General features: G+C 50.0%; 48 protein-coding genes and 1 rRNA gene (1 of these 49 running past the window's edge). 28 read left to right on the plus strand and 21 right to left on the minus strand.

From position 1 onward, the window contains the following. From rrf to DQW12_RS08905, 7 genes are all read left to right on the plus strand, one after another. Positions 1-100 (plus strand): 5S ribosomal RNA (gene rrf / locus DQW12_RS08875); the annotation flags it as partial. A gap of 491 nt (positions 101-591) precedes the next feature. Next, on the plus strand, positions 592-1,221 hold the full coding sequence (locus tag DQW12_RS08880; RefSeq protein ID WP_113907510.1) for a hypothetical protein: 630 nt from the start codon (positions 592-594) through the stop codon (positions 1,219-1,221). Between the two features lie 53 nt (positions 1,222-1,274). Further along, positions 1,275-1,844, plus strand: a complete 570-nt coding sequence (locus DQW12_RS08885) for an alpha-ketoglutarate-dependent dioxygenase AlkB family protein (protein WP_113907511.1) — start codon at positions 1,275-1,277, stop codon at positions 1,842-1,844. A gap of 116 nt (positions 1,845-1,960) precedes the next feature. Further along, positions 1,961-3,295: an NAD(P)/FAD-dependent oxidoreductase gene (locus DQW12_RS08890; protein WP_113907512.1), complete on the plus strand. Its 1,335-nt coding sequence runs from the start codon at positions 1,961-1,963 to the stop codon at positions 3,293-3,295. Positions 3,296-3,306: 11 nt separating this feature from the next. Next, positions 3,307-3,669 (plus strand): hypothetical protein, encoded by a 363-nt coding sequence (locus DQW12_RS08895; RefSeq protein ID WP_113907513.1) that lies wholly within the window; start codon positions 3,307-3,309, stop codon positions 3,667-3,669. A gap of 336 nt (positions 3,670-4,005) precedes the next feature. After that, complete coding sequence (locus DQW12_RS08900; RefSeq protein ID WP_113907514.1) at positions 4,006-5,727, plus strand: DEAD/DEAH box helicase; 1,722 nt, start codon at positions 4,006-4,008, stop codon at positions 5,725-5,727. A 17-nt stretch (positions 5,728-5,744) separates the two neighbouring features. Beyond that, positions 5,745-6,368 carry a superoxide dismutase family protein gene (locus DQW12_RS08905; protein WP_113907515.1) on the plus strand — a complete coding sequence of 208 codons (624 nt, stop codon included), beginning with the start codon at positions 5,745-5,747 and terminating at the stop codon, positions 6,366-6,368. On the opposite strand, the gene DQW12_RS08910 is transcribed toward DQW12_RS08905, so the two are convergent. From DQW12_RS08910 to DQW12_RS08935, 6 genes are read right to left on the minus strand one after another with little or no spacing between them, the layout of a single operon-like run. Beyond that, on the minus strand, positions 6,369-10,016 hold the full coding sequence (locus DQW12_RS08910) for a translocation/assembly module TamB domain-containing protein (protein WP_113907516.1): 3,648 nt from the start codon (positions 10,014-10,016) through the stop codon (positions 6,369-6,371). It lies immediately after the preceding gene. Next, on the minus strand, positions 10,013-11,758 hold the full coding sequence (locus DQW12_RS08915; RefSeq protein WP_113907517.1) for an autotransporter assembly complex protein TamA: 1,746 nt from the start codon (positions 11,756-11,758) through the stop codon (positions 10,013-10,015). The genes DQW12_RS08910 and DQW12_RS08915 overlap by 4 nt, the downstream gene beginning before the upstream one ends. Positions 11,759-11,774: 16 nt before the next feature. Continuing rightward, positions 11,775-12,932: a heme biosynthesis HemY N-terminal domain-containing protein gene (locus tag DQW12_RS08920; protein ID WP_113907518.1), complete on the minus strand. Its 1,158-nt coding sequence runs from the start codon at positions 12,930-12,932 to the stop codon at positions 11,775-11,777. Beyond that, positions 12,929-14,839, minus strand: a complete 1,911-nt coding sequence (locus DQW12_RS08925; protein ID WP_113907519.1) for a uroporphyrinogen-III C-methyltransferase — start codon at positions 14,837-14,839, stop codon at positions 12,929-12,931. The genes DQW12_RS08920 and DQW12_RS08925 overlap by 4 nt, the downstream gene beginning before the upstream one ends. A 2-nt stretch (positions 14,840-14,841) precedes the next feature. Continuing rightward, entirely contained in the window at positions 14,842-15,780 is a 939-nt protein-coding gene (gene hemC / locus DQW12_RS08930) for a hydroxymethylbilane synthase (RefSeq protein WP_113907520.1), read from the minus strand. Continuing rightward, positions 15,777-16,241 carry a DUF2914 domain-containing protein gene (locus DQW12_RS08935; RefSeq protein ID WP_113907521.1) on the minus strand — a complete coding sequence of 155 codons (465 nt, stop codon included), beginning with the start codon at positions 16,239-16,241 and terminating at the stop codon, positions 15,777-15,779. Before DQW12_RS08935 ends, hemC begins: the two co-directional genes overlap by 4 nt. 86 nt (positions 16,242-16,327) lie before the next feature. On the opposite strand from DQW12_RS08935, the gene lptM reads away from it, so the two are divergent. From lptM to uvrD, 7 genes are all read left to right on the plus strand, one after another. Next, on the plus strand, positions 16,328-16,471 hold the full coding sequence (gene lptM / locus DQW12_RS08940; protein ID WP_113907522.1) for an LPS translocon maturation chaperone LptM: 144 nt from the start codon (positions 16,328-16,330) through the stop codon (positions 16,469-16,471). A 10-nt stretch (positions 16,472-16,481) separates the two neighbouring features. Then, positions 16,482-17,741: a diaminopimelate decarboxylase gene (lysA, locus tag DQW12_RS08945; RefSeq protein ID WP_113907711.1), complete on the plus strand. Its 1,260-nt coding sequence runs from the start codon at positions 16,482-16,484 to the stop codon at positions 17,739-17,741. Between the two features lie 42 nt (positions 17,742-17,783). Then, a complete protein-coding gene (gene dapF / locus DQW12_RS08950; RefSeq protein ID WP_113907523.1) occupies positions 17,784-18,611 on the plus strand; it encodes a diaminopimelate epimerase in 828 nt (275 codons plus the stop codon). Further along, positions 18,608-19,300 (plus strand): DUF484 family protein, encoded by a 693-nt coding sequence (locus DQW12_RS08955; RefSeq protein ID WP_113907524.1) that lies wholly within the window; start codon positions 18,608-18,610, stop codon positions 19,298-19,300. The genes dapF and DQW12_RS08955 overlap by 4 nt, the downstream gene beginning before the upstream one ends. Positions 19,301-19,302: 2 nt before the next feature. Continuing rightward, the gene (locus DQW12_RS08960) at positions 19,303-20,196 is read left to right on the plus strand and encodes a tyrosine recombinase XerC (protein WP_113907525.1); all 894 of its coding nucleotides are present in this window, start codon (positions 19,303-19,305) and stop codon (positions 20,194-20,196) included. A 1-nt stretch (position 20,197) separates the two neighbouring features. Beyond that, positions 20,198-20,920: an HAD-IA family hydrolase gene (locus DQW12_RS08965; protein WP_113907526.1), complete on the plus strand. Its 723-nt coding sequence runs from the start codon at positions 20,198-20,200 to the stop codon at positions 20,918-20,920. Between the two features lie 106 nt (positions 20,921-21,026). Continuing rightward, positions 21,027-23,198, plus strand: a complete 2,172-nt coding sequence (gene uvrD / locus DQW12_RS08970; RefSeq protein ID WP_113907527.1) for a DNA helicase II — start codon at positions 21,027-21,029, stop codon at positions 23,196-23,198. On the opposite strand, the gene rarD is transcribed toward uvrD, so the two are convergent. Both rarD and DQW12_RS08980 read right to left on the minus strand, forming a co-directional pair. Beyond that, positions 23,182-24,150, minus strand: a complete 969-nt coding sequence (rarD, locus tag DQW12_RS08975; RefSeq protein ID WP_113907528.1) for an EamA family transporter RarD — start codon at positions 24,148-24,150, stop codon at positions 23,182-23,184. The two genes, uvrD and rarD, sit on opposite strands and share 17 nt — an antisense overlap. Positions 24,151-24,204: 54 nt before the next feature. Then, entirely contained in the window at positions 24,205-24,675 is a 471-nt protein-coding gene (locus DQW12_RS08980; protein WP_113907529.1) for a thioesterase family protein, read from the minus strand. A gap of 137 nt (positions 24,676-24,812) precedes the next feature. Here DQW12_RS08980 and recQ point away from each other — a divergent pair, with 137 nt between their 5' ends. Together recQ and DQW12_RS08990 are read left to right on the plus strand one after the other, a co-directional pair. Continuing rightward, positions 24,813-26,663: a DNA helicase RecQ gene (recQ, locus tag DQW12_RS08985; RefSeq protein ID WP_113907530.1), complete on the plus strand. Its 1,851-nt coding sequence runs from the start codon at positions 24,813-24,815 to the stop codon at positions 26,661-26,663. 242 nt (positions 26,664-26,905) lie between these two features. Further along, positions 26,906-30,142 (plus strand): TonB-dependent receptor, encoded by a 3,237-nt coding sequence (locus DQW12_RS08990; protein WP_157957888.1) that lies wholly within the window; start codon positions 26,906-26,908, stop codon positions 30,140-30,142. Between the two features lie 323 nt (positions 30,143-30,465). Here the strand turns inward: DQW12_RS08990 and DQW12_RS09000 are convergent, their stop codons facing one another. Genes DQW12_RS09000 through DQW12_RS09015 form a run of 4 tightly spaced genes read right to left on the minus strand, consistent with a single transcriptional unit; the run spans position 30,466 to position 35,571 of the window. Then, positions 30,466-33,780 carry a S41 family peptidase gene (locus DQW12_RS09000; RefSeq protein WP_232819937.1) on the minus strand — a complete coding sequence of 1,105 codons (3,315 nt, stop codon included), beginning with the start codon at positions 33,778-33,780 and terminating at the stop codon, positions 30,466-30,468. A gap of 34 nt (positions 33,781-33,814) precedes the next feature. After that, entirely contained in the window at positions 33,815-34,411 is a 597-nt protein-coding gene (locus DQW12_RS09005; protein ID WP_113907712.1) for a DUF502 domain-containing protein, read from the minus strand. Positions 34,412-34,418: 7 nt separating this feature from the next. After that, positions 34,419-34,850: an MAPEG family protein gene (locus DQW12_RS09010; protein WP_113907534.1), complete on the minus strand. Its 432-nt coding sequence runs from the start codon at positions 34,848-34,850 to the stop codon at positions 34,419-34,421. Between the two features lie 55 nt (positions 34,851-34,905). Continuing rightward, a complete protein-coding gene (locus DQW12_RS09015) occupies positions 34,906-35,571 on the minus strand; it encodes a class I SAM-dependent methyltransferase (protein WP_113907535.1) in 666 nt (221 codons plus the stop codon). A gap of 29 nt (positions 35,572-35,600) precedes the next feature. On the opposite strand from DQW12_RS09015, the gene DQW12_RS09020 reads away from it, so the two are divergent. Then, on the plus strand, positions 35,601-39,002 hold the full coding sequence (locus DQW12_RS09020; protein WP_113907536.1) for a PAS domain-containing hybrid sensor histidine kinase/response regulator: 3,402 nt from the start codon (positions 35,601-35,603) through the stop codon (positions 39,000-39,002). Here DQW12_RS09020 and DQW12_RS09025 read toward each other — a convergent pair. Together DQW12_RS09025 and DQW12_RS09030 are read right to left on the minus strand one after the other, a co-directional pair. Then, positions 38,970-39,644, minus strand: a complete 675-nt coding sequence (locus DQW12_RS09025; RefSeq protein WP_113907537.1) for a response regulator transcription factor — start codon at positions 39,642-39,644, stop codon at positions 38,970-38,972. The two genes, DQW12_RS09020 and DQW12_RS09025, sit on opposite strands and share 33 nt — an antisense overlap. A 164-nt stretch (positions 39,645-39,808) precedes the next feature. Then, complete coding sequence (locus DQW12_RS09030; protein WP_113907538.1) at positions 39,809-42,055, minus strand: TonB-dependent receptor; 2,247 nt, start codon at positions 42,053-42,055, stop codon at positions 39,809-39,811. A 178-nt stretch (positions 42,056-42,233) separates the two neighbouring features. Between DQW12_RS09030 and DQW12_RS09035 the strand changes: the two genes are divergently transcribed. The 3 genes from DQW12_RS09035 to DQW12_RS09045 are packed head-to-tail and all read left to right on the plus strand — an operon-like array spanning position 42,234 to position 46,446. Then, the gene (locus DQW12_RS09035) at positions 42,234-43,529 is read left to right on the plus strand and encodes a GntP family permease (RefSeq protein ID WP_113907539.1); all 1,296 of its coding nucleotides are present in this window, start codon (positions 42,234-42,236) and stop codon (positions 43,527-43,529) included. 25 nt (positions 43,530-43,554) lie between these two features. Further along, positions 43,555-45,237 carry a long-chain fatty acid--CoA ligase gene (locus DQW12_RS09040; RefSeq protein WP_232819938.1) on the plus strand — a complete coding sequence of 561 codons (1,683 nt, stop codon included), beginning with the start codon at positions 43,555-43,557 and terminating at the stop codon, positions 45,235-45,237. Between the two features lie 12 nt (positions 45,238-45,249). Beyond that, positions 45,250-46,446 (plus strand): E22 family MetX-like putative esterase, encoded by a 1,197-nt coding sequence (locus tag DQW12_RS09045; protein WP_113907541.1) that lies wholly within the window; start codon positions 45,250-45,252, stop codon positions 46,444-46,446. A gap of 216 nt (positions 46,447-46,662) precedes the next feature. Here the strand turns inward: DQW12_RS09045 and DQW12_RS09050 are convergent, their stop codons facing one another. Then, positions 46,663-47,625 (minus strand): AraC family transcriptional regulator, encoded by a 963-nt coding sequence (locus DQW12_RS09050; RefSeq protein WP_157957889.1) that lies wholly within the window; start codon positions 47,623-47,625, stop codon positions 46,663-46,665. A gap of 124 nt (positions 47,626-47,749) precedes the next feature. Here DQW12_RS09050 and DQW12_RS09055 point away from each other — a divergent pair, with 124 nt between their 5' ends. The 5 genes from DQW12_RS09055 to DQW12_RS09075 are packed head-to-tail and all read left to right on the plus strand — an operon-like array spanning position 47,750 to position 52,507. Then, positions 47,750-49,060: a flavin-containing monooxygenase gene (locus tag DQW12_RS09055; protein WP_113907543.1), complete on the plus strand. Its 1,311-nt coding sequence runs from the start codon at positions 47,750-47,752 to the stop codon at positions 49,058-49,060. After that, entirely contained in the window at positions 49,053-49,988 is a 936-nt protein-coding gene (locus DQW12_RS09060; protein ID WP_198683938.1) for a bile acid:sodium symporter family protein, read from the plus strand. The genes DQW12_RS09055 and DQW12_RS09060 overlap by 8 nt, the downstream gene beginning before the upstream one ends. After that, complete coding sequence (locus tag DQW12_RS09065; protein ID WP_113907544.1) at positions 49,985-50,932, plus strand: SDR family oxidoreductase; 948 nt, start codon at positions 49,985-49,987, stop codon at positions 50,930-50,932. The genes DQW12_RS09060 and DQW12_RS09065 overlap by 4 nt, the downstream gene beginning before the upstream one ends. Then, complete coding sequence (locus DQW12_RS09070) at positions 50,929-51,792, plus strand: SDR family NAD(P)-dependent oxidoreductase (protein WP_113907545.1); 864 nt, start codon at positions 50,929-50,931, stop codon at positions 51,790-51,792. Before DQW12_RS09065 ends, DQW12_RS09070 begins: the two co-directional genes overlap by 4 nt. Next, positions 51,782-52,507, plus strand: coding sequence for a sulfite exporter TauE/SafE family protein (locus DQW12_RS09075; RefSeq protein ID WP_113907546.1), 726 nt, complete (start codon positions 51,782-51,784; stop codon positions 52,505-52,507). Before DQW12_RS09070 ends, DQW12_RS09075 begins: the two co-directional genes overlap by 11 nt. A 210-nt stretch (positions 52,508-52,717) precedes the next feature. Here the strand turns inward: DQW12_RS09075 and DQW12_RS09080 are convergent, their stop codons facing one another. From DQW12_RS09080 to tnpA, 3 genes are read right to left on the minus strand one after another with little or no spacing between them, the layout of a single operon-like run. Further along, complete coding sequence (locus tag DQW12_RS09080; RefSeq protein WP_113907547.1) at positions 52,718-53,107, minus strand: hypothetical protein; 390 nt, start codon at positions 53,105-53,107, stop codon at positions 52,718-52,720. Positions 53,108-53,147: 40 nt separating this feature from the next. Beyond that, positions 53,148-53,402: an IS66 family insertion sequence element accessory protein TnpB gene (tnpB, locus tag DQW12_RS13770; protein WP_113907548.1), complete on the minus strand. Its 255-nt coding sequence runs from the start codon at positions 53,400-53,402 to the stop codon at positions 53,148-53,150. Positions 53,403-53,459: 57 nt separating this feature from the next. Next, positions 53,460-53,561, minus strand: coding sequence for an IS66 family insertion sequence element accessory protein TnpA (gene tnpA, locus DQW12_RS13840; RefSeq protein WP_440582358.1), 102 nt, complete (start codon positions 53,559-53,561; stop codon positions 53,460-53,462). An 83-nt stretch (positions 53,562-53,644) separates the two neighbouring features. Here tnpA and DQW12_RS09090 point away from each other — a divergent pair, with 83 nt between their 5' ends. The 3 genes from DQW12_RS09090 (at position 53,645) to DQW12_RS09100 (ending at position 55,417) form a co-directional block, all read left to right on the plus strand. After that, entirely contained in the window at positions 53,645-54,598 is a 954-nt protein-coding gene (locus tag DQW12_RS09090; RefSeq protein ID WP_113907549.1) for a hypothetical protein, read from the plus strand. A gap of 73 nt (positions 54,599-54,671) precedes the next feature. Next, the gene (locus DQW12_RS09095; protein ID WP_113907550.1) at positions 54,672-55,124 is read left to right on the plus strand and encodes a helix-turn-helix domain-containing protein; all 453 of its coding nucleotides are present in this window, start codon (positions 54,672-54,674) and stop codon (positions 55,122-55,124) included. A 5-nt stretch (positions 55,125-55,129) separates the two neighbouring features. Next, positions 55,130-55,417, plus strand: a complete 288-nt coding sequence (locus DQW12_RS09100) for a hypothetical protein (protein WP_198683939.1) — start codon at positions 55,130-55,132, stop codon at positions 55,415-55,417. 165 nt (positions 55,418-55,582) lie between these two features. On the opposite strand, the gene DQW12_RS09105 is transcribed toward DQW12_RS09100, so the two are convergent. The 3 genes from DQW12_RS09105 to DQW12_RS09115 all read right to left on the minus strand — a co-directional run. Further along, on the minus strand, positions 55,583-55,903 hold the full coding sequence (locus DQW12_RS09105; protein WP_113907551.1) for a hypothetical protein: 321 nt from the start codon (positions 55,901-55,903) through the stop codon (positions 55,583-55,585). A gap of 43 nt (positions 55,904-55,946) precedes the next feature. Continuing rightward, entirely contained in the window at positions 55,947-57,167 is a 1,221-nt protein-coding gene (locus DQW12_RS09110) for a BaiN/RdsA family NAD(P)/FAD-dependent oxidoreductase (protein WP_113907552.1), read from the minus strand. Between the two features lie 121 nt (positions 57,168-57,288). Next, positions 57,289-57,671, minus strand: the 3' portion of a protein-coding gene (locus DQW12_RS09115; RefSeq protein ID WP_113907553.1) for a YfcC family protein. Its footprint extends 1,054 nt past the window's final position; only the last 383 of its 1,437 coding nucleotides appear in the window; the start codon falls outside the window, past its right edge; it ends in the stop codon at positions 57,289-57,291.

Below are 57,671 nucleotides of genomic sequence, written 5' to 3' on the forward strand. Positions count from 1 at the left end.
ACGTGGAACCACCTGAATCCATTCCGAACTCAGAAGTGAAACATGTCAGCGCCGATGGTAGTGTGGGGCCTCCCCATGTGAGAGTAGGACACCGCCAGGCATCCAAATAAGCCAAAAAGGCCACCCATGCGGGTGGCCTTTTTGCTTATGGGCTCCGCAAAAGTGTCCTACGTGTAGGCGCGGCACGGCCGCGCGTACGATGGTGCGTCCACCTTGGCGCCTTCTCATGCTTGTGACCGCCCGGAAGTTGCACGGCAACTTCAGGTGCGAACGCGAGGCATGGACAGCCGAGCCGGACTATGTCACATGGACGTGTTAGAGCTCGATGCGCGGCACCGCCGAGCGTTGCTCCATGTCATTCAAATCACGCGTAACGCGCCGCATTGCAGCGCCTTCCCGTATTCATGATACAGCGCAGATCTAGCCAAGCGACCTACCAGCGCGGGAATAATTTTCAGAGAAAATTGTTGGTGTGCCGCTAGGGAGCGTTTGCACCATCCGCGGGCTTGTGTTGAAGTTTGACGGCAAGGCATATAGGCATATAGAAAAGTAGCCGTCCTTCTGGGGCGCGGTGTTTTGGGAAGCTGTAAAATGAAAAAAGTAATTACCGTATCAGTTTGCTTATCAATTTTGGCTATCGCGCTTTTGATGAGTAATTTTCTAGATAATGGACACAACTCTGCAAATGAATTGTCGGTTCACAAATCCGAATCCGAGTTAAGCATCCATACAGATATTGATGGAGTTGTAGATAATGAAACAGGCTCACAAGTCCAAGTTGGTGTTACTGGAAATTTAAATCATGACCTGGATGTTGATAGCATCGATGGCGAGAGACCAAACGGATCCGCTGCTTTGAGTCAAGATCCAGCCCGAGTTTTGGTTGAAGATGACTTTCTACAGTTTGCTGATAGATTAATTTTTCACAGTACAGATGCAGAAAATAATACAGAAAGTAAAACGCATGTTCAGAATTCTATAGACCAATTTGTGACTGCTCATCACTTGAGTGGGGGCGTCTATGTTGAGTACAACGAGTGTAATCAAAGGACGTGCATTCTGTCTGTCGGTATACTAAATGGGATGGTAAGTCAGGAAGAATTTGAAATGCTTCAAGAAGAGTTGCTATTTGGAGCTGTTTCGGATGTTTCCAATGTAGGTGGCAGTTTTGCTGTGATTGAAGGTGATGATAAAAAACATTGCGTGTATTCTATGACTTAAACGGTTAGGTTAGCAATTACACACACCCAAAAACGACACACCGAATAAACCTAATGGACAAAACCATTATTGACGATATTACCTACCTACCGAACTGGTTGTCTGAACAACAGGCTGATACGGCCTATCAGGCCCTTAGCCGGGAACTTGCGTGGCATCAAGGCGACGTATTCATCTTCGGAAAATGGCATAAAATTCCTCGTCTTCAGGCCTTTCATGGTGAGCCTAACTTAGATTATCGATATTCGGGAAAGTGGCTAGCACCCGAGCCATGGACTCCTGCGTTAGCTTATATGAGAGAACGGCTGTTCCAACTAGGGTTTCAACCCAACGTGGTTTTGGCGAACTGGTATCGCGACGGCAACGACAAAATGGGCTGGCACAGAGATAACGAGCCTGAGCTTGGGCCACAACCGGTTATTTTGAGTATTTCGTTGGGAGCGGCAAGGGACTTTCACCTTCGCCATCGTGACACTAAAGAAGTACAAAGCTTGTCGCTAGAGCATGGTAGTTTACTGATTATGCGAGGAAATAGTCAGGAAAACTGGGAGCATCAGGTGCCGGCTCGAAAGCGCTGTAAAGAAGGGCGCATAAATTTGACCTTTCGCACCATAGTTCGGTAGTCCGGTCGCCATTTTCTTTTGATCACGCACAAATAAAGAACCTTAAAAGCATTGTAAGAGTTGCTAATTTAACCAGAATGCTCTACATATTAGTAAATGCTAATTTAAGGTGTGTTATGGCTAAGCATAATAAGCGTATAAAAATGGACCGCCGAACCTTCTTGCAGTTACTTGCGGGTACGTCTGCTGTAGGTTTAAGTGGTATCGGATCGATTACCGCAGTGCAAGCGAAGCCCGTTACCACAAACGCGCGCATTGTTATTGTTGGTGCCGGCGCTGCGGGCGTGTCGCTGGCGAATCGCGTGGCTCGAGAAACTGAAGGTGCGCAAATTACCGTTATTGATCGAACAACCCGTCATGTGTACCAGCCCGGCTTAACTTTAGTTGCCACCGGCACTTGGCAAGCCAGTAAAGTTATCGATATTAATTCAGCCTATATGCCGAGCAAAGTGAATTGGTTGCAAGAGATGGTGGCTGAATATCACCCCTCGCAAAATAGGGTGGTTACCGATCAAGGCACACAGGTTGCTTACGACTATTTACTGATTGCAACTGGCTTGCACGTTGATTTTGACGCTATTGAAGGTATGAGCTCAGAGCTTATCGGCCAACATGGTATTGGTTGTGTATACGACTCTCCGGAGCATGCCGAGCGTACCTGGAGTGCACTCGAAAGCTTTAGCAAAACCGGCGGCAAAGCGGTGTACACGCGTGGCGCAGGTGGTATTAAGTGTGCGGGCGCACCGTTGAAAGTTACCATGCTTTCCGAGCACTACTTCCGTAGAGAAAATGTACGAGACAACATTGAGATGGTGTATAACTCTCCGTCGGCGGGGCTATTCTCACAGCCCGACATTAACATGTTTCTTAAGGAGCACTTTCCCGAACGTGGAATTCAATTAAATTGGCATCGGCGTTTGGTTGCAATTGAGCCTGAACGGAAGGTCGCTACATTTACAACTCCAGAAGGTAACGAGCAACAGGATTACGATTTCATTCATGTGGTGCCACCGATGCGTGCTCCTGATTCGCTCGGTCAGTCTGATCTCGCTTGGCAAGAGGGAAACTTTGCTGCAGACGGAAACTGGCTCGAGGTAGACCGGCATACCATGCGTCACCGCCGTTACCCTAATGTATTTGGTGCCGGTGATTGTGTCGGCACTCCTATAGGTAAAACTGCAGCAAGTGTAAAAGCACAAGTACCAGTGGTTGTGCGTAATTTGTTGCGCGTACTCGACGGCAAACACCCCGACGCGACCTACAACGGCTATACCTCGTGCCCACTGGTAACCGAACAAGGACAAGCTATTTTAGTTGAGTTCGATTACGACCTTAATATGGTGCCTTCTTTTGGTTTTATAAACCCACTCAAAGCGGGTTGGGTGCCTTGGTTAATGAAAGACTACATGCTGCAAGGCGCATACAATGCCATGCTTCGTGGCAGAGTATAAGGAGCCAAATCATGCAGTTTTCTCTGTTGGGTATTTTGTCGGTGGTACTTGAAGTAGTCCGGCCCTATTTGTGGATGGTGGCGGTGGTTGGCTTGATTGAATTGGGACTTATTATTCGTTTGGGAATGCGTGCGGGTAAGCTAAAGGTGAGTCGGCCAACAGTAAGGTTGGCAATGAAAATAGCCGCCGTGGTGGGTTTACTTGCACTCGTGTTCGCGCCCTCCTTAACGGGAGCGTCGCATGCGAGTGTGCAAGGTTGGCTCGATTACACTGCACTTGTTGGTATAGCGATTGGCGTTTTTGTGGGTGCGTGGCTACTTCTGTTGGTTCCGATGCAGTTAGTTCAGGCCAGCTCTGGAACTAAAATTGACTAACAAACAAACAACAATACTTTTAATTTGAACCTGTTATACTTCGCGTCCGCTTGGGGAACCGAGCGGATTGAATGACAGTGGTCCCCTATCTTGCAGGCGTTTTGCCTGGCAACTTTAAGAAGCCACTCGCGCAATACAGAGTATTGCAATACGAGTGCGCTCAATTGAGAACAGGGTTTAAGGGGCAGTTGTCTAGCGCGTACTTCGAATAGAAGGCGCCGGTGCCCAGCCTTGGTTCTTGAATCGTCTATGCCATCTTCTGGCGAACGGTCGTTTTACCGAGTCTGATCAATTAATTTTCCGTCATCTCGACGGCCGTTAGATAGTGGAACAAATATGTCTGAATTTAATACTTTTTCTGCTTTGGAATTACCAGAGCCAATCCTTCGTGCCATTTCTGAAATGGGCTACGACACCCCTACTCCAATTCAGCAGCAGGCTATTCCTGCATTGCTTGATCACCAAAACGTGTTGGGCGAAGCACAAACCGGTACGGGCAAAACCGCAGCATTCGGTTTGCCTGCTTTAGCGAATATCGACACCAAGGTTCGTGGCGCTCAATTACTCGTGGTTGCACCTACTCGTGAACTTGCTTTACAGGTAGCCGAGCAAATCGAAGCCATGGGCAAATATATGAAAGGCCTCAATGTTGTGACCGTTTACGGTGGCTCTGCGTATGGCCCGCAAGTAAAAGCTATTCGTGGTGGTGCGCAGGTTGTGGTGGGTACACCGGGCCGCCTTATGGATCACTTACGTAAGGGAACCATGGAGTTAAGTCAGCTTAAAGTTGCCGTACTCGACGAAGCAGACGAAATGCTCAACATGGGCTTTTTAGAAGATATCGAATGGATCATGCAGCAGGTTCCAGAAACCGCTCAACGTTGCTTGTTCTCTGCAACCATGCCACCACAAATTCGTAAGATTGCGAACACTTTCTTGACGAACCCAGTGCATGTAAAAATTGAGTCGACCAAAGCGACCAAAGCAAACATTACGCAAAAAGCCTGGAAGGTTCAGGGTTTAACCAAAGACGCTGGTCTTGAGCGTATTCTTGAAACTTCAGACTATGAACTTGCTCTGATTTTCGTGCGTACGCGTCAAGACACGCTAACGCTCGCAAGCCATTTGCGCGACCGTGGTTTTGCCGCCGCAGGCTTGAATGGCGACATGAACCAAGACCAACGCGAAGCGACAGTTAGCGAATTGAAGGCGGGTAAAGTTCGCATTCTTGTAGCAACTGACGTAGTCGCTCGTGGTCTTGACGTACCGGGTGTTACCCACGTATTTAACTACGACTTACCGCAAGACGCTGAGTCTTATGTTCACCGTATTGGCCGTACCGGTCGCGCGGGTCGCTCAGGTGAGTCTATTTCGTTTGTTCGCCCACGTGAAATGCACATGTTAAAGCGCTATGAGCGTGCAACAAACGGCACCATTGAAATGGTAGAAGTGCCACGAGGCCGTGAATTAACCAAGCACCGCATTGAAAAAGCGCAAGCGGCTTTATTGCAAGTTATGGAAAAAGAAGACATGACCACCATGACGTCGTTGCTGACACAATTGGTGGAAGGTTCAGAGCGCACTTTAGAAGAAGTGGCTTCAGCCTTGTTGTTCGAATTCCAAAAACAGCGCCCGCTTATTGTCAAGGAAGAGCCAGCACCACGCCGTGAGCGTTCAGAGCGCCCAGAGCGAAATGCACGTGACCGTAATGATCGTGGCGCTAAACGTGGCGACCGTTTCGATCGTAAAGGCCCAGCTGCCGGTCGTGAGCGTGACGCTAAACGGAAACCGCGTCGCGATATGAATATTGAGTTCGATACCTACCGTTTAGCTGTGGGCAAAACCCACGGTGCACGCCCAGGTGACGTGGTTGGAGCAATTGCCAACGAAGCCAATTTAGACAGCAAATTCATTGGTGAAATTCAGCTTTATGACACACATACAACTGTGCAACTTCCGAAAGGTATGCCCAGCGAAGTGGTGCGTAAACTGCAAAAAGCGCGTGTTCGCCAACAGCCTATGGGCATTACGCTAGTACGTGGTAACATGGCTTCCTAATTATAGGAGGCCTTTCCATGAAAAAAACGATCAGTACAAGCACTAAAATAAGTGTAGTTATGGGGCTTACCGCATTGGTAAGCCTTTCTGCATTTGCGCATAACCATGGCCAGCACGGTAACAAAGAGCAAGGGCACGGCCAGCAAGAACGGGCGCAAGCGCATGGGTCGCATGCCCATCTTTACCCAGCAAATATGGTTGTGCACCTTCGCCCTACCCGAGGGAACGAAGGTAAATTTGGCATGGTTACGTTCGAACGTACCGACGACGGCGTTAAGGTAATGGCGCACCTCGAAGGTATGCCTGCCAATAGTACCCACGGTTTCCATGTGCATGAATTTGGTGATTGCAGCGCGCCAGACGCCACTTCTGCCGGAAGCCATTTTAATCCAAACGAAACCCAACATGGTGCGCGCGACGCAGAGCATCGTCATGTGGGTGACTTAGGCAATATTGAAACCAATCGCTCGGGTATGGCGCATGTGGAGTTTGTCGATCAGGGCTTAACTATGCGTGGTCCACATTCGATTTTGGGTCGTGCGGTTGTGGTACATGAGCAGGCAGACGATTTAACCTCACAGCCAGTGGGTAACGCTGGTGCCCGCGTATTGTGCGGTGTTATTGGGGTTGCAAAGAACTAATTACCGCTCAATGGTATAGAACAGGTCGGCACCCGAGCCAAGGGTGCCGGTTTGCGTTTCAAAGTTCAAATAATCGGTAAGCCGATAACGTATAAAGAAAGTGCTAACCGGCTCTACAAGCCCCACGCCATAACGTACATAAAGCCGGGGCGACAAATGCTTACCAATAAATAGCGATGTACTTTCTAAGGTATCGCCCCCGTCTAACATAATTTCGTCTACTCCAATGCTCTCGCTAAGGCGCTCGCCGAGAATATTACCGCCTTGCATGCCAAGCGCTAAACTCGCTTGTAACAGCATATTTTGGTCGGAGTCTCGCTCGTCGCCGAAACCGCGGCCAAGTACCAAATAGGACAGTATTTCCGCGTCTTGCAGTGTTGGCGTTGAGAATAGGCTCATGGTCGGTTCTTGTAGCGAACCGCCTACCCGCGCGCCCACGGTAATTTGGTCGGTTTCAAAGCGCCTTGTAACTCGTAAGTCGAGCCCAGGGTTCGAAACCACGCCTCCGGTATACACTAATCGGCCGCGCTCAATTGTCATTTCTTGGCCGTAAATAGCGTAGCGACCGCTTTGCACGTCTATATTACCGACGGCGGTGGTTTCTTGCCCTGGTTGTTCGATAATCCGCACACGTCCACCGAGGCTACCGTCGAAACCGTAGGCTTGAACCTGTACGTTTTCGCCTAATGAAACCTGAATATCAATGTCATAGGGGTTACTGCTGGCGTTTTGCCATACCGTTTCTTCACCTCTAACCACAATGGTATCGCGAGAGCTTAACGACACGGACTCGAAATCCGGTGGCGTAATGAGCGCCTGAGGTATTGCCAAACTTCCACGCAAACGCATAAGGTTTGGGCCAACACGTAGTTGTAAGTCTGGGCTCATCGTTAAGCTAATTTCTCGGCTTTGCATCGCGGTAAAATTGCTCCCCGTTACGTTTAAGTCGGCAATATGGGTATTAAGGTTGTAGTTACCATTCAACGCTAAGCTGCCTTGGCCAGAGGTTACACTGCCCGATAGTGTGAAAGGTTCGCCAGTGTCTGTGGGTGAACGTAAAGCAAAGTTCAAGTCGGTTAAGTTTAACCCCGCACTGGCAACCTCGGCCCCCGCGTTCATAAGCTCAATGCTACCGCCAATATTGGGTAAAGACACCGGTCCCGCAAAGCTTAGGTCGCCACGGAGTTCACCACTTACGTTTTGTAACTGCGGTGCAATGAGGCTCACGATGGCTAAATTTTGGAAATTTAAAGCCGCTTCTCCCATTATTTCACGGTCATTTGCAAACGGGCGTTCAATAGCAAATGCACTTGTGAGGCTTCCGTCGACAGCGTCGGTGGTGAGTGATACACGAGCGTCTAGTTTTTGCTCATTTCCGGTAAGGCGGAAGAGTTCGCCGGCCGACAGCCAAAGCGATATGTCTTGTTCAGGCAGGGCTATTCGGGTGTCGGTTAGCTGCACAACCGCTTGATATGAACGCGCTTGGTTTTGCTGACTATATTCAGCGGTAACGCTTAGTGCGCCGTCTAGATTGAAACTACTGGGTAGCCAAGGTTGTAATAAGCTAAAGCTTAACTCGTCGATATCGATATGGCCTTGTAAGAACTCTTGCTTCGGTTCCCATTTAAAGCCGCCACATAAGCGCGCTTCTCGCGAGCTCACACTCACGCAGAACGACTCCACCATTGCTAAGTCTTCGGTGTATCGAATTGCAACAGGCTCTTGCAGTAACCAACGGCCTAGCGCCGGTGAGCGCCATTGAAGTTGCTCGAGCACACCCTCCCAAGCGCCATTTTGCCAGCGGCCCGCGAGTTCTAATTGGCTGTCAAAGTCTTCACCGGTTATGTCTGCTTTCAGTGTATAGCGTTGATTATCAGCGTGGTTAGCCTGAACCTGTCCGCTGAGGGGGGCGGATTGATTTATGCGCAAGCCATCAAAAGAAATAGCGCCGGTAGGTAATTGAGCGAAGGACTGATCAGCATGGAGTTCAGCATTAAAATTACTAATTTCCGTGGTTTTCCATTGCACCGCTTCCCCTTGGCTCTTGAGAGCCACTGTTGGCGCGGCCAGCGTTCCTTCTATGCGCGCCGCGGCTGTTACGGAGCCAGCAATGTCGGCATAAAGTCGGCTAAGGTTTTTACTTTCGAATGTTGCATCTAGTGCGAGCTGTTCACGGCTAGCGGTGCCCGCGATTTTAATTTCGGTTTCGGCTGCCGAGAGTACTATATTGCGAAGCGTTAAGGTATTTTCTGTATAGTTGAGCGTACCGCTGGCCTGTATTTGCTCACCCCATACGTTGCCGTTAAGCGTATCAATTGTCACCTTCGCTGCAGGGGCGTTACCCCACAGGCCTTGGCTGCGAAGTGTAGTATTGAGTGCGCCTTGTAGAGGCTGGGGAAGCGGTAAAATAGCGAGATCTAAATTGCTTAGCGTTAAACTTAGATCCCATTCGGGGGCTTGTTGCCAAGCGGCGTTACCGCTAATTTCAAGCGCTCCGGACTCGCTGTCTAAAACTAACTTAAGCGAACGCGCTTGCTCGAAGTCACCATCAAAATTCACCGCTAAGTTAAAGCCTGGATAATCCTTTAGCGTGCCGTCGCCAGTCATTTCTAGCAAAACAAGATTTGGGCGAATGTCGGCATAGCCGGAAATGTGCGTTTCAAAGCCATATTCACTCGCCATAATCGCCAACTCAGAAAGTTCTGCGCGTTGCTCCGAAAAGCGCCCCTCAGCAGAGAGCGTTACTCGGCCGTGCTGGTCTGAAAATGCACTTGCTAAAACATCGCCGGTTGCATAATCGATACCGCCTTGCCCTTCAAACTGAACAACAAATTCTTCAACCTGTTCCTGTACTACAGGAAGTTTAATATCAGAAACTTGCGCGGCAACGCGCCATGCCGGGTCGCCAGACAATAGTTGATTTACCGTGCCATTGAAGCGAGATTGAATACCGCCGTTTGTTGTTAACGCGAGTTCGAAAGTCTCCAACAAGGCACCTTCCATGGTTATCTCGAAGTCGGTTTCAGGCAGCGGGCCCATAGTGGCAGCACCGGTGAGCTCCAGCGTAAGTGGGTAAGCGCTTTGAGGGGTCAGATGGAAACGAGAATCGAAGGCAAACTGCGGATGCACCACACTCAGGTTATGAATGCGTAAGCTGTTGTTTTCATAACGCCCTCGAAGGTTTAGCTCTTGTAGAACGAGCGCAGTATTTAAGTGAACCTGAGTGAAAGACACATGGTCGAATCGGGCGGAAAAATTGAGCACTATATCTGGCAGTACAATCGGCCATTCGAGTGGCGATTCAGGCTCGTCTGGGCCAGCTTCGGCGGTAGTGAGCAGGACGTTGTCGACCTTAAGCTGGCGAATGTGCAGCTGCTTGCGCAGTAATTGCCAAGGCCGCCAGCGTAAGTCAAGGTGTTCGATTCGGGTGGTTGTGCCGGTAGCCGACTGGAACGCCACTCCCTGCAACGACACATCGCGAAGCAATACTCCTTCTACGGATTCGATTTGCAACATGGGTTGTGCAAAGTGGTTCAGCAGGCTCACGCTAACGCGTGTACCCGTGGCCGTACCGAGCAACGCGGTAATCGTGCTAATGAGCAGCAAAACAGCAAAAAGAACATAAAGTGCGACACGTTTTATGCTCATAAATCGGGCCCTAGGGTTAAATGGAGCCGTAAGGTGTCGCCAGGGTCGCGTAAGCCAGAAGCAAGGTCAAAACGAATAGGCCCCACAGGGCTTTGCCAACGAAAGCCAATACCAACACCCATTTGCATGGGGTCGTTAATATTGTTAAACGCGTTTCCTGCGTCGAAAAAAGCAGCCACTCGCCAGTTGGCTCTAAATTCATAATCTAGCTCAGCACTACCCACTATAAGGTGACGCCCACCCTCAACCTCTCCCAGCGAGTTGCGGGGCGAAATTGACTGATAGGCATAGCCGCGAATGGTTCGGTCGCCGCCGGTATAGAACCGCAGTGAAGTGGGCACTTGGTCGAAATTGCCGGTAATAGAGGTGCCTAAGTCGAGCCTTGTCAGCAAACGAACTTTATCGCCCCAAGGCATAACGTGCTTTGCTGCCAGAATGGTTTGTGCAAAATCGGAATCCGACAATAATGCTGCAGCGGCACCGCGTACAGTAAGCGATAAACGCCAGCCTTCATCTACGTCGAGTCGGTTCTGTGTGTGAATACGCGTCCATTGGGCGCTTGGCAAAAGGTACTGAGTTTTCCGGATCACACCATCGAGGGTGTCTCGTTCGTCTTGCCAGTCGAGCGACAGCACGCGCTCGGTCCGCGTGAACTGCTTTTGCCAACTCACCCCGAATACGATGCGTTCATATTCGGTGTTATCGGTATTCTCGTCGGTCCATAAGGTTCGAAGTACATACTGGTCGGTTTGTGGTCGCTGACCGGGAATGGTGTAGTTTGCCCCCACACTACTGCGCATTTCCGACGCCTGCACCTGCGCAGTAAAACGGTGACCGCGGGTGTTTACCCAGCGCCGGTTCTGCTCAAAACTCAAGCGCGAACCGGTGTCGGTTCCATAGCCAATACCAAACCGATAATAGGTTCGCTTGTTCGGCTCATAATCAATTTGAATTGGCACTTGTTGTTGGTCGGTGGCTTCAGCCCATAAAGGCTGCACTTCAATGCGGCTAAAGTAGTCGCTGTCGGAGAGCCCGAGTTGTAAGTCGAGCAAGCGACTGGACTGCATATAATCGCCTTCCGAAAAGCCGATGAAACGGCGCACCACGTCGGCGTCTAAATGGCCCTCCGAAATAGCCACCTCACCGAAGCGATAACGCGGCCCCGTGTTTAATGTAAGGAAAACATCGGCTGCATAGTCGTCCATGTCTATCCGTAGCTGTTGCTCAGTAAAACGCGCTTCGTAATAACCCCGATCAGAAGCAAGCCGGCGTAGGCGTGATTTCGCTGATTCGTAGTCGCTATGCTCCAAACGCGCACCGGAGCGCACGTTTAGCGAAGAAATTAAAGTTTGAAACGCGTTATCGCCTTGGCCTTCACCCTGAACGGCAATCGATACCTGACGGTAGGAAATGGGTTCGCCAAGGGTTATCTTGTAATTGGCATACCAATCGCCGTTTCGTTGCTCTAACGAACGCTCGAGTTCATAGCGGTAATACCCATAGGGTGAAAGGGCGCGGCGAAAGTCGCGGGGCGCTTGATTATGCAAATAACGTACGCGGGCATCACCTGGGGCGAGTTGTTGGTGGTAGGCTTGAATGCTGAGCAGGTTCACCACGTTAGTGAGCACGCGCCCATTTAAGCCCTCAATAGTAACGTAAACCCGCGCAGTGTCCTCTTCGGCCTGAACTACGTTTGTGCATAACAGCAAAAACAAAATAATGGCGGGCAAAACACGTTGCAATTCACACTCCTAGTTTTCAGCGCACACCGCTGGCCTTCCGAAACGCCTGCAATGCCGCCTCCGGCTTTCCTGTGGCGAGTAAGGTTTCGCCAAGAAGCCGATAACCATACTGGTCGCTACGAACGGCTAAGGCTTGATTCAACGCACGCTCAGCAAGTTCGAAATTACGCTCAACAAAACGAGTAGCGGCGTAAAGCAAAAGAGCGTCGGCATTGTTGGGGTGTTCTTTTACATAGCCGCCAATCCAAGTATGTAGAGTTTCGTCGCTAGCCCAAAGTTCAGGGCTTAGGGCAATAATTTCGTGTAAATTCAATACGCCGCGTTTGAGCCCTTTCGCCGTTACTTTGGCAGCAACAGCATGATGCCCTTTCGCCACGAGCACTTCGATATAAGCAATACGCACGGCCGGCTCGTTGCGTTCATTGCGGGCCAACGACCGCCAAGCTTGCTCGAGCGCCTGTGCGTTGCTGGCAGTTCGAAAATAGGCTTGAAAGCAGAGCCGTTTAATTTTGTGTAAGCGTGTTGCACTGAGTGCGCTTTGCCGCTCTATGCTGGGTAATAAGTCGCGCAGTGTGTTCCAGTGGCCAAAGCGTGCCAGCTGCTCAGCAATAGCGCGCCATTGCGCCGCAGTGAGCTTTTTACGCTTGCTTAAACCCTGCGCCAAGGTAAGGGCTTCATTGGCGTCTTGCGTGTTAATGAGTTGCAGTAACTCTAAGGCGTCGTCTTCAAACCCTGCTAATCGAGCATCGGTGAGTAGTTTGCGTTGTTGCTCGCGTTCACCAATTTCGCCGTAGGCAGCTGCAGCGAGTGCATACGCAAGTTGCGGGTCGGGGTGGTGCGAGCGGCTGTTGTCGGCGAGTTTCGCGCAGTGTTCATAATCGCGTTGTAACCAAGCATTGAACGCTTGCCGTAACTGCACCACAGCGCGGTGTTCACGTTTTGCGTGGAGCCATTTTCGGGTTCCTAAGCGGCCACCAACAATGGCGCGAAAGGCTTTGGTAAATAATGCAATAAAACCAAGGGCGGCTAACAACAAAACGATGAAAACGACCAGGCTGGTTTCTAGGGTATAACCCCATGCCTGAATCATGATATAGCCAGTGTTGCCACTCCAAATAGGCGCAACAATAATGCCAAGAATTAGAGCGAGAATGAAAAGCGCTGCTTTAATCACGGGCGAGGTTCCTCCACCGCTGCAGGCTCACTTTCAAGATCGCGTAGCCGTTCTCTTAACATGGCGCGCGACAACAACTGTGTTGGAAATTCAGGGGCAATGTCTAATTCTTTCAACGCGTTTAACGACGCCATAAATTGGCGGGTTTCATTGGCTTCTGTGTTGAAGTAGTGCGTAATCAAATACTCAATTTCAAATAAACTGGTACTAAATATTTCTTGTTGCCGACGCATAAGAGCCTGCTGAGCGAGTTGCAACTGTAACTCTAACCGGCTGTTCACCACCAAACGTTGTTCAGCATTCAATTGCAGCGGAATATCGGTGTTGCGTTGAATGCGAATCATGTCTTTGCTGAAGGCTTGCCACGCATCCGCTAGGTTGCTGCGCCAGTCTACATTCTCGCGTGCAGACGTTGCTTCGTCTGTGGTTGTGCTGTCGCTAGTCGTGCGCTCGGGTTGCGCTAAGGGTAAATTGGGTACCCCACGCTGTAATTCATTTAAAAGTACGGTTACGCCGGAGTAGTCAACTGTAGGTACTTCTTCGATCATGCGAATATCGCGTTCGAGCTGGTCGACAATACTTTGCTGGCTGCCGTCGTCGGCCAATATGGTGCGAGCAGTGGTCAACAAAATTAATGCCACGCGCGGGTCACCGTCTACATTCAACCTTTGTATAGCTACATTTACTCGGTCGTAGGCTTCTTGCAGCAACCAAGCTTCGCTGTTATTGGTTTCTACGCGGCTAACACGTTGGCTAAGTCGTGCAATATCGCGCTCGTATTGGCTTAAGCGTTCGCGCATAAGCTGCTGCTGACGCTCTTGTTGTTCGGCAAGGTTCTGGGTTGCGTTTTGCTGGCGCTCATTACTCGCCTCTAGCTCTCGTTGCATCTGTGCTTGCATGCGGTTGGCTAAGCGCTCTTCAAATGCGGCGTCGCGCCGTTGTGCTTCTGTTAACCGGTTACGCAGTGCGTCGAACTCCTGCTCCGCATGGCTTTGGAATTGTTGGTTTTGTTGCCATAAAAACCACCCCCCAGCGGCGAGCGTGAGCACGCATAAGAGGAGAATAAAGAGAAGAAACCGAGACCAAAATCGACTCTCTTTTTTTGCTTTGGGTTGTTCGGGTGCGTTTTTAGCTTCAGTCATGGCTTTGTCTTCTTTTATTCGAGTTAAGGCGGTGCGTATATCGGCGGGCATAGCACTATGTGCAAGGTGAATTCTTTCGGCTGGCACATTAAATTCGGTTAAAACTTCAGCCACTCGCTCGCTCGGAACACACCAATGGCATGTGCGTGCCCAAGTGCTGGCTTCTTCTTGTGCGCGTAATTGTTGGCAAAAAAGTTCGGCTTGCTCTTTGCTGGTTACTACAATTTTATTCACGCTGGTAAGCCAGTTTGGCAACGACTGGTTTAAATTCGTTTCGGTTGGCACGCGCGTATACACCTCAGCAACCGTCACTTTAGCGCCGCGGTCGCTCAGTGTATTGCGAAGCAGCGACCGGCCGTTTTCACCCGTAATAATCAGCCAGTGCTGACCTTCTACATGCTGCAACTCTGCCAGCTTAAGCAAAGTCTCGCTGTTATGGGCTTGGGTCGGCCAAGTTACTGGGGCTTGGCTAGCGCGGCGCAGCGGCTCGGCAGTACCCGGGCCTACAGTAAAGTAACCCAGGTTAGGTTTCGGCCAGGGGGGGTTGCTGCGAACGCGTTCAAAAAAGCGCACGGCATTGGGGCTCACCACCACAATCCCATGCCACGGCTGTGTACACCACTGAGCAGCAACGTTAGGCTCGACGGTAAGGGCGCGAATATCAACCATGCTGTGCGTATAAACCGAAAATCCACGCTCGCGCAGCAGTAGTTCAAGCGGGTCTGATTTTTGCTCTGCACGAATGAGTAATACGCCCTTCGCCACCGTTATTCTCCTTGCTCGTATACGGCGCGTAGAATATCACCTGCGCCTTGTGCAATAAGCTGCTCGGCAACGTCGCGACCAATACGATCGGCTTCATGGCGAGAGCCCTTTTGTTCCGCCTGAATAATTTGCGTGCCATTTGGGTCGCCTACTAAGCCGCGTAGCCACAGCGTGTCGCCCTCTAGTTCGGCATAAGCGCCTATCGGCACTTGGCAGCCGCCTTGTAAGGTGCGGTTCATCGCTCGCTCCGCCAACACACAATCGGCGGTGCTGGCGTGCGCGAGAGGTGCTAGTAATTGTTTTACGCGATCGTCGTCGCTGCGGCATTCAATACCAAGAGCTCCCTGGCCATTTGCGGGGAGCGACTGCTCTACCGGAAGAAACTGCGTAATACGCGGTTCGAGCTCAAGCCGGATGAGGCCTGAAGCAGCCAAAATAATAGCGTCGAACTCACCGTCGTCGAGTTTACGCAAGCGGGTTTGCACATTACCGCGCAGATCTTTAATCACTAAATGAGGAAACTGGGCAGCCACTTGGCAGCGCCGACGTAAGCTACAGGTGCCCACAACTGCGCCTGCCGGCAACGAGGCTAAATCGGGATAGTGGTTCGACACAAATGCGTCGCGCGGGTCTTCGCGCTCGCAAATAACCGCAAGCTCTAACCCTTCTGGAAATTCTACCGGCACATCTTTCATGGAATGCACCGCAATGTCTGCTCGGCCCTCGAGCATGGCCACTTCAAGTTCTTTTACAAACAAGCCTTTACCGCCTATTTTGGCCAGCGGTGTGTCTAAAATAACGTCGCCGCGAGTGCTCATAGGCAGCAGGATAACATTCAGGCCTTCATGCAAGGCCTCTAGCCGGGCTTTAATGTGCTCGGCCTGCCACAAAGCAAGTAAGCTTTTACGGGTTGCAATGGTGAGTGTTTGTTGAGTAGTCATGATGCTCCAATTACGGTGAAATTATATTCAAGCAGTAACTCCTGCTCGCCGCCAACCACCAATACACGCCATTGGCCAATCATTTGTGGCGAAATATGTTTCGAAGAAAAGGTACGCCAGTTTTCGCTGCCAACGGGTAAGCTTACTTCCGCTTCTAAGTTGTCTTCGTAAAACCATAAATGGGTAATGCTTTGGCCGGGTAAGTTGGTTACTTGCGTGAACAGCAGCAGTTGCTGGTCCGCTTTGCCGCTATGCACATAGGTATGACCGAGTTCACGGGTTGGTTCGCGATCACGAATATTGTCGGTTAGCGCAAACCGTGCAATGTGGTTTTCGTTCCATGAACCAACCTCGGAGCCCTCAAGTGCTGGCGTTTGAGCGAGAGGAGCTTGCAACGGAGCCAAGAACAGCAGGCTAGCGCACAGAACAGTAAACCAACTTCGCATATGTTGACCTTTCATCCTTAACTCCTTACACGCCAACGGGTGACAAATAGCGTGCTGAATGCGATTATAAAGCCTATCTAAAGCCTAGTGTAACGTGACTTATGAAAAAACGCACGAGCCGAACAGCGCTCCTACTTACCGCACTTTTTTTTCTAGCGGCTTGCGGCCAGAAAGGGCCGCTGTATTTGCCAGAGCCCGCACCCACGAATGAACAGCCGGCCAACAACAACGCCGCAAATGAATGAAGTGAGGCGCATGTCTGATTTTGAATTTAAAAATAACGTAATGCATGCGGAACAAGTACCCTTACCGGCACTTGCTGAGCATTACGGAACACCACTTTTTGTGTACGCAAAGGCAACCATAGAACGGAACTGGCGGTTATTTACCGAGCATTTGCCGCCGCCGCATCGGGTTTGTTACGCGGTAAAAGCCAACAGTAACTTAGCTGTGTTGCAAACCTTAGCGCGCTTAGGGGCGGGTTTCGATGTGGTTTCCGGTGGCGAAATTGCCCGTGTTTTAAAAGCCGGCGGTAAGGCTGAGCGTATTGTATTTTCAGGGGTTGCAAAGTCTGATCTTGAAATAGAAGAAGCGTTGCAAGCTGGAATTGGCCAATTCAACGTAGAAAGCGTTACTGAACTGGAACAAATTAGCCGTATTGCAGTAAACAAAGGCGTTACGGCTCCGGTGTCGTTGCGTGTTAACCCCGACGTCGACGCCAAAACGCATCCCTATATTGCAACGGGCTTAGAGCGAAATAAGTTTGGCATAGCAATGGCTGATGCCTTGCCCGCCTATGAACTTGCACAGCGGTTGCCCGGCTTAACTATTGTCGGTGTAGACTGTCATATTGGCTCACAGCTTACTGAGCTACAGCCTTTTCTCGATGCGATGGACCGTATGCTAGCGCTTATTAGCGAATTGGCCGAGCGGAATATTTTTATTAAGCATTTAGACATGGGTGGTGGTTTGGGTGTGCGCTATCAAGGTGAAACACCACCACCCGTGGGTGACTATATTCAGGCGTTGCTCTTCAAGCTAGAACAGTATCGCGAGCAAACGGGGCGTGAATTAGCGCTCTATTTAGAGCCGGGGCGCGCTATAGTGGCAAATGCCGGAATTCTGCTTACCCGCGTACAGTCAATTAAAGCGAATAAAATAAAACACTTCGTTATGGTCGACGCGGGCATGAACGACCTCTTGCGCCCATCGTTGTATCAAGCTTGGCATAACATTGTTAATGTAGAGAACAAGCTTGGCGTTGCTGTACAAGGTGACATTGTGGGGCCAGTATGCGAAACCGGTGACTTCTTAGGCCAAGACCGAACATTGATAGCAGAGGCGGGCGACTTGTTGGCGGTGCATGGGGCCGGGGCTTACGGTTTTGCCATGAGCTCTAACTACAATTCAAGGCCACGCCCAGCTGAAGTTTTAGTGTCGGGAGAGCAACATTTTGTGGTGCGCGCACGGGAAACGCGCGAAGACCTATGGCGAACAGAAACGCTTTTACCATAACTCAGTTGGCGTAGCGCTGAAGCCAACAACTGGAAGGCAAGAATGCAACTTCATTTTTCGAAAATGCAGGGTTTAGGAAACGACTTTATGGTGATCGACAATGTCACCCAGAATGTGTTTTTCAACCCTGAGCAAATCAAACAACTTGCCGACCGGCATTGCGGGGTTGGCTTCGACCAGCTTTTAGTGGTTGAGCCGCCCTACGACCCAGAGGTAGACTTTCATTATCGTATTTTCAATGCCGACGGCACCGAAGTAGAGCAGTGTGGCAACGGTGCGCGTTGTTTCGGTCGCTTTGTACGCATGAAAGGTTTAACCAATAAAAATACCATTGTGGTGTCAACCAAGGGTGGAAATATTCGGATTAAACTTGAGGGCGACAACCAAGTGAACGTAGACATGGGTAAGCCAAAATTCGACCCGCAACACATTCCATTTAAAGCCAATAAAGAAGAAGTAACCTATATCTTGCGTGCCGAAGAGCAAACGTTTTTGTGTGGCGCGCTGAGCATGGGCAACCCGCATTGTGTTATGTTGGTGGACAACGTGCGAGAAGCGCCAGTGGCGCAAGTGGGAGCTTTGCTTACCCAACACGAACGGTTTAGCGAGGGCGCGAATGTTGGCTTTCTGCAAATTACCGGCGAACGAAGCGCGCAACTGCGGGTATTTGAGCGCGGCGTGGGTGAAACGCGCGCCTGTGGCACCGGTGCTTGTGCCGCGGCAGTGTGGGGCATACGGCAAGAAAAACTAAGTTCACCGGCAACCATTAGCCTACCCGGTGGCAGTTTAACCATTAGTTGGCAGCCGGGCCAAAGTGTGTGGATGCGGGGCCCAGCGGAACATGTATACGACGGAACTATAAATTTATGAATGAGCAAAACTCATCGGCAGAACAACTCAATCAATCCTTGCTCGACGCAGAACTGGTTATCGAGTATCTCGAGCAACACCCGAATTTCTTTGAGCAACACCCGCAGGTGCTCGCCAACATGAATGTGCGGCATCAACAGGCGGGGTCTGTGTCGTTGGTTGAACGCCAGCAACGTATTTTGCGCGAACAAATTGTTGCATTGCAGGAAGAAATAACCGCTTTAATGTCGAACGCCCACCGCAATGAAAGTATTTTTAGAGGCTACAGCGCCTTGTATGTGGAATTGCTAAAGTGCGAGAGCTTGGAGCAGGTGCTCGCCAGTTTAGAAAAAACCTTTCACGAACAACTTGGTTTGCCGGGTTTAAGTTTAAAGTTTTTCGACAGCACCATGGCGCTTCCCGAGCAATTTACCTTTACCTCCGACACGCACAAGCAACTGTTAAGCAAACGGTTTCAAGAAAAACCAATTTACATGGGCCGGCTCAGCAAAGAGGAGCAGCAGTTGCTGTTCGGCAATGAGCCTATCGAGTCAGTTGCACTGGTGCTTTTGGGCCAGCAGCAAGAGCTTGGCATGTTAGCGTTTGGCTCTAAAGACGCCGCTCACTTTGACCCCGACATGGATTACTTGCTAATTACTCAATTGCAGGCGTTATTGAGCGTAATATTGCCTCGCCTTCTTCAGGAGTAGCTATGTTACAACCACGGGTCGACGCTTTTATTGACTATTTAGCCCAGGTGCGTGGTTATTCCCTTCATAGCGTTGCCAGTTATCAGCGCCAACTCAATGCCGTTGTGGGTGACCTGGAGTCGCTTGGTACGTCACAGTGGGCGCAGTTAAACGTAACCATAGTAGAGCAGTTGGTGCTCTTGTGGCGTCGTAAGCGGGCGGGCATTGCCACTATTCAACAACGATTATCGGCTTTGCGGTCTTTGTGCCAAGAGTTAATTCGCCAAGGTGAGTTAACTTCGAACCCGGCTGCCTTAGTGCAGGCTCCAAAAGCAGGCAAACGTTTACCGCGCAACCTCGACATTGACAGCATGATGCGCTTGCTCGATATCGAACCGAGTGACGATTTAGCCTTGCGCGATCGGGCTATGTTTGAATTGTTTTATAGCAGCGGTTTGCGGTTATCTGAGTTGGTGAGTTTGAACGTAACGGATTTGGGCCAGGATCGTGAATTAAGGGTGTTAGGGAAAGGCAAGAAAACACGCGTTGTGCCGGTAGGTAAAGAAGCCGAACGCTGGTTAAACTTATGGTTGAAAGCCCGCAGCCAATGGGCTGGTGCAAATACCCCGGCGCTCTTTCTGAGCAAAAAGCAAAGCCGCATTAGCGAGCGGTCAGTACAGCAACGGCTCAAGAAATGGGGCCTTCTGCAGGGTATAGCCGACAACGTTCATCCGCATAAATTGCGCCACAGCTTTGCCACCCACGTGCTCGAGTCGAGTCGCGACTTACGTGCGGTACAAGAACTGCTTGGCCATGCCAACCTCAGCACTACACAAATTTATACTCAAGTAGACTTTCAACACTTAGCGAAGGTTTACGACGACGCGCACCCGCGCGCAAAGAAAAGGAGTACCTAGTATGGCTTGGCTGCTTCATCGCCGTTTAGCGCCCTTTCAAGCAATAAGCTTCGACCTCGACGATACACTTTATGCAAATGCGCCGGTAATGCGCAAAGCCGAACAGCATGTGGCCGATTTTATCGCCGATCAATGGCCGCAAACCGCCGAATACGACGCGAAAGCATGGCGTACACTGCGTGATCAAGTTGCTGCTGAAAATTCTGAATTGGCGAGTGATATGACTGCTCTACGCATGGCAACTTTAAGCCGCGGATTACAAGGTTTTGGAGTAAAGGAACCCGAACATGCCGCTGAAATGGCCATGGCGGAATTTCTTATCGCGCGTAATCAAGTTGATATTGCTCCCGAAGTGCATGAGCTGCTGGCGAGCTTGGCGGCTACATACCCACTTGTGGCGATCAGTAATGGTAATGCCGACATTCGTAGAATTGGTCTAAGCGACTATTTCACTGGCACCTTCCAGCCAGGCGAGGGGCGCCGAGGTAAACCGTACAGCGACTTATTTGAGGCGGCGACGGCGCATTTGAAATTGCCCGACGCTCGGCAGTTATTGCATATTGGCGACCACCCCATAAGCGATGTGCAAGGCGCGTTGCGTTTTGGTGCGCAAGCCATTTGGTTACAGCCGGAAGGCCGTGCGGTACAACCGGAACTTGCGGCAAACTGGTTACCACACGCCACCTTGCATAATCTGCAAGCATTACGGCAGTTGGTGGAGTAACGCGGAATTCGCCATAAAACCGCCGCAGCGGACAACCACTACTGGTTGCATATACAGTTTCAGGCCAGTAGACTTGCACTAATTTTCTAGCCGAGTAGGTATACCCATGGACGTTTCTCATTTATTAGACGGGCTTAATGATCGTCAGCGCGATGCGGTGAGCGCAGAAGAGCGTCATATGTTAGTACTCGCGGGCGCGGGCAGTGGTAAAACCCGTGTGTTAGTGCACCGTATCGCTTACTTAATTCAGGTCATGCAATATTCGCCGCTGTCGATTATGGCGGTAACCTTTACCAATAAAGCGGCGGCAGAAATGCGGGGCCGGGTAGAAAAACTGCTTGGCCGCGGCGTACAAAAAATGTGGATGGGTACCTTCCACGGGCTGGCGCATCGGCTGCTCCGCGCACATTACCAAGACGCGGGGCTACCACAGAACTTCCAAATCCTCGACAGTGACGACCAGGCGCGGTTGGTAAAACGCACCATGCGCGCCTTGAATCTGGATGAAAAACAATGGCCAGCAAAGCAAGCGCAATGGTATATCAATGGCAAAAAAGACGAAGGCTTAAGACCGCAACATATCGACGCTTACGACGTTTCTGAGAAAACCCACAAAGAAATTTATACCGCGTATCAAGACGCGTGTGATCGTGCTGGGCTCGTCGATTTTGCCGAGCTACTGCTGAGAGCGCATGAGCTACTACGCGACAACAAGTATGTGCGCGAGCATTACCAGCGTCGGTTCCGCCATATTTTGGTCGACGAATTCCAAGACACCAACTCCATTCAGTACGCGTGGGTGCAGTTAATGGCGGGAAACAGCAACTATGTAACCATTGTCGGCGACGACGACCAGTCGATTTATGGCTGGCGCGGTGCGCAAGTGGAAAACTTACAGCATTTCCTGCGTGACTTTCCTGCTGCCGACACTATTCGCTTGGAACAGAACTATCGGTCGACCAGCACCATATTAAAAGCTGCGAATACCGTGATTGCCAATAACGCAGACCGTTTAGGCAAAGAGTTATGGACCGAAGGGGCGGAAGGCTCGGCCATTTCCTTGTATGCCGCTTTTAATGAGCAGGAAGAAGCACGTTATGTGGTGTCGCGAATTATGCAATGGCAAGACCAAGGGGGAGCACTCAGCGACGTGGCGATTTTGTATCGCAATAACGCGCAATCGCGGGTACTTGAAGAAAGCCTTTTGTACGCACAAATGCCTTATCGCATTTATGGTGGATTACGCTTCTTTGATCGCCAAGAAATTCGCGACGCGTTGGCTTATTTGCGTTTGATTAGCAACCGCGACGATGACGCCGCTTTTGAGCGGGTGGTGAATACGCCAACCCGTGGCGTCGGTGAGCGCACCATTGGATTATTGCGCGAGCAAGCCAAAGCCGAGGGCATCACTTTGTGGAAAGCAGCACGGAAAATGGTCAATGAGCAAATACTCACCGGCCGCGCGCGCTCGGCGGTGAATGGCTTTATTGAACTGGTTGCACGGCTAACTGAGCAAACAGAAAACAAAAGCTTGTCGGCGCAAACCGACACTGTGCTGCACGGGTCAGGCCTTTTGGCTATGTATGAAGCAGAGAAGAGCGACAAAGCGGAAACGCGGGTGGAGAACTTAAAAGAGTTGGTGAGTGCCACCGACTCCTTTGTACCCACAGGTGAAGAGGGTATGACACCGCTAGCAGAGTTCCTCTCGCACGCGGCTTTAGAAGCTGGAGAGGAACAAGCCGATGCGCACCAAGACGCCGTGCAGCTCATGACCTTACACAGTGCTAAAGGTTTGGAATTCAAATTAGTGTTCATGACGGGCATGGAAGAAGGCACATTTCCATCTCAGCAGTCCACAGCGGAGTCGGGCCGCCTCGAAGAAGAGCGTCGGTTGTGCTACGTAGGTATGACACGCGCCATGGAGAAGCTAGTGCTTACTTACGCAGAAAGCAGACGTTTGTATGGGCAGGTTAATTATCACCGGCCGAGTCGTTTTTTAAGTGAATTGCCAAGCGAATGTGTAGACGAAGTGCGGGTGAACTCTCGGGTCGAGCAGCCTGTGTCACAACGCAGTCGTTTTCATACTAGTGCGTCGCATGAAAGCTTTGAAGACACTGGATATCGGCTTGGGCAGCGGGTACTGCACAGTAAATTCGGCGAAGGCACTGTACTGAATTACGAAGGCATTGGCCCACAGAGCCGAATTCAAATTAACTTCGACGACGTGGGCAGCAAGTGGTTAATGGTTGCTTACGCCAAGCTTACCGCGCTTGAGTAGGCGTATTCCCGTGCGTATTTTCGGCCGAAGTGCGCAACGCGCGTGCCGCGGCTCTGGTTTGCCGATGGGTTTTTAATGCGTCGTAGGAATACAACGCTAGCGCCGCCCAAATAATGACAAAGGTTACCGCTTTGTCGGCGAGGAACGGCTCGCCGTATACGAACACCGCAAGCAGGAACATGAGGCTGGGGCCAATATACTGGAAGAAGCCTAAGGTCGAGTAGCGTAGGCGTTGTGCCGCTGCGGTGAAGCATAATAACGGCACCGTGGTTACCACCCCTGCCATCACGAGCAACAGGTTCAGCTGCCAACTATTGAGCAGTAAATTACTGGTGGCGCTGCCGGTAAACCAAGTGAAATAAATCAGCATTACTGGAAGCAGCAACATAACTTCCAACCAGAGGCCAGTCATAGAGTCGAATGGAAGTTTTTTGCGTAGCGCACCATAGGTGGCAAAAGATGCGGCTAAGGTAAGTGCTATCCAAGGCACGGATCCAAAGGTAATCACCTGAATGAATACCCCTGCAGCGGCCATGGCTACGGCTATGATTTGTAGTTTCCGGAGCCGTTCGCCGAAAAATAACATGCCAATAGCAACATTCAGTAAGGGGTTAATGTAATAGCCCAAACTGGCGTCGAGAATAAAGTCGTTGGCCACCGCCCAAATAAACAAAAACCAGTTAAACCCTATTAAGACCGTCGCTAAACCTAATACCATGAGTTGCTTGGGCGACCGAAATGCGGCTACTACACGATTTAGCTTTTTGGTCGCCAGCAAAAGTAAGAACACTAAACCAAACGACCAGAAAATCCGGTGCGCCAGCACTTCCATGGCGGGCACATGGCTAATGGACTTGAAGTATATAGGTGCGACACCCCAAATGGTGTAAGCAGCAATAGCGAAAAAAACGCCGTGTTTAGCGCGTTGCGCTTGTACGTCGGAGCTGGTCATGGTGTCGGTTTACCTGCCGAGTAGAAAAATAAAAGCAAAACGCAATGGGCAGAGTTAGCCCACCATATAGGTACCGGTGCCAAAGGCAATCATAATGCCGTCTTGGTTGTGCATTTCCATGCGCGCTACCGCAACTTTGTTGCCCGAGCGAATAATGGTTGCGGTGCAAATAAATTCGTCGCCACGGCCCGGGCGCAAATAATCAACGCGCAGGTCGATTGTGCCAACCCTACTCATGCGCTGAATTATTTCTTCTGTTGGCGTGCTGTCGGCGAGGCGCTCTATTACGCTAGCAAGAATAACAGTACCGCCCACGGTGTCGAGTGCGGTAGCGGTAACGCCACCATGTAAAATGCGCTGCGGGGTGTTACCAACAAGTTCATTTTTCCAATGAAAACGAACCTCTGAACGCTCCGAAGCGAACTCCGTAATACGCAACCCGAGTAATTGCTGAAACGGAATTTGCGTGTTCATATAATTCGAAATTTGCTCAATCAAGGCAGAAGAATGTGCAGAAGAAGACATATGCTCATGGTTATTCTGAATTGGGCTGATTACAATAGAGAGCTACATTGGTTTAGTCAACGCGAAAGCGGGCGACTGGATGTATTTCTTAGCCGAAACATTGGCGTTGGCTCAGCACGTCTAACAAGTGAGAATTCATGTCTGTATCCGAAATAGAAGCCGTAACTCAAGAACCGCAGCAGGATCTCGCAGAAGCAAGGCGGTTGTTACAGTCTGTTTTTGGTTACAAGAGCTTTCGTTTTGGTCAAGAGGCGATCATTCGCCAAGTGCTCGCCGGCGGCGACACCCAAGTGTTGCTTCCTACCGGTGGCGGTAAGTCGCTCTGTTATCAATTGCCGGCGTTGCTATTGCCGGGGTTGACCATTGTGGTGTCGCCATTGGTGTCGTTAATGGACGACCAAGTTGCGGCATTACAAGCGCTCGGTATTCCCAGTGCTGCCATTCACTCGGGTATGCAGCCAGTAGATGTTATGCAAACGTTTCGTGGTATTCATGCGGGTGAAATAAAACTTCTGTACCTTGCTCCAGAGCGCGTATTACAGCCGCACTTTCTGGAGCGCTTACAAGAGGTGCAAGTGAGCCTAATTGCGGTAGACGAAGCCCATTGTATTTCACAGTGGGGCCATGACTTTCGGCCTGAATATGGCCAGCTTGGCACGTTACGCCAATGGTTGCCCCAAGTACCTATTTTAGCGCTTACCGCCACTGCAGATTCGGTAACCCGTGCCGATATCGCCGAACGGTTGCAATTGCGTGAACCGAGAGTTGTGCAAGGCTCGTTCGACCGCGCAAACATTCGCTACTTAGTACAGGAAAAATTTAGTCCGCAGCAGCAAGTGGCTGATTATGTACTCAAACAACGGGGTGCCTCCGGCATAATTTATTGCGGGAGCCGCAAGCGTACCGAGGAGCTGGCTGAAAAGCTAATGCGCGAAGGGGTTCGCGCGGCGGCCTACCATGCAGGGCTCGCCCACGACGTGCGGCAGTCGGTGTTGTACCGGTTTTTGCGTGACGACCTCGACGTGGTGGTAGCCACCGTTGCCTTTGGTATGGGTATTAATAAGCCAAACGTGAGGTTCGTACTGCATTATGACCTGCCGCGTAGCATTGAGGCCTATTATCAAGAAACCGGCCGCGCCGGTCGCGACGGCGCGCCCGCAGAAGCGGTCATGTTTTACGAGCCAGGCGACGCACGTTGGATTTGGCGGTTATTAGAAGAGCATGACGAAACGCCTCAGCTACGGGTAGAAAAACAAAAGTTTCATGCCATGACGTCTTTTGCAGAGGCGCAAACATGCCGGCGTTTGGTGTTGCTCAATTATTTTGGCGAATACCGCGACCAAGCTTGTGGTAACTGCGACTTGTGCTTAGATCCGCCAAAGCAGTACGACGGCACGGTGGACGCACAAAAGGCATTGAGTTGTGTTTACCGAACAGGCCAACAATTTGGTGTGCAACATGTCGTAGACGTACTGCGCGGTAGTCATAACCAAAAAGTGAAGCAGCATGATCATGAGCAAATTAGCACTTTTGGTATTGGTAAAGACAAGTCGCCCGAGCATTGGGTTTCTGTACTGCGGCAACTTATTCACCGCGGTTTACTCGCCCAAGATATTCGTTTGCATAGCGCTTTACAGCTTACCGAAGCGGCAAGGCCTGTGTTGCGAGGCGAAATCGCTTTAACCTTAGCAGAGCCACGTTTAGCGGCGTTGAGCAAAACCGAGCTAGTGAGTGATCGGGGCCAGCACGACAAGGCATTATTCAGAAAACTTAAAGCATTGCGCAAAAATATTGCAGAGCGAGACGGCGTGCCGCCCTTTGTTGTATTCAGCGACGCCACGTTGCAAGAAATGGCCTTGTTGCTACCCACCTCCGCCAGTGAAATGCTTGCTGTGTCTGGTGTGGGGCAAGTTAAGCTCGACCGCTATGGGCTTATTTTTATTGAGGCCATTGGCAATTATTTAGCGGAAAACCCAATTCCGCAGTAAATTAATAAAAGTTTCGCATTGTCATAATCCTGCAACGTTCTACACTTACTCTTGATCTTGAAAATCTGTCGGCGAAGTTTGTTAGAAACACGCGTAAAAGTCACAAAAAAGACATGAAACTGTTCAAAAAGTGTCATAGAATACGCGCGTTTTAGTTCTAAGGTAATATCCGGTAGTTATTACCTTCGGCGTATGAACTTCAAAGCACTTAATCTCACACACAAACTATGCAGGTAAATGGCATGACTAAGACGAAACTGACCCGTATTGCAACGGCAGTAGCGCTAACCCTCGGTCTGTCTGGTGTAGCAATGGCGGAAACTTCTTCCTCTATGCGCGGCCAGGTAGTTGGACCAGCAGGTCAAGTAGTCGCTGACACGCGCATCATCATCGAACACATTCCTTCAGGTACTCGTACTACGGCTGTAACCAACAGCTCTGGTATTTTCGTAGCTGGTGGTCTTCGTGTAGGTGGTCCATATCGCGTAATCATCGAGTCTGACTCCTATGAAGGTCAAACTCTGGAAGATATCTTCCTCCAACTTGGTGACGCTTATCGCTTGAATGCTCAGCTTGAAGCGCGTCAAGAGCAATACGAGCGCATCACGGTTACAGGGCGTGCAGTAAACTTCACTTCACTACAAGCTGGCTCTTCAAGCACTTGGGGTGAAAACGAAATTCAAACATTGCCAACCTTTGACCGCGATTTGAAAGACATCGTTCGTCAAAACCCGCTTGCTACCGACCTAGGTGATGATAATCGTTCTTTGTCTGTTGCCGGTAACAACCCGCGTTTCAACAGCATTACTGTTGACGGTATTGGCCAGAACGACGACTTCGGTTTGAACTCTGGTGGTTACCCAACCAACCGTTCACCCATTTCAATTGACGCCATTGAGCAGGTATCAATTGAGTCTGTACCTTTTAACGCGCGCTACAGTGGTTTTACGGGCGCACGTATCAACGCTGTTACGCGTTCAGGTACTAACGAATTCACTGGCTCTGTTTTCTATGAGTATGCAGGCGACGATTTAGCCGGTAATCCGAAAGCAAGCCGTTACACGCCAAACGGAAGCCGTCCGCAACTCGACTATAAAGAAGAGAGCATGGGCTTCAGCGTTGGTGGTCCTTTAATTAAAGACAACTTGTTCTTCTTCTTGAACTACGAGAAGTACGAAGAGCCAACATCTATTGCACAAGGCCCTACTGGTTCTGCTGCGGTTGAACAGAAAGACATCGACCCGTCGGTAATTTCTGAAGTTCAGCGTATTGCAAGCGAAGTGTATGGCGTAGACGCAGGTGACTGGAATGTTCAGCCTGATCAGAAAGACGAAAAAATCCTTCTGAAACTCGACTGGAACATTAACAACGATCACCGTGCAGCCTTTACTTACCAGCGCGCAGAAGACCAAGCGGCGAACAACACCACTACCGGTGGTAACTCGAGCTTGAACCTGCAATCTCGCTGGTACACGCGTACGCAAGAAATGGACAACTACGCGTTGCAAGTGTACTCAAACTGGTCAAACAACTTCAGTACTGAGTTTAAATACTCAGTAAAAGATGTTGTGACTGGTCAAGACCCGGCTTTGGGTTTGAACATGGGTCAGGTTGAAGTTCGCTTTACTGAAGAAGAGAACAACGGCGGCCCAGACGGAACAATCAATATTGGTCCAGATCGTTCACGCCATGCTAACCAGCTAGAAACTAAAACCACTGATTTGCAATTACATGGTGAGTACCTACTCGACACCCACCACATTCAATTTGGTTTCGAGCAACAAGAAATCGACGTATTCAACTTGTTCGTACAGAACTCTTTGGGTGTTTTCCGTTTCTTAAGCTTAGAAGACTTTGAAAACCGTTTTGCGGATCAAATCCAGTATCAGAACGCGTTCACTAACGTAACGAACGACGGTGCAGCATCGTTTAAATACGGCAGCACAGCGTTGTACTTGCAAGACACGTGGGATGTAACGTGGGACTTAACCTTGAACTTCGGTTTACGCTACGAGCGCTTCAATTCAGACGATCGCCCAGCGTTTAACCAGAACTTCTTCGACCGTTATGGCTTCAGCAACACCAACAACATGGACGGTTTAGACTTGTTGTTGCCACGCTTTAGCTTTAACTACGAGTGGACAGACAACATCACGGTACGCGGTGGTATTGGTCAATTCGCAGGTGGTCGCCCGAACGTATGGATTTCGAACGCATATTCAAACGACGGTGTAACTATTGTTGCAGCGCCAAACTTGAACGACGTAGAAAACGCAGACATTACCAATGTTCCTCAGGAAATGCGTGATGCACTTGCGTCTGGTGACGGTAACACCACACCAATCGACCCGAACTTCAAAATGCCTTACGACACGCGCTATAGCTTAGCGGTAGACTACAGCGACTTGAACCTTGGTTTCTTCGGTGAAGGCTGGTTCGCGTCTGCTGAATTTATCTACACGGAAAAAGACCGTGAAGTAGCGTGGACTAACCTTACGAAAGTAGCATTACTCGACGACCAAGGTAATCAAGTGACTTCAATGGGTGGGCGCCCGTTGTATGTAGGCTGGGACCCGCTTGCTGGCGATCGTCCTACAACTATCGGTGGTTATAACACTAACCGTTACGATATCTTGTTAACCAATGTGTCAGGTGGCCGCAGTATCATCTCTACCTTTACTTTGGGTAATGCATGGGACAACGGTTTGAGCTTCCGCATGAGCTACACCAACCAAGACGTAGAAGACATTACGGCGGGTGGTTCATCTACTGCGCACTCGAACTACAACTATCAAACAGCTGTGGACAAGAACAACCCAGAAGTGGGCCGTGCGTCTTACGAGATCGAGCATCGCTTAATGGCGACCTTGAACTACAGCACTGAGTTCTTCACTGGCTATAAAACCAACATGAGCTTGTTCTGGGACCGCACGTCTGGTCGCCCGTACAGCTACGCGTTGGATGCGTATAACTTCCGTGGCTTCGGTGACGGCAGCTCACAGAACTTGTATCGCTCAACCAACTACTTGCCATACATTCCTACCGGTGCTGACGATCCAAACGTTCGTTACACTGGCGGCTTAACGTATGAAGAGTTCGCGGGTTGGTTACAAGCTGCAAACCTAACGCAATTCGCGGGTGGCTATGCAGTGCGTAACGAAGGTAACCGTGGTCCGTGGAACACCAACCTAGATTTCCGCTTCGAGCAGGAAATTCCAGGCTTGTTCAACAACCACCGTGGTTCAATTTACGTAGACATTCGTAACGTGTTGGCTATCTTCAAAGACAACCAACGCCATACAGTTAGCTTCTCAGACACCGGCATACGCTTAGCGTCTATCGGTATCGACACAGAAACTGGTCAGTATATCTACGGCAACCCGTTCCAAGGCTTTGACGACACAGCGCGTTCAGCAACAAACTACAACGCTCGTGCCTCTACTTGGACTGCGAAAATTGGTGTTCGCTACCGCTTCTAATAAGCGCGTAAGCTAAAAACCAAATAACCAAATACAAACGGCTCCCTCGGGAGCCGTTTTTTTTTCGGTGCGGAATGTGCGGGGTGCCGTACCTACGGTGGAACCGGAATCGTAGGCGCGTGCCTTCTTTTGCGTAAAGGCCGCGCGTAAACCCATGCCGGAATTCGAAATTGTGGAATGTACGGCGGTGCCGTACCTACGCGCGCGCGGTGCCATCTTAGGCGCGTGCCTTCTTTTGCGTAAAGGCCGCGCGTAAACCCATGCCGGAATTCGAAATTGTGGTAGGTACGGAGGTGCCGTACCTACGCGCGTGCTGCTTTTGCTTAAGGTCGGCGTGCGGGGTCAGAGCCGTGGGGGCGGTCCAAGCTCCCCGGCACTAAAGGTTGTACCGGATTACGTTGAAGTAACTGGCGTAATACCTGAATGCCGCGCTCGAGCTGTGCATCCTGGCCGTTAAAGGTGGCATGAGGTAAGTTGTCGACATAAATGTCGGGTTCAACGCCATAACCTTCCACAACCCAAGTGCCGTCCATCGCGTGGGTGGGCGTTTCAGCAACTCGCGCTACGCCGCGATCGGCCAGTGTGTTACGACCCGAGAGCCAAACGCCCGCGCCTGCTGTGCGGGTACCAACGAGAGGCCCTAAGCCAAGAGTTTTAACGCCGCCGGAGAAGGTTTCTCCGTCGGAGTAGGTAAGCTGGTCGGTTAAAACGACCAATTGCCCGCGGAAGGTTTGCTGCATATTGGTATAGCCTTCGCCTTGGCGGGGCTGCCAGAACATCCACGCGCGGCGTAGCAGCTTTTCAATAATCCAGCTGTCGATATTACCGCCTCGGTTACGGCGTACATCGATTACCAAACCATCTTTATCAACGTTGGCATAGAACTCTCGCGCAAAGCTCGCCACGTCGTTAGGCCCCATGGCATACAAATGTAGGTAACCATATTTCCCGTCACTGGCCTCTTCAACCTTGGCTCTATTGCGCTGCACCCAGTCTTCATAACGTAATCGGTGATCACGTTGAATACTCACCGGCTCAATAATTTGGCTCCAGCGGTCGTTACCGTTCTGAAGCTCTACTCGCACTTGTTTACCAGCTTGGCCACGAATAGCTTGTGTTAAGTCACCTAAATGGCGAACAGGCTGGCCGTTAATATGTGTAATGACATCGCCAACACTGGCTTTTACGCCCGGCTGGGCGAAAGGTGCTGCGTCTGCAGGTAAGTCTGGGTCGGTTTGATAAATGTGCTCAATTTGCAAGCCGTTACGGTGTTGCGCGAACGCTGCCCCTAAACTTGCAGCAGAGGCTTTTTCACTGCGCTCAGAATACTCGCCGCCGCGAACCTGAGAATGCAAAACGCTCAGTTCACTTAATAACTGGGAAAATAAGTCGTCGAGCTCATGCCGATCGGTAAGCCGAGCCACCAAAGGCATATAGCGTTCCCGCATTTCATTCCAGTCTACGCCGCGCATATTGCGGTCGAACAAGAAGTCGCGATGCATAAGCCAAGCGTCGTGGAACATTTGCTGCCATTCATGCTGAGGGTTTAACGCTATGCTCCACTGGCTTGCAGCGAGCCGCGCACTAGTTAAATCGCTCGGTGCGGCGGCCCCTGCGTCAACCACAAACATGTCGGTTGGGTTGCTGCGGCGGAAAAACAAACGTTCGCCGTCGTTCGACAGTTGATAACTGGCCACGTTTGCGGCGAAAACGTCACGTTTAACGTCGGTTTGCGCAAACGGAATTTGCATTAAGTTCGGTGCACTTTGAGCCGCTCGCGCTTGTACGTAGAGCCGGTCCGCATTAGCACTCAAGTTATAGTAGTTATCGGGCTCTACCGGCACTTGCCATTGACGCTCATCAATATTTTGCCAATCCACACGGCTGGCGTTTCTGCGGGCATTGCGTTCTTCCAATGCGGCTTCGTTGTTGCAATGCACAACTTCGGTGGGAGCGGCAAAGGGGAAGCACGCTTGGCGTTTTAGCGAAACGGCCATAATTTGCGTGCGCCGATCGAAAAAAGCACCCATATTGCGGTCACCCCAAGGGCTACCTGGTTGTGGCCTGAAATTACGGTCGGAAAGGAAATAGAGCCAGTTGCCGTCGGCGCTAAATGCTGGCGAATAGCTCTCGTACTTGTTCGAAGTTACAACTTCTGTGCGTTGCTCTCCAAGTGAATATAAAAGTACTTGGTTGCGACTGTTTTCAAGATCAACCCGACTAAAGGCGAGTAGCGCGCTGTCAGACGACCACACCACGTCATTCATAGGAGAGTGACCGAAAGCGCCAGAGTAGATCTTCTGGTTGGCTTTGGTTTCTAGATTCAGTAACCACAAGTTACCGTCTTTATCGTCGTGCGCTATATACTTGCCATTAGGCGACAAATAGAGCCCCCAGCGGAAGGTAGAGCCATTGCTGGTAAGCTGTTCAGCTTGGTCACTGCCGTCGGCAGCAAAGCGCCAAATTTCGTTTTCACCCGTGCTGTCATTTATAGCATAAACCCATTTACCGTCGTGGCTCACAATTGCATTGCGTGAGCGGCTCTGATCAGGCGTGTTTACGCTAACCAACCGCCGAGGCGCCTTTGCCGCTAACGCAACTTGGCTTCGTGCAGTAATTACGGCCTGTTCGTTGGCACCGCCAAAACTCACATGGTTTAAATAGTCGAGGGGGTTGGTGAGCCAGCGCTCTTGCCGTTGGCGGAAATCGCTCACCAGTTGTAAATCAAGCGCAGTGCTTTCGTTGTTACTCAAATCAAGTGCATAAAAGTCGGCACCCCGTTGGTACACCACAGTTCCATCGCTCAGTGTTGCGTCCCAAATTTGCCAGTCGTTGTAGCGCGTGTGTTGGGTGTAATCGGCTTCGTTATTTGCGCCCGTTGCCGCTACGCTCCATAAGTTCGGTGTGCCGTCGGCGTCGCTAAGAAAATAAACGCGGCCATTGTAATACATGGGCTTACGCACCGAACCTGAATGGTGAGCCGTTAAATTAATGGCTTCTTCGCTTTCTCCAAGGGTAAAGCGCCAAATGTCCCCCATGGCTCCACCGCGATAGACGCGTGCATTATCACCTGTGGTTTGTAATCCAAAACGGGTAAAAAACAAGGTGTCGCCGTTACTATTCATGCTGCCTTCAATGGCATCAATTAAGGGTAAAGTGGTAACGGCTAAAGTGCTTGGGTTTACCGTGCGTAAAACCCATTGATTCGCAGGGCCCATGACATGATCGGTGGCATACATCAGCTCGCCGCTGGGTGTCCAACCCTGAATACGAACGCGGCTTTGTTCAAAGCTTACGCGTTTGGGTGTGCCGCCTTTTAGTGGCATTATATAGGCTTCGGGTGCACCCTCGTAGTTAGCGACAAAGGCAACATACTGGCCGTCTGGCGAAAGCGCTGCTTGATGCTCTTCTGCCTCGGTTGAGGTTAGGCGCTGCGGCGTGCTCTGCGCGAGAGTGGTTAGCCAAAGGTCGCCTTCGGCAGTAAAAACTAACTGCTCACCAACCAAGTGCGGTGCGCGAAAATAGCCGTCTTTGCTTTCAGGGGTAACGGCATTACTTGCGAATGCGGTGGGAACAAGTGCTGCACTGCCAAGGGCAGCGAGCACCGACATCGCCAAAAGGTTTAGGGATCGCTGCATAGCTCAGCTCCTTCATTCGGTAGGGTTTTACAGGTTAGGGTCCGCTCATTTTACCGAGCCCACCGGTCATGACCAGTTGCAAGGCCTCTGCGGGCTTCATGTCGACATTTCGGGTGCAGCTTTTCGGCACAATAATGGTGTAGCCCCCCACGTTGTAGGCCATGGGTAAAAACACCGCGAGTTGCTCTTCCTCGAGCAGCCCCGACATACGGTCACCTTTTATACCTGCTTTCTTCGTTACAATGCCAATCAATTCAACGTCGGATTGTGGGAGTTTAACGAGAACAACCGACTCGTCGGCAAAGTTCTTGCCGCTCATCACCTCAATAATTTCTTGTAGCATGCCGTACAGTTGGCTGGCGCCCGGAATGCGGAGCAACACCTTGCCGGGGAGCTGCCAAATAGAGCGAATACCACGTGTGTTGGCACTAAAACCAATAATAAACACAATGGCCAAAAAGGTGATTAAACCAAGCCCCGGAAAGTACCAATGTTCCGTAATAATGGCTTGTAAAATGGGGGCCGCCCAGCCCTCCATACTTGAAATCAGCCAATACAGTAGCTGCAAGGTAACGGCAACGGGCAGTACTATTCCGAAGCCACGTAACAGTGCCTTTCCGAGCATTTTCATAATCATTTCACCGCGTAAATAGTGTAATAAAACCAAGCACTAATAGTGCACAATTGGCGAGCCAAGACACCAGGAAGAACCACGTGCGGGGACTGGGGTTTTTTTCCGTTGCAATGGCGTAATAGAGCACCATGTGGGCAATACGGCCAATCACCATAATGGCGAGAAGCGTATGGACCCATAGTGGGTTCGAACCCACCAGAATGGCAAAAATAGCGGCACCTAGCATAGTGCCGAGGTTTTCTACTGTGTTTTGGTGTGTGCGCCACGCGCGGAACACAAAGCTACTATGACCGAGCTCTGCTGCGGGCGCTAAGCCAGGAATAGCGCCGGGCATTTTTGCTTTCGCGCCACTGGCCACAAACGATTGCACCATTACCACTGAAATAAGAATGCCAAGCCAAAGAAAGCTGCCGGTATAGCTTGTTAGATCAATCATAAAAACCCCTTTTTTAATTGTTGAACCACAGACTAGCGTATTTTCAGCCAAAGCGTTAGCGCCCTGGTTTTCGCAAAAGCACTACGTCGGCGCCAACGTATTCAATACGAAGCCCATAGTGGTTGGCGATCCATGCAAAGCTTGCTTCGGGGAAAAAACAAATATGCGTTGGGTCGGTGCTGTAACGCCATGTTGAAAACTCAGCGAGGCCTAATGGCCGCTGCGTCATAATGGCTAGCACGCCGTTTGGCTTTAACACCCTAAGTAAACGCTCGAGTTCATGTTGCGGAGCGCGTAAGTGCTCGAACACTTCAGTGGCGGTAATAAAGTCGTATTGCTGCTGCCACACCAAAGAGTTCTGTGCAAAATGAGGGTCGTACACCGCACATGGAAAACCCGCTTCTTCGAACATCAGGCTGAGCGCGGGGCCAGGCCCACAGCCGAAGTCTAAGCCGTTCGCTCCCGTTTCTAAACGCTCTGCCACAGGCGTAAAGGTGCGTGAGAGAAAAGAGCGGTAGCGGTGGTCGTGCGGGTTGTTCTCGTGTGTTGCATAAAATGCCACTTCTTGCGCCACGCTCACATGGGCATATTCGGGTACAAAAATGAGCGCACAATTTTGGCACCTAAAATAAGGCCTTTTGTTCATTTGCTTACGTGTGTCTTGCCACCAACTGTCGGTGTGTTCTGAACTGCACAGTGGGCAGTGAATTACCGTTGCCATAAAAAGAGTTCCGTGCTGATATAGGCCCTATGCTACCCATAAGCTTCGTATTATTCACGGCTATTGCCTATTTAGTCTTGTTATTTACTATCGCCTCACGCGGTGAACACCGAAAACAAGACGGTGTTCGCCCTTGGCGCTATACCCTTGTGCTTGGCGTGCACTGTACCACGTGGGCCTTTTACGGCACCATTACGCAGGCCGCCCATTATGGCTGGAGCTTTGCGCCCACCTATGCTGGCGCTATTTTGGTGTTTTTATTCGCACACGTCCTACTCTTGAAAACCTTAAAAGCCGTGCGCGACTATAACTTAACCTCCATAGCCGACTTTATTGGCTCTCGCTATTCGCGTTCGCATGGAATTTCTGCCGTAGTTGCGGTTATCGCACTTATTGCGCTGGTGCCTTATATTTCGCTGCAATTACGCGCGGTTGCGGCAAGTTTTTCCGCGGTAACGGGTATCGACGCAACCCGAATTCCTTGGTTTACCGATATTGCCGGTGCAGTCGCCTTAGCCATGATCGGCTTTTCAATATTATTCGGTGCACGCAGGCTCAGTCTGGCGGAAAAGCACCCAGGCTTGATGGACGCGGTAGCCTTTGAGTCGGTGGTGAAGCTTGTTACTTTTGCCATTGTGGGTGTGTTTGCCACCTACTACTTATTCGACGGGTTTAATGACCTGTTGGTTCAAGCGGCCCAGAACAGCGTGACACAAGACATGTTAGTGAATAAGCCCAACGGTATGTATGTGTATATCACACACATGTTGCTGGGTGCTTTGTCTATGTTTGTGTTGCCGCGCCAGTTTCATGTGAATTTTGTCGAGAATAATCACCCCGATGAACTCAACGCAGCCCGCTGGGGCTTTCCGCTGTACTTGTTTGCCATGAACCTGTTTATTCTGCCGATTGCCTTAGCTGGCGGTTTATTGGTTCCCGAGTTTCGTAACCAAGACACTTTCATGCTCGCGCTGCCGGTTACTTTGGGCTACCCCGCTATTACTATGGTAGCTTTTTTGGGTGGGCTAGCTGCCGCAACCAGCATGGTCATTATGGCTACGCTGAGTTTGAGTATTATGATTTCAAACGACGTAGTCACTCCCCTCTGGCTGAAATTCAAACGCGGTGGTAACCGCGCATTAAGCCTCACGCCAAAAGTAGTGCTTACCATTCGCCGTTTGTCGATGGTGGTGATTATTAGCTTGGCTTATCTTTATCATACGGCGACCGAAAGCGGTATGCCGCTGGTGAGCAACGGCCTTATTGCTATGGCGTTGCTGGCACAGCTGGCACCGGCGCTACTCGGTGGTACGTTATGGCAGCGAGGGAATAAATACGGCGTTATCGCTGGGCTTCTGGTCGGCACTTTCACGTGGTTTTTGCTGTTGCTGTTACCGTCGTTTCAAACCGCTGTAGAGCAGTCGCTAGCCGCACCTAGTGCGGCACTAACCGACCTCACTATTAGCCATGGTGTTATGCTGAGTTTGCTGTTAAATATCGGTTTGTATGTGGTGTGTTCGCTGCTATTTTCGGTTTCCAACGCTGAGCAAGCGCATGCCAAACGCTTTGTTGCCCCAGGAAGCCCGCGTGAAACCCGCAATAGCGAACAGCAAATTACTTGGGGGCGTTTACGTTCGGTACTCACACGATTTATTGATCAGCAAGACGCCACACGGCTGGACCAGCGACTTGGCTTGGCGATTGGTTCGGCGCCGGCCGACGGCCTGGTGCCGCCCTCGGTGCTGGTGCGAATTGAGCGCGAACTGGCGGGTGCTATTGGTAGTGCGGCGGCGCGATTGCTCCTCGACGCGCTCGCTCGACAGTCGCGGGTAACCGTAGAGGAAGTGGTAGACTGGGCTTCCGAAGCGTCGGAGCTTTACCGCTTTAACCGCGAACTTCTGCAAGCCTCGGTAGAAAATATTCCGCAAGGCATTAGTGTTATCGACAGCGAGCTTCGTTTAGTGGCGTGGAATCGGCGCTATATTCAAATTTTCAATTACCCAGAGGGATTTATACAAGCCGGCATGCCGGTACTCGAAATTCTGCGTTACAACGCCGAGCGTGGTTTGTTTGGGCGGCCGGATCACGACATTGAAGCGGAGGTTGAGAAACGGCTGAATTATTTGCGCTCAGGCAGCAGTTACCGTTACCAGCGCAGCCAAGGCGACGGCAAGGTCATTGAATTACAAGGCAGCCCAATGCCAGACGGAGGCTTTGTAACCACATACACAGACGTAAGCGAATTGGTGGCGGCGCAAGAGGAACTTAAACGTATAAACGTAGAGCTTGAGCAACGTGTTGAAGAGCGCACCCATCAATTACTCGAGGCGAAGCAGGTTGCAGAACAAGCGCACCAAAGTAAGTCGCGCTTTTTTGCCGCGGCAAGTCACGACTTAATGCAGCCCTTTAATGCCGCCACCTTATTTTGCGAAATGTTGGTGCAACGTACAGCCGGCGAAGCGCACCATTTTGCTCAGCAAATTCATCGGTCGCTGCAAAATGCAGAAGAACTGCTCACTATGCTGCTTGAAATGACTAAGCTCGACTCGGGCACACTGCAACCCGAAATACGCGAAGTGGCGCTTTCTGAGGTTATGCTGCCGCTGGTCGACAGCGTGAAGGTGCTGGCGCAAGAAAAAGGCATTGAATTTAAAGTGTTTTATTCGTCGGCACGGGTTCGTACCGATACCAAGCTTTTGCGCAGAGTGCTCCAAAACTTGCTGTCGAATGCGGTGCGCTATACCGACAAAGGCAAAGTGCTCATGGGTGTGCGCCGGCGAGGTGATTGTATAGAAATTCAAATTCTCGACACCGGCAGAGGCATTCCCGTTGAACAACAACACGAAATTTTTAATGAATTTCACCAACTCGAACAGAATGAAGAGAATCCGGGGCTAGGGTTAGGCTTAGCTATTGTGGAGCGCATGTGTCGCCTGTTGAATGTGCCGTTATTATTGCGTTCAGAAGTAGGCCGTGGCACTTGCTTTAGCGTACGTGTACCAGTGTGTGGTTGGCAGCGGCAAGTGCCACAAAGCGTTGCTCGCACTGCGCTTGATCAGCAGCCGCTACTGTTAAAGGGTAAATGTGTATTGGTGGTCGACAACGACCAAGCGGTGCGAGAAGCGTTAAGCTCATTGGTGCAAAGTTGGGGGGCGCATGTGTTTGCCTGTCAAACTCTTGAGCAAGCCCTTGCGTTGGCTGAGCAACCACAGCTTATGCTCGTAGACTATCACCTCGACGACGGTAAAGTAGGTGTAGAGGTGATCGCTGCGCTGCGCGAGAAATGGCAGCTCCATATTCCTGCAATTGTGAACACTGCTGATCCCAACGAAGCTGTGCGTGAACATGTGGTGAGTGCAGAAGCGCTCTTCTTACCCAAGCCGGTAAAGCAAGCCGCGTTAAAGCGGCTCATCAAGCGTGTCGGTGTTTGAGTCTTCGCCAGCACGCAACATATCGCGAAAAATAACGCCTGCCTGTGTACGGTTAATTACGCCTAGCTTGCGTAAAATAGCAGAAACATGCTGTTTAATGGTGGTTTCCTGAACCTGCAGTTCCCAAGCAATTTGCTTATTCAATAAACCGTCGGCAATGCAGCTGAGCACCTTAAATTGTTGCGGCGTAAGCTGTTCAAGGCGCGCGGCAAAGTCTTCACTTTCGGTGTCTGGCTCGTTGGCGGGCGTTTGTTTTAAGTGTTCCGGCAACCAGTTGTCGCCACTAAGTACAGCTTCTACCGCATTTTGCAGCATAGGCAAGGGTGCCGACTTGGGCACATAGGCACTGGCACCAAAGGCCATGGCGCGACGAATAACGTCTTGGTGCTCGTTTGCAGAAACAATTAACACCAGAATGTCGGGAAATAAGTTACGTAGAGTGGTTAATCCCGTTAGGCCCTGATTCCCGGGCATGTTTAAGTCGAGCAAAATAATTTCTACTTGGCGTTCATGCTCAAGTAAACCGAGCAAGGCGGGGAAGCTTTCGGCTTCCAACACGTCGCTGCCAAGGGTTTCCGACAGTGCTTGCTTTAGCGCTGCTCGAAAAAGTGGATGATCGTCTGCAATAATGGCTCTAGCCATGGTATCTCTTGGTTGCGCAAATGCATGCATAAATAGTGAGCCTTCGTTTGTAACTGATACGGCACTGAATGGCAACCGCAGCAAAAAATGACTAGAAAGAAAAAAGCCACCGGCCAAAAGGCGCGATGGCAATCAGTTCACCAGAGAATGGCCTTTTGTATTGTTTAGAAACGGTACCCTACGGTGAGAGAAACGGTGCGCGGTGCGCCGTAGTACCCCACAATAGTGTCTTCGCCACCTAATCCCGCTCCAATAATATTGCCTTGGGCGTCACGCGGAGCGGCAAAGTTGTAACCTGCTAAACGATACTCTTCGTCGAATACGTTTTTCACGTGTAAACCAACCTGCCAGCTGCCACTGTGCGAGTACCACATAAGGCTGGTGTTCGCGAGTGTGTAGGCGTCCATATCCAGCATCGACGGCACTTCGAAGATTTGCGTTTCACTGCGATACGCCATGTTACCAGTCCACACTAAGTCGCCATTCATAAGGTCGGGTACTTCATAAACAAAACCTACGTTGGCGCTTGTTTCTGGTGTATTGGCAAATGACCACAGGTTAGAAACGTCTTCTACTTGTTGCGTGTTAGGGTTAAAGAACGCTACCGAGTCAAACTCTGCATTCACATAACCAATAGAGCCATTGAGCGAGAAATTACGGGTAAGTTGCATAATGGTTTCCAGCTCGAAGCCTTGTACCGTTGCTTCGGCGGCGTTCAAAACTTGCGAGGCCACCCCAGCCGCTACTGCACGCTGCACCGTTACTTGCATATCTTGGTAGTCAGAATAAAACAACGCACCATTAAGTCGCATCCGGCCGTCGAGTAAGTCAGCTTTGAAGCCGAACTCGTAGGTGTCGACAATCTCAGGGTCGTACGGGTTTTGTGCGTCGGGGTTCAATGAAACGTCGGCTCGCATGTCTACACCGCCCGACTTAAAGCCATTACTGTAGCTGGCGTAATACATTAAGTCAGGGTTTGCACGATACTGAATGCTAGCATGCGGAGAGAAACGGCTCCAATCCGCTGCTGCACTAAAGTCCGAGTTGGTCACCAACGGGTCACCGGCGTCGTCGTTCGGGTATTTAATACCTAAGTAGGTAAAGCGGAATACATCGGCGGTTTTGTCGTCTTTGGTGTAGCGACCACCAAGGGTTAAAGACCACTGGTCACTTAGCTCGTAGGTTCCTTGGCCGAATAAGGCTTGGCTAGATGTGTCTACACAACCACCGTTCTCAACGGTTACGCCTAGGCCCCCGAGAACTGTACCAAATACCCCACAAGCCTCGCCTTCATAGAAGTACAAGCCACCCACAAAGCGGAAATTCGCACTGCTATAGTTGAGTTGGAACTCCTGCGTGAACTGTTCGTCTTCGTAAATAGCAGGAACGTTCAGGGTTGGCAGCTCAGTTGAGTCAAAGTCAATGTTGGTGTCAGTGTAGCCTTCACGAGCTGCGGTAACCGACTTAAATGACCAATTGTCATTGATTAAGTAGTCCACTACCAGCGACACACCTTCGGTTTCCACAAGGTTGTCTACCGGCATTGCGGTTTTAGAATCATAAACGCTATTTAACGGTGCTTCGCCAGTAATTTGACTGGTGGTTAAACGGTAGCCACCCCGAGAGTTTGAGTTGTCTTCGGTGGTGTCAAACGAAAATTTCACCGACAAGTCCTCGGTCGGCATCCACAAAGCGTTAATTCGTGCGGTAGTGAGTTCTTTGTTGTAGTTGTCGTCGCCGGTATTCACGAATTCGCCAAACCCGTCGCGGTTAAGGCTAGCAAACGCCGCGCCCACGTAGAGATTATCCGACAACGCGGTTTGTCCGGCAATTTTAATGTCGCGTTGGTTATAGCTACCTACGCTCCCTTGCAACGAAAGCTCACGCTCACCGGTCAGTTGTCGAGTTACATATTTCATGGCGCCACCAATGGTGTTTTTACCATAAAGAGTACCCTGAGGGCCGCGCAGTACTTCCACCCGCTCCACGTCGAATACTTCTAGAACGGCACCTTGTGGTCGCGCTACATAAACGTCGTCAATATACACGCCTACACCAGGCTCAAAACCCCAAAGCGGATCTTGCTGACCCACACCACGAATATATGCCGTTAACGTAGAGTTTGTACCGCGGCTTACTTGTAAGGTGGTGTTGGGTATCCGTTGCTGTAATTCGGTAATGTCGCCGAGGCCAACCCGCTCCATGTCTTGGTCGCTGAACGAGCTCACGGCAACCGGTACGTCTTGAATACTTTCTACCGTGCGTCGTGCGGTTACTTCAATGCGCTCAATGCGGCGCGTTTCTTCTTCATCGTTGCTTTGCTCTTGCGCAATAGCGGTGGCCATCATGCTTGCCATTGCAGCGGTAACGGCTACGGCACACATGGAGCGTTTGAAGGTAATGGTTTTCATGGCTTCTTCCCCTTGGGTTTCGCTTTTTCCAGCCCGTGGCTGTGATTATTTTTGTTTCGCGAAAGAACCTTAGCGTAAAGTGAATAATTTGTGACCTGTACCATAGTACTATGGGTATGAACTTCGAGCTGTCACACAATACCCCCTAATTAAAAATAACAATACACGTGAGGTTTACATGTTAAGCATGCTTGGACTCGTCGGTGGATTAGCCTTGCTCATTATTCTTACCCTCCGAGGCTGGAACCTATTTATTAGTGCGCCGCTGTGCGCTTTATTTGTGGCGGCAACCGCCCAAGTGCCCATTTTCCTTGGCGACGTAAATTTCGTAGAGAGCTATATGTCGGGCTTTTCCGGCTTTGTTGCCTCTTGGTTTTTTATGTTTTTGCTCGGCTCCATTTTTGGCAAATTTATGGAAGACACAGGCGCTGCCGACAGTGTTGCTCACTGGATTATCGGTAAGTTAGGCAAAAAACAGGCGGTGCTCGCAGTAGTTTTGGCGTGCGCTATTCTCACTTATGGCGGTGTCAGCGTATTTGTGGTGGCATTCTCTGTTTACCCTATGGCGTTGAGTTTGTTTAAAGACGCAAACTTACCGCGCCGGTTTATACCAGCGGCCCTCGCCTTTGGCTCGGTTACCTTTACCATGACTTCGGCGGGCTCACCAGAAATTCAAAACTGGATTCCCATTCAATACCTTGGTACTTCGCCTTACGCGGCCTGGGAAGTGAGTTTAGTGGTTGCCATTATTATGTTTATTCTTGGCTATTGGTGGTTAACCCGCATGATCCAAACCGCCCAGCGCCGAGGCGAAACCTTTCAAGCGCGTACTGGCGATCCGGTTTTACTCGACCGCACATTACCGCACCCAGTTACAGGTCTTATTCCGCTACTTGTGGTGTTGAGTTTGTCGTTTATTTTTCATCACGAATACGCACAAATGGCGCTCATTATTGCGCTTTCAGGCGGTGTGCTGGCCATAATGGCGATTAACTGGAAGTACTTTCACAACATGCAAGACGCACTGGGCAATGCAACTACAGGAGCGCTAATCGCCATTGGTAATACGGCGGCGGTAGTGGGTTTTGGTGGCGTTGCTCGTATTACCCCTGCGTTTGAAACGGCAGTGGCCGCCATGACGTCTATTCCGGGTAACGAACTGGTGGGCGCGGCCATTGCGGTAAGTGTTATCGCTGGCTTAACGGGCTCGGCGTCGGGTGGGCAAGTTATAGCGCTGCCCGAAGTGGGCCCTCACTATCTCGATCAAGGCGTGAGCCCCGAACAGCTCCACCGCGTGGTGTCTATTTCTTCTGGTGCGCTCGACTCATTACCGCATAACGGTTACGTGGTAACCACTATTCGCGCCATTTGTAATGAAAAACACAGCGACGCCTATTGGGCGGTGGGCGCAGTAACGGTTGTGGTACCGGTAATTGGCTTAGCCATAGCCATTGCATTGTTTAACTTCTTTTAATGAATGAGAAACGGAGGCTGTAAACGTGAATCAGAACGTTTCTTCGACACCCATAAGTGAACCGAAAGTAGCAGGTAACATGATGCAAACGCCGCTAATGGTGATTGATTTGCTGCACTATGCGGCGCAGCGGTTTCCCGATCAAGAAATTGTGTCGCGCTTGCACAATAACAGTATTCACCGCTCCACCTATGTGCAAACGCTTAAACGTACCGCTCAACTTGCCCACGTACTCGCCAAACTAGGTGTAAAAGACGGTGACTTTGTGGCTTCCATGGCGTGGAATACGCACCGCCACGTGGAGCTCTACTATGCCGTTGCGGGGGTGGGTGCGGTGCTGCATACCGTGAACCCGCGTATGTTTTCCGAGCAAATTGAGTATGTCATTAACCACGCGAATGACCGCTTTGTGTTCGTAGACTTAGGCTTTGTAGAGCAGTTGGAGCAAAGTGTAAATAAACTCCCTTGCGTTGAGGCCTATATTATTATGTGTAGCGAGCATGAAATGCCCGCTACAAAACTGCCAAAGGCCTTGTGTTACGAGCAATTACTGAATGCAGAGAGTGATTACTTCGACTGGCCGCTACTGAATGAGAATCAAGCGGGCAGCCTTTGCTATACCTCGGGCACCACCGGTAACCCAAAAGGTGTCTTGTATTCGCAGCGCTCTATGGTGTTGCACGCTCAAGCGTCGGCCGGCCCCGCATTGCTTGATTTAAAGGAAGACACAGTGCTTTTACCCATGGTGGCGATGTACCATGTGGGGGCTTGGGGTGCACCCTATGCCGCCCCGCTTGCCGGCTGCAAACTGGTATTGCCCGGCCACGGCATGGACGGCGCCAGTATGTGGCAGCTTATTCAGAGTGAGGGCGTAAATGTAGGCCTTGGTGTGCCCACTATTTGGCTAACCTTGCACAATTATTTAGTTGAACAAGGCATTACCGAATTACCTTTGCAACGCGTTTGCGTAGGCGGTGCGGCTTCGCCATTAGGGCTAGTGAAAACCTTTGACCAACGTTACAACATCTATTGGCAGCCTATATGGGGTATGACCGAAACGGGACCTTTAGTTACCTCGTTGCCGCCGAGTAAGCCATTATTGGCGTTGCCCGCTCACGAGCGTTACCAGAAGCAAACCACTGCAGGTAAAGCGTGCTTTGGTATTGAAATGGAAATTTTCGACACCGACGACCAACCATTGCCTCACGACGGCGAACATTCGGGTGAGCTGCGCGTTCGTGGACCATGGATTTGCTCAAGCTATTTTAAGGTTAACGACGCCGACAAGTTTCCAGGCGGTTGGCTCGCTACGGGCGACATTGCAGTGATTGACCGTGAAGGCCACATGAAAGTGGTCGACCGAACTAAAGATGTGATTAAAAGTGGTGGTGAGTGGATAAGCTCGCTCGAAATTGAAAGCATTGTGAGCCAACATGAGGCGGTAAATGAATGCTGTGTTATTGGCGTTAAGCACCCGAAATGGGACGAGCGGCCTTTGTTGCTAGTGGTTCCGAACGCCGGCTTTACCGTAACTGCAGAGCTGATGAAAACCCACTTGGCTGGCAGAATTGCGAAGTGGTGGATGCCCGACGACCTCGTTATCGTGGAGCAACTCCCAAGAACAGGAACAGGTAAAGTTGTGAAAAAAGATCTTCGCGACACGTACGCTGACTACTTAGTTACCGGCGAAGCGAAAACGCAAAAATAGAAGGAATAGAATATGAAAATAACACAGAACGTCGGCTTGGTGGCAGCACTAGGGTTGTTGCTCATTAGTGCTGTTGCCTGCGCAGACACCCAACCGGAAAGCTTGCCGCTGGTTGAAAAGCAAGAATTTGTAACCACAAATTTTGAAACCTTCGGTGGCGAGGTCATTCCCGAAGTGCGGGTAGGCTGGGAAGCCTATGGCGAACTTAACGCAGCCAAAGACAACGTTATTCTTATTACTCATTTTTTCTCGGGAAATAGTCATGCTGCCGGGAAATATGCAGAAACTGATCCCATGCCAGGTTATTGGGACGCAATTATCGGTCCCGGTAAAGCCATTGATACCAACCGTTTTTACGTTATTAGCTCCGACACGCTAGTGAACCAAGAGCCACATAATCCGAATGTGATCACTACCGGGCCGGCCTCTATTAATCCAGCAACAGGCAAGCCGTACGGGCTCGACTTTCCGGTTGTAACTATGCGTGACTTTGTGAACGTGCAAAAGCGCCTACTGGAAAGCTTGGGCATTGAAAAACTGCATGCGGTAGTTGGCCCTTCAATGGGCTCATTGCAAGCGCTGGAGTGGGCGGTGGCCTATCCAGATTGGGTTGAGCGTATGATTTCTGTTATAGGAATGGGGGAGAGTGACCCTTGGACCATTGCAAACTTACAACAATGGGCCAACCCAATTTTAGCAGACCCGAACTGGAACCAAGGCAATTATTACGACAGTGAAGCGCCCACCGAAGGTGTTGTTCAAGCGCTCATGTCGATTACTTTACAGGCCCAGCATCCGCTTATTTTTAATCAGCTCAATGCCGCCACTAACGCTAGAGAAACCGCGCCGCTTGCGAACATTCGTGAAAACTTTAGCGTTATTAATAATTTGCGCGCAATGGCAACAGCGCGGTCAACCTATGCCGACGCTAACCATATTTTGTACCTTGTGCGTGCCAACCAACTTTACATGGCTGGCCACGGCGAGAGTTTGCAGCAGGGGCTGACGCAGGTAAAAGCTGCAACATTATTTTTACCTGCAACGAACGATTTACTATTGCAACCCTACTTAGCAAAACGCGCGCATGACATTCTTGAAAGCGAAGGTAAAAACTCGCAATATGCCGAAATTACTGGACCTTGGGGCCACTTAGACGGAATTGTGAGCATTACCACGCAGGCAGATAGAATTCGTGAGTTCTTGCAGTAAGAGAGAACTCTTTGTAACATCTCGTTACATTTAAAGGCTTCATATAAACATTTTATATGATATTATTCGTAGTGTTCTGGTTTTAATCGTTGTGTTTGGTTAAACCCAAATGCAATTTGAACAAGGTAAGTTCGAGCGGGCTACCGCTTTTAACCGGATTTAATAAAGCCAGAACAATTCAATACCGAGCGCGCACACGGACGTGTGCTTTTAAGCTTAGCTCTTCCCCTTTGGCGTTCTACCAAACCATAATCGATAAGCTTTTATAAACGCACTCGCGTCGGTATAGCCAAGTTGTTCGGCGACACATTCTAAACTTAATTCGGGATTTGCCAACAGCAGCTGAGCCTCGCATTTTTGTGCAGCGGTTTTGAGCTGCTTAAAAGTGGTGAATTCCTTTGACAAGCGGCGCACTAAAGTGCGTTCGGTGCAGTGCAGGCGCGCTGCAATGTGTTTACGTTGTAAGCGTGGATTCTCACGCAGGCAATGGCTTACAAATTGTGCCGTTGATTTACTATGAAGCCCGCGCTCTTGTTCTTCGAGGTTTGTGAGCAAGATAGCCAATAGGCGAGCATTTGCGGTGACTAAGGGCAGCTTTAGAGTGGTTGTTGAAAACCACACATGGTTGGTGTGCGCAAGATGGGGCTCATTACCGGTCAGGCGCTTGAAATAGCGGCATACCGCTTTACTTGGGGGCCGAGTTAGGCCCACCTGAATGTGCCCTATTCGTTGGCCGGTCAGTTTTTTTGCCAGCGCAACAATACAAATTAAGACGGTTTGCACGCGTAACTGTTGGGCTTCCTGGTAATGCGGAACATAATCTAACTGTAAACCATTGTTTTGGCTCAAGTGCAATGAGCCACCGTCGCCAATAAAAGCATGGTAGCGTTGCAAGAGTTCAATGGCGTAGCCTAAGTTGGGGCAACTTGCCAAAGCATAGCCAAGCTCTCCTAGCTCTGCGGGATCAATATGTTCGGCGAATGCGCCCACCAATGCGTCGGCTCGCGGGTGTTCAGCTAGGGTACGCCACAAATGATTCTGCTCTTCTAAACTTACCCGCTCGGTGGCTGCGCTAAAGCGGCGCTGCCAGGTGGCGTCGTCGAATTGCAGGAGTTTCGCCTCATGGGCGGCGATTAGTAGCGCACGCTGAAAGCTAAAAGAAACCGTAGAAATAGACAATTCGTGCCACCTGTGTCGCAAAATAACCACTATTGCCCCAGTTTAACCGTGTTTTATTTCGGAATCGAGCTAGCATTAACCACAATGCCCGTGCTTGCGGGGTTTAACACTGAGAGCGAATACTATGAATCTTCCTTATGCCATTATTGGCGCAGGCCCCATGGGCTTAGTTATGGCGCGTGAATTACAGCGGCTCAATATTCCCTTTCAAGGTTTTGAATTACATTCTGGCCCAGGTGGCTTGTGGGATATCGAAAACCCACACAGCACCATGTATGAGAGTGCGCATTTAATTAGTTCAAAAACCATGACCGAACTTAAAGAGTTCCCCATGGCGAACCACGTAGCCACTTATCCGAGCCATCGAGAAGTGGGCGCTTACTTTAAGCAGTATGCCGAGCATTTCGAACTGAACCGAAATTATCACTATGGGGCGCGGGTGCTAAAGGTGGAGAAGCAAGCCAGTGAGAACTGGCGGGTAACCTGGCGTAATGAGTCTGCTGGGAGCATTCACGAAGCCGAATTTAAAGGTGTGCTTATTGCCACGGGTACTTTGCATTACCCAAATATGCCCAGTGCACCAGAAGGTTTCACCGGGGAAGTTTTACACGCCGCGCAGTATAAGCAGGCAGCAAGTTTTCATCAGCAGCGCGTGTTGGTGGTAGGCTGCGGTAACAGCGCTTGTGACATAGCGGTAGATGCTGTGCATCATGCCCAAGCTGTCGGGCTAAGTGTGCGCCGTGGTTACTATTTTTTACCTAAATTTGTGTTTGGCAAGGCTATCGACACCTTGGGTGGAGCAGTAAAACTGCCGGGTCGTTTAAAACAATGGGTCGACAGCCTTATTGTGAAAGCCCTTGTTGGCAAACCGAGTAAATACGGGTTACCTGATCCCGATTATAAACTCTATGAATCACACCCCGTTATGAACTCATTAGTGCTGCATCATCTCGGTCATGGCGACATTCAGCCCCACACCGATATTGTTTCGGCGGCGGGTAAAACCCTCACCTTTAGTGATGGTAGCCAAGCAGACTACGACAAAATTATTTATGCAACCGGCTATAAACTTCATTTTCCGTTTATTGATAAGGTGTTGCTGAATTGGCAGGGCGCAGCACCGGATTTGTTCTTGAATGTGTTTCATCCGAACGACCCCAGCCTATGCATGCTAGGTATGATCGAGGCCACAGGATTAGGGTGGCAAGGGCGCGCCGACCAAGCACGTTTAGTGGCACTCTATTTAGCAGCACAGGCACATGAACGCGGAGTAGAGCCGAATTTCGAGCAGGCCATAAAGGCGAATAAAAACGACTTTAGCGGTGGCATTCGTTATTTAAAACTCGACCGCATGGCGTACTATGTGAACAAGGAAACCTATCGTGCGGCTATTGCTGAGCACACCGAAGCGTTGGAGAAGCATTTAGGTGTTTGACCATATAAGTATTCAGTTCGACCCTTCGAGCCTGATCATTCTAAACATTACCATGGCATTAATGATGTTTGGCGTGTCTTTGGGGTTAAAAGTAAGTGACTTTACGGCTATTTTAAAAGCACCGAAAGCGCCGCTTACGGGCTTAGTAACTCAGTTCTTAGTGCTGCCCGCAGCTACCTTCGGGTTGGTTGTACTCACCAAGCCTGATCCCGGATTAGCGCTCGGCATGATGTTGGTGTCGGCGTGTCCCGGTGGTGCATTTTCTAATGTGATGACGTTTTTAGCTCGAGGTAATGTGGCCACTTCGGTGTCCATGACGGCGGTGTCGAGCACCGCTGCTTTAGTGCTTACGCCTCTCAACTTTCTTTTTTACGCCAATGCTTACCCACCCGCTGCCGCTGTGGTAGACACTATTGCCCTCAATGTGGGGCAAGTATTTATACTCATTACCTTGGTGCTTGGTGTGCCACTGGCGCTCGGCATGTGGACAGGGCATAAGTTTCCAGCGCTCATTGAAAAAACCGAAAAGCCCATGCGGTACATTGCGCTATTCATATTTTTAGCCTTTGTGGCTGTTGCCTTCAGTGCCAACTTTAGCTTATTCGTGCAACATTACGCGGCTTTTGTGGGCTTTGTTGTTGCGCACAATGCTATTGCGCTGGGCTTGGGTTATGGAATTTCACGAGCAACTCGGCAAAGCGCGGCCGATGTGCGCGCGGTTACTTTAGAAGTAGGCATACAGAACTCCGGCCTTGGTTTAGTAATTCTTTTCACCTTTATGCCCGACCAAGGCGGCGCTGTACTTATTGCGGCATTTTGGGGCGTGTGGCATTTAGTGAGCGGTATTAGTTTAAGTACCTTTTGGTCGCGCCGTGCGCCTTTACCTGCCAAAGACACCCGCAGTACAAAGTGCGAGGTGGGCCTATGAGTGTTATTTTGATCACCGGCGCTGCCGGTTATCTCGGGAGCCAACTTGGGCAGGCGTTAATGGCGCAAGGGCATAAGGTGGTGGGTATTGATCGGGTTACGCCGGCGCTCGATTTTGCGGTATTTCAAATGGATATTCGCGCAACGGAACTTGTCGACTTTATGCGTGAGCATGAGGTGAGCCAAGTGGTTCACCTTGCGTCTATCGTTAGCCCGGGTGCCGATGAAGCCTTGGAATATGACATCGACGTAAATGGAACACGCAATGTATTAGACGCCTGCATGAGTGCGGGGGTGAAGCATATCACCATTACCAGCAGCGGTGCTGCTTATGGATATCACGCCGACAACCCAGACTGGATTGACGAGTCTTGCCCATTGCGGGGCAACGATAGTTTTTCATACAGCCGCCATAAGCGCTTGGTTGAAGGCTTGCTCGCCGAGTATCGAAAATTATACCCGCAGCTCGAACAACTGATATTGCGCCCGGGCACTATACTCGGTGAGACAACACAAAACATGATCACCCAGTTGTTAACCCGCAAACGTTTACTCGCGGTAAAAGGCTCACCCTCGCCTTTTGTGTTTATTTGGGACCAAGACATGGTAAATATTTTGATTCAAGGCGTGACTAATCGTACAGCGGGTATATTTAATGTAGCTGGTGACGGCGCCTTAACGGTGCATGACATCGCTGCGCTTACCGAGCGTAAGGTAATGACTCTACCTGCATGGTTGCTACGTGCTGCATTGTGGTTGGGGCATGGGCTTAAGCTTAGTCAAGCGGGTCCCAACCATTTGCTATTTTTGCAGTATCGACCAGTACTATTAAATCAGGCGCTGAAAGAAAACTTTGGCTATACCCCCGCTAAAAGCAGCCGAGAGGTGTTTGAACTGTTTTGGGCCGCTCATGGTGCAAGGCAAAAAGGCCAAGAACAACCATGAAGCACGCATTGATTACCGGTGGTGCTCAGGGCTTAGGGTTGGCCTTGGCAGAAAATCTTGTGAAACGCGGCTGGCGCCTGACGTTAATTGATAAAGACGAAACACAACTACAAACCGCCGTAACCCAGTTGCTCGCCATGCGGCCCAGCGAAGCTGAAAAAGGAATCAGCGAAGCTCACACGGTAACGAGCGGCGTTCCAGAGCGCAAAAGGGAATCGCCAAGCGTGCAAGGCATAAGCTTAGACTTACTGAATAACAGCGCGCTGTTATCTTGGCTCGATCAAGCAGCAGGCTATGACCTCGTGATTAATAACGCCGGTATTACTCACCGTAGCCCAGCAAGCTCAACAACTATGGATGTGTTTGAACGGGTTATGGCGTTAAATTGGCGTGTTCCCGTACTACTAACCCAAAGGCTTCTCAACGGCTTGAGCAGGCGCCAAGGTGGCGTCATTGTAATTAGTAGCATGGCCGGTTGGCTGCCGTTACCCGGCCGAGCCGCATACAGCGCATCGAAGTCGGCGGTGAGTCAGCATTTTGAAGTTTGGCGGCCCGAGCTTCAGCGTCAAGGTGTGCATTTACTCCTTGCGTACCCGAGCTTTTTGCATACACAGATTGAAGGAAACGCCTTAGGAGCTGACGGTCAAGCAGCAAAGCATGCGCGTTCTACAGTAGGAAGAGTGCAATCCGCCGATGCCATGGCTGAACAAATTTTACAGGCTTATTTTAAGGGCAACACGCGGGTCTGGGGCAGTCAGTGGAGTTCGCGATTTGGCTACTATCTTTGGGCGCTGTTTCCTGCTATTTTCCGCCGCCTAACATGGCACAGGTTTAAGGCAGACATACCCGATGACTATTGAGTGGATTTTACTGGGCGTATTCATTTGGCTCGCGTTTACCAGCGAAGCCATTACTGGCTTTGGTAGTATTGTTATCGCTGTTGCCCTTGGTAGCCTGTTATTTCCTATTCCTGAGCTTCTGCCCGTGTTGGTGCCGCTAAGCGTATTTATGACCACATTTATGGTGATTAAATTTCGCAGTGATATCGACATGTCTTTGCTATTTCGCTCTATTTTGCCCTTTATGGCAACGGGCATGGTCCTCGGTATTTTCTTGCTGGAAGTGCTCAGTTCCGACGCACTGAAGTCGCTGTTTGCTGCGCTGGTGATTTGGTTTGCGGGGCGTGAGCTCTATAAAATGTATCGCGGCATCGCCTTAAAGCAGAAACCGCGTTGGTGGCAACCTCTGTGGACGTTCTTTGCCGGCATTACCCATGGCTTGTTTGCTTCAGGTGGCCCTTTGCTGGTGTACTCTCTGAATAGCAAGCAAGTGCCGAAAGCGCAGTTTCGCGCCACCATGGTGTCGGTATGGTTTGGTTTAAATTGCTTCTATGCGGCGGTTATGTTCAGCCAAGGAAAGGTGCAACCGGTTATTCCACAAATTTTCGCCTATGTACCGATTCTGGCACTCTCCTTCTGGCTCGGTCACAGCCTGCACAAACACGTGTCTGAGCAAGGTTTTCGTAAGCTGGTGTATTGGCTACTGCTGATCGCCGCCTGTGCTATGTTTATCTGACTTCCGCTTCTCGACTAATTAGTGCCCGGCAATACTGGTAACTGCTTAGAACTTTTAAATTTTTATGTTAGATCCAAGTAAAACTCTTAATTGATATTGAGGAAGGCAGGCTGTTAGAGGATTTTTTCGGTCTACAATATTCGTTTGTCACTCTTGATATTAAGGGAGCCCAGCTTTAGTTCTGGGCTCCATTTGATTTCACGTGCTGTATTATGGAACCATTTGGCCTATTAATTCCCTCAACATATCATAGGCTTCAGTACACGTCGGAGCCGTGGCGCTGACTTCAGCTTCCTGTCCAAGAATTCTGACTGTTGCTCTAACTGTACAACTTGCTGACATAGTCGACATATCGTCATCGAAATCTGTATTTAAGCTTACAGATTTCAATTCAAAGTCAATAGAATAAATTTTAGCTTCGTCATGTAATCGCAATAACGCTTGGCGAGAGCTATCACGCTCACTACTTGGCAAAGTTTCGACTAATTTTTCAATACTGATCTTATTTTCTAATTGGTTAGCAGAAACATTGCAACTCACAAGACCAGTAGAAAAAATCACAATTGAAGCTAACACTATGTTTTTAATAAAGTTATACATGATCGTTCTCCATGTAGATTTATCTTACCATTAGCAAGGATCATCCAACAATCCCAGCTACCATACTTATAACACAAAAACAACATAAGGAGAAACTAGGGCAACTCAGTAGGCGTATTGCTAGTCCTGCCTTTAAGGTCATTTGTGAATCACATCCCTGTGATTCACCCCTTACGGGGCCAGCAAAGCTGCCCAAAACTGTTCCTACAGTTTTGTCCCAGTACAACACCTTGAGTTTATCGCGCTGGCGGTTGCAAAAGATAAACAGTGTGCCACTGAAAGGTGAGAGCGCCATGTTTGCTGCGAGTTAACGGATTGCGGCACCGCCAACGGAAAGCCAGCGTGGTTATCTTCAGCGTCGCGGCTCGCAGAAATCTTTTTGGCTGAGGTCGCTTTGTTCAAATTCGGCAATCAGCGCTCGCCATTGCTCGCGCGTGCGATGTACTCGACTCATAGTGCTACCACCTTTTAAATTAAACCTGGTGGTAGCTTATGACTTCAAATTATTGCTGAATAGGTGTGGTTTCAGTGAATTGTATGGAGCATCCTATAAAAATTTTCCGTTTTAACTTTTTTATTCCTGCGCTAGCACTCTTGTTGTTGGTAGGCTGTATTGGCGATAGTTCGGAAGACGACGCTAACTCCGATGTTGTGCTTGCCTTGACGCCTCATTTCTCAGCAGAGCTGCTGCCCGAGAATGCTCGGGTATTAGACTACGTGACCCAGCATGGGGTCGAGCTTTTGTACGGAGAGCGCTTTTTTGCAACTCGAGTGAATGAGGGGGAGTGGCAGGTGGAAGCGTCGGACGCCATGTTCGTATTTGGTGCGGATATTATTAGCAGCGACCACTGGATACTCAGCGCGGCATTTGATGGTAGTTACGACGATGATCTTGCCACTGGACATTACCTTCATGAAACCCTGAGTCACGAGGAATTCCCCAGTGCGGTTGCCAAACGCCTCATCTTGGATCCATATAGAGACGGAATTTGGTGGATAGGACGTGTCGAGCTGGCTACTGGAGGAGGTGAAACACCACCAGATGCTCGAGTAATGCGTTACGATTTCAGCGGCAACACCGTCGAAGTTGATGACTTTACCTCGAGGTTGGGGTTTAGCCATACTACCGGTGGCTTGGTACACAGTAATGACCCCAATGCAGTTTACGTTGCCGGTAGCGTGGGTATTCAACGAACCGAAGACAGTGGAGTGATCTGGGACCATGCGTTCTCTTCTGGCAATGTTCCCAATATAGTCCAATCTGAATCTGGTAATCGCCTTTATGTCGCATACCGAACCCAGTTTCGGCTCGAAGTAGCATGTAGCGAAACCATGGGAGACATTTGGCGTTTTACAATGAGTGAAGACATACCAGAATCGGTACGCGTGACACTCGTCGAGCGCTTTGAAGACAACTTGGTGATTGGCTTTAGCACCAATAATCTCTATTCCATATCGCTTAATCAGATACCGTGCGAGCCTATTTTCTGATTTTTCGTATATTTCGATTGTTTCGTTTATTTCGTTTGTGTACTATGCTTTTCCTGAAAGAAGGAGATTAGTTATGGCAGCTACAAACTTAGTACATTTGCCCACTTCGGAAGAGATAGATGTAGCGAAACAATCTAGTCGCACCCTTGCAAAATACGCTTCTGCAGACCGGGTTCAAATGTCGATTAGTGGCAGTAATGGTGAAAGTGACGAGTTTGTTTTACCAGGGCACGTTATGCAGATTCTTTTGGATGTGCTGTCAGAAATGTCGAAAGGCAATGCCATTAGTCTGATACCTCATAATCAGGAAGTGAGTACACAAGAAGCTGCAAATATTTTGAATGTGAGTCGACCTTTTTTAGTGAAGCTACTAGAGAATGGGGATATTCCGTTCCATAAGGTTGGAACCCACCGTCGTGTTAGGCTGCAAGATATTCTGTCATACAAAACTGAGACTGATGAGAAACGCAGTGAGGCATTAGATAAACTTGCTGAATTGTCTCAGTCAGAAGGGATGGGATATTAACTACCGTGGCCAAGTTTTCGGTTGTGTTCGATGCCTGCGTCCTTTATCCAGCGCCTGTGCGCGATGCATTGATGCGATTGGCACTGACGGATCTTTTCAAAGCACACTGGTCGGATACGATCCATGAGGAGTGGGTTAATGCCCTGCTACGGCAGGGAAAATATAGCAAAGAAACGCTAGAGCGGACTCGCGACCTAATGGATAGTTATGTTCGAGATGCTAAGGTTTATGGCTATGAATCCCTGATAGATACCCTTGAATTGCCTGATAAAGTCACTTATTGCTGCTTATAGGGTATAAGTATGCCCGTTCGTTAAGCGCCTGTAAATCAGTGGGTTAATGACTTGACGAGTGAGCACTGTGAGGGAGTGTAATCGCGAGTGACCATGATATCTTTGATATTCCCCAATTAATAATGTTGTCGTTTATAAAGCAACATACAAAATGATAACTATCGATTAATGTCGTGATGATTCAATAGCCTTCTTAACATAAGGATCTAAAATATTTGTGCATAAAAGTACGCCAACATAAGAACCGATCAGTATGTATATGACCTCAAGATAATTTTGATCAAAAGCAAAATGCCCATCATTAAATTTGTAATCGTGCGTGTGTGCGCTAGGATCAAATAATCCCCAAATCAAAAAGAAAGTGAGGCCAAGCCAGAATAGGCGCCGATATAGCTTCAAAATAAAAAAAATAGCTCGAAGAGCTAATAATGGAATAGATGAAATATCAAAATCTAAAATAGCGTTACCTAACTCTCGAATTTTCATTTTAGTCTCATTTTCTTTGAGTTGAGTTTTTATACTTGCCTACTTAATTCACTCCCGCAACAGCTTTCCCGGCCACATAGCCAGAACTCCATGCCCACTGGAAGTTATAGCCGCCAAGCCAGCCGGTAACGTCGAGTACCTCACCAACGAAGTAGAGACCGGGTTGCAGTTTGCTTTCCATGGTTTTGGAGCTGACTTCGTCTACGTTAACGCCACCGAGAGTAACTTCGGCGGTGCGATAGCCTTCGGTGCCGTTCGGTTTTACCGGCCACTGTGTTAGCGTGTCGGCGATGCTTGCAAAGAGGCTGTTATTGCAGTCGGCGAGATTCTTATTAGGCCATTGAGCTTGTTCACAGAGGGTTTGCGCAAAGCGTTTTGGAAACCATTGTTGCAGTAGGGTGTGAAGTCCCAGCTTTGGGCGGTCTGCTCGTGCCTGCTTTAGTTCGACTAAGGTGTCTGCACCGGGGCGCAAATTCACGGTAAAGGTTTCGCTGGGAAACCAGTAGGAACTGATTTGCAACATGGCAGGGCCACTGAGCCCGCGATGGGTAAACAGCATGGCTTCTGGGAAGCTGGCGCGGTCATTTTCAGCGATTACATCAACAGCTAAACCCGACAGTTCGGCAAAGCGATTTTTGTCGTCTTCATGCAAGGTGAACGGAACTAACCCTGCCCGCACGGGCTGAATGGTATGGCCAAACTGTTCGGCAATTTTATAACCTAAGGGCGTAGCGCCGAGTTTAGGCATCGACAGGCCACCGCAAGCGACAATGAGTTTCCCCGCGGTTAAAATTGCAGGCGCGTCATCACGTTCGATCGCCAGCTGATACAAACCATCACGAAACTGCACATCTTGAATATGTGTTTTGAGCTGTACACGGGCACCGGCTTCTTTGCATTCGGTTTGCAGCATACGCACGATGTCTTTGGCAGAATCGTCACAAAATAACTGCCCCAAGGTTTTCTCATGCCAAGGGATCTGGTGTTTATCTACTAATGCAATGAAGTCCCATTGGGTATAGCGGCTCAGCGCCGATTTACAGAAATGAGGGTTCTGCGAAATATAATTTTCTGGACTGGTGTAGAGGTTCGTAAAATTACAACGGCCACCACCAGAAATAAGGATTTTCTTGCCTGCTTGCTTGGCATGGTCGAGTACGAGCGTTTTTTGTCCTGACTGCGCTGCCGTGAGCCCCGCCATAAGCCCAGCTGCACCAGCACCAATAACGAGGGTGTCGAAATGAGAAGAAGATGCTGCAGCCATAGGTGAATCGCTCGTGCTAATGAAACGGCCGCCATGATACCAGAAGTTTGGCTGAGGAATTAGCGAATCACAAAGGGCGCTTCAATGAGCGCCCTTTTTTCCATAGGTGAAGCGAATCAGGCTAGCTGTAAAGCTGCTGAACCTCGGTCACCAGTTGCGCTGCTTGTGGCTGCAGGTCGGCACCGTAGCCAAATAGCACCGCGAGCACCAGCACAACGGCACAAGCAAGCATAAGTTTGCCCATAAGCGGCAAACAGAACTTGAACCAACGGTCGTAAGGTACACCCGCAATACCAATAATACCCATGAGCACCGCATTGGTGGGTACGATCATATTCGAGAAACCGTCGCCAAACTGATAGGCCAGTACCGCAACTTGACGTGGTACACCAACAAGATCACTCAACGGTGCCATGAGTGGCATGGTTACGAATGCTTGGCCCGAACCAGAAGGCACAAACAAATTCAGTATGGTTTGAATGATCAGCATGCCTACGGCCGAAA

It is taken from the genome of Aliidiomarina celeris, assembly GCF_003316875.1.
GTDB classification, from domain to species: Bacteria; Pseudomonadota; Gammaproteobacteria; order Enterobacterales; family Alteromonadaceae; genus Aliidiomarina; species Aliidiomarina celeris.

Excerpts from the sequence above, each read along its gene's own strand:
- DQW12_RS09000 (WP_232819937.1), bottom strand. The coding sequence starts at position 33,780 with ATGCAGCGATCCCTAAACCTTTTGGCGATGTCGGTGCTCGCTGCCCTT.
- tnpA (WP_440582358.1), bottom strand. The coding sequence starts at position 53,561 with ATGAGTCGAGTACATCGCACGCGCGAGCAATGGCGAGCGCTGATTGCC.
- DQW12_RS08960 (WP_113907525.1), top strand. The coding sequence starts at position 19,303 with ATGTTACAACCACGGGTCGACGCTTTTATTGACTATTTAGCCCAGGTG.
- DQW12_RS08895 (WP_113907513.1), top strand. The coding sequence starts at position 3,307 with ATGCAGTTTTCTCTGTTGGGTATTTTGTCGGTGGTACTTGAAGTAGTC.
- DQW12_RS08935 (WP_113907521.1), bottom strand. The coding sequence starts at position 16,241 with ATGAAAGGTCAACATATGCGAAGTTGGTTTACTGTTCTGTGCGCTAGC.
- DQW12_RS08965 (WP_113907526.1), top strand. The coding sequence starts at position 20,198 with ATGGCTTGGCTGCTTCATCGCCGTTTAGCGCCCTTTCAAGCAATAAGC.
- lptM (WP_113907522.1), top strand. The coding sequence starts at position 16,328 with ATGAAAAAACGCACGAGCCGAACAGCGCTCCTACTTACCGCACTTTTT.
- DQW12_RS08900 (WP_113907514.1), top strand. The coding sequence starts at position 4,006 with ATGTCTGAATTTAATACTTTTTCTGCTTTGGAATTACCAGAGCCAATC.
- DQW12_RS09075 (WP_113907546.1), top strand. The coding sequence starts at position 51,782 with ATGACTATTGAGTGGATTTTACTGGGCGTATTCATTTGGCTCGCGTTT.
- DQW12_RS09095 (WP_113907550.1), top strand. The coding sequence starts at position 54,672 with ATGGCAGCTACAAACTTAGTACATTTGCCCACTTCGGAAGAGATAGAT.
- DQW12_RS08990 (WP_157957888.1), top strand. The coding sequence starts at position 26,906 with ATGACTAAGACGAAACTGACCCGTATTGCAACGGCAGTAGCGCTAACC.
- DQW12_RS09055 (WP_113907543.1), top strand. The coding sequence starts at position 47,750 with ATGAATCTTCCTTATGCCATTATTGGCGCAGGCCCCATGGGCTTAGTT.
- rarD (WP_113907528.1), bottom strand. The coding sequence starts at position 24,150 with ATGACCAGCTCCGACGTACAAGCGCAACGCGCTAAACACGGCGTTTTT.
- DQW12_RS08885 (WP_113907511.1), top strand. The coding sequence starts at position 1,275 with ATGGACAAAACCATTATTGACGATATTACCTACCTACCGAACTGGTTG.
- tnpB (WP_113907548.1), bottom strand. The coding sequence starts at position 53,402 with ATGGCGCTCTCACCTTTCAGTGGCACACTGTTTATCTTTTGCAACCGC.
- DQW12_RS09005 (WP_113907712.1), bottom strand. The coding sequence starts at position 34,411 with ATGAAAATGCTCGGAAAGGCACTGTTACGTGGCTTCGGAATAGTACTG.
- DQW12_RS09065 (WP_113907544.1), top strand. The coding sequence starts at position 49,985 with ATGAGTGTTATTTTGATCACCGGCGCTGCCGGTTATCTCGGGAGCCAA.
- DQW12_RS09015 (WP_113907535.1), bottom strand. The coding sequence starts at position 35,571 with ATGGCAACGGTAATTCACTGCCCACTGTGCAGTTCAGAACACACCGAC.
- DQW12_RS09070 (WP_113907545.1), top strand. The coding sequence starts at position 50,929 with ATGAAGCACGCATTGATTACCGGTGGTGCTCAGGGCTTAGGGTTGGCC.
- DQW12_RS09020 (WP_113907536.1), top strand. The coding sequence starts at position 35,601 with ATGCTACCCATAAGCTTCGTATTATTCACGGCTATTGCCTATTTAGTC.
- DQW12_RS08980 (WP_113907529.1), bottom strand. The coding sequence starts at position 24,675 with ATGTCTTCTTCTGCACATTCTTCTGCCTTGATTGAGCAAATTTCGAAT.
- DQW12_RS09030 (WP_113907538.1), bottom strand. The coding sequence starts at position 42,055 with ATGAAAACCATTACCTTCAAACGCTCCATGTGTGCCGTAGCCGTTACC.
- recQ (WP_113907530.1), top strand. The coding sequence starts at position 24,813 with ATGTCTGTATCCGAAATAGAAGCCGTAACTCAAGAACCGCAGCAGGAT.
- DQW12_RS09025 (WP_113907537.1), bottom strand. The coding sequence starts at position 39,644 with ATGGCTAGAGCCATTATTGCAGACGATCATCCACTTTTTCGAGCAGCG.
- DQW12_RS08880 (WP_113907510.1), top strand. The coding sequence starts at position 592 with ATGAAAAAAGTAATTACCGTATCAGTTTGCTTATCAATTTTGGCTATC.
- DQW12_RS09105 (WP_113907551.1), bottom strand. The coding sequence starts at position 55,903 with ATGAAAATTCGAGAGTTAGGTAACGCTATTTTAGATTTTGATATTTCA.
- DQW12_RS09090 (WP_113907549.1), top strand. The coding sequence starts at position 53,645 with ATGGAGCATCCTATAAAAATTTTCCGTTTTAACTTTTTTATTCCTGCG.
- hemC (WP_113907520.1), bottom strand. The coding sequence starts at position 15,780 with ATGACTACTCAACAAACACTCACCATTGCAACCCGTAAAAGCTTACTT.
- uvrD (WP_113907527.1), top strand. The coding sequence starts at position 21,027 with ATGGACGTTTCTCATTTATTAGACGGGCTTAATGATCGTCAGCGCGAT.
- lysA (WP_113907711.1), top strand. The coding sequence starts at position 16,482 with ATGTCTGATTTTGAATTTAAAAATAACGTAATGCATGCGGAACAAGTA.
- DQW12_RS09010 (WP_113907534.1), bottom strand. The coding sequence starts at position 34,850 with ATGATTGATCTAACAAGCTATACCGGCAGCTTTCTTTGGCTTGGCATT.
- dapF (WP_113907523.1), top strand. The coding sequence starts at position 17,784 with ATGCAACTTCATTTTTCGAAAATGCAGGGTTTAGGAAACGACTTTATG.
- DQW12_RS09080 (WP_113907547.1), bottom strand. The coding sequence starts at position 53,107 with ATGTATAACTTTATTAAAAACATAGTGTTAGCTTCAATTGTGATTTTT.
- DQW12_RS09045 (WP_113907541.1), top strand. The coding sequence starts at position 45,250 with ATGAAAATAACACAGAACGTCGGCTTGGTGGCAGCACTAGGGTTGTTG.
- DQW12_RS08910 (WP_113907516.1), bottom strand. The coding sequence starts at position 10,016 with ATGAGCATAAAACGTGTCGCACTTTATGTTCTTTTTGCTGTTTTGCTG.
- DQW12_RS08955 (WP_113907524.1), top strand. The coding sequence starts at position 18,608 with ATGAATGAGCAAAACTCATCGGCAGAACAACTCAATCAATCCTTGCTC.
- DQW12_RS08905 (WP_113907515.1), top strand. The coding sequence starts at position 5,745 with ATGAAAAAAACGATCAGTACAAGCACTAAAATAAGTGTAGTTATGGGG.
- DQW12_RS08890 (WP_113907512.1), top strand. The coding sequence starts at position 1,961 with ATGGCTAAGCATAATAAGCGTATAAAAATGGACCGCCGAACCTTCTTG.
- DQW12_RS09035 (WP_113907539.1), top strand. The coding sequence starts at position 42,234 with ATGTTAAGCATGCTTGGACTCGTCGGTGGATTAGCCTTGCTCATTATT.
- DQW12_RS09110 (WP_113907552.1), bottom strand. The coding sequence starts at position 57,167 with ATGGCTGCAGCATCTTCTTCTCATTTCGACACCCTCGTTATTGGTGCT.